General features: G+C 58.2%; 56 protein-coding genes and 4 pseudogenes (1 of these 60 cut by a window edge). 34 read left to right on the top strand and 26 right to left on the bottom strand.

Annotation, left to right across the window (positions count from 1 at the left end; translation table 11 throughout):
• From B9Z48_RS15730 to B9Z48_RS15700, 7 genes and pseudogenes are all read left to right on the top strand, one after another.
• Positions 1–719 carry the 3' portion of a DUF429 domain-containing protein gene (locus tag B9Z48_RS15730; RefSeq protein WP_108379649.1) on the top strand. It extends 106 nt beyond the left edge of the window, so the window shows 719 of its 825 coding nt (coding positions 107–825); the start codon falls outside the window, past its left edge; it ends in the stop codon at positions 717–719.
• Positions 720–753: 34 nt separating this feature from the next.
• On the top strand, positions 754–1,122 hold the full coding sequence (locus B9Z48_RS15725) for an N-acetyltransferase (protein ID WP_255419495.1): 369 nt from the start codon (positions 754–756) through the stop codon (positions 1,120–1,122).
• Positions 1,123–1,172: 50 nt separating this feature from the next.
• Positions 1,173–1,778 carry a cysteine hydrolase family protein gene (locus B9Z48_RS15720; RefSeq protein ID WP_108379645.1) on the top strand — a complete coding sequence of 202 codons (606 nt, stop codon included), beginning with the start codon at positions 1,173–1,175 and terminating at the stop codon, positions 1,776–1,778.
• A 4-nt stretch (positions 1,779–1,782) separates the two neighbouring features.
• Positions 1,783–2,307, top strand: a complete 525-nt coding sequence (locus B9Z48_RS15715; RefSeq protein ID WP_158273293.1) for a GNAT family N-acetyltransferase — start codon at positions 1,783–1,785, stop codon at positions 2,305–2,307.
• Positions 2,308–2,329: 22 nt separating this feature from the next.
• Positions 2,330–2,530, top strand: a pseudogene (locus B9Z48_RS15710) (GNAT family N-acetyltransferase); the annotation flags it as partial.
• A gap of 150 nt (positions 2,531–2,680) precedes the next feature.
• Positions 2,681–2,893 (top strand): DUF4287 domain-containing protein, encoded by a 213-nt coding sequence (locus tag B9Z48_RS15705; protein ID WP_108379639.1) that lies wholly within the window; start codon positions 2,681–2,683, stop codon positions 2,891–2,893.
• A gap of 52 nt (positions 2,894–2,945) precedes the next feature.
• The gene (locus B9Z48_RS15700; protein ID WP_108379637.1) at positions 2,946–4,040 is read left to right on the top strand and encodes a crosslink repair DNA glycosylase YcaQ family protein; all 1,095 of its coding nucleotides are present in this window, start codon (positions 2,946–2,948) and stop codon (positions 4,038–4,040) included.
• A 15-nt stretch (positions 4,041–4,055) separates the two neighbouring features.
• On the opposite strand, the gene B9Z48_RS15695 is transcribed toward B9Z48_RS15700, so the two are convergent.
• Together B9Z48_RS15695 and B9Z48_RS15690 are read right to left on the bottom strand one after the other, a co-directional pair.
• Positions 4,056–4,394 (bottom strand): BrnA antitoxin family protein, encoded by a 339-nt coding sequence (locus B9Z48_RS15695; RefSeq protein ID WP_089959762.1) that lies wholly within the window; start codon positions 4,392–4,394, stop codon positions 4,056–4,058.
• Positions 4,357–4,626: pseudogene (locus tag B9Z48_RS15690) on the bottom strand (BrnT family toxin); the annotation flags it as partial. The pseudogene B9Z48_RS15690 and the gene B9Z48_RS15695, both read right to left, overlap by 38 nt.
• A gap of 213 nt (positions 4,627–4,839) precedes the next feature.
• On the opposite strand from B9Z48_RS15690, the gene B9Z48_RS15685 reads away from it, so the two are divergent.
• The 4 genes from B9Z48_RS15685 (at position 4,840) to B9Z48_RS15670 (ending at position 7,317) form a co-directional block, all read left to right on the top strand.
• The gene (locus B9Z48_RS15685; protein ID WP_108379743.1) at positions 4,840–5,322 is read left to right on the top strand and encodes a pyridoxamine 5'-phosphate oxidase family protein; all 483 of its coding nucleotides are present in this window, start codon (positions 4,840–4,842) and stop codon (positions 5,320–5,322) included.
• A complete protein-coding gene (locus B9Z48_RS15680; protein WP_108379635.1) occupies positions 5,319–5,774 on the top strand; it encodes a GNAT family N-acetyltransferase in 456 nt (151 codons plus the stop codon). The genes B9Z48_RS15685 and B9Z48_RS15680 overlap by 4 nt, the downstream gene beginning before the upstream one ends.
• A gap of 184 nt (positions 5,775–5,958) precedes the next feature.
• On the top strand, positions 5,959–6,348 hold the full coding sequence (locus B9Z48_RS15675; protein ID WP_108379633.1) for a cupin domain-containing protein: 390 nt from the start codon (positions 5,959–5,961) through the stop codon (positions 6,346–6,348).
• Positions 6,349–6,360: 12 nt separating this feature from the next.
• Positions 6,361–7,317 carry a putative transporter gene (locus tag B9Z48_RS15670; protein WP_108379631.1) on the top strand — a complete coding sequence of 319 codons (957 nt, stop codon included), beginning with the start codon at positions 6,361–6,363 and terminating at the stop codon, positions 7,315–7,317.
• 96 nt (positions 7,318–7,413) lie between these two features.
• Here B9Z48_RS15670 and B9Z48_RS15665 read toward each other — a convergent pair whose 3' ends face one another.
• The gene (locus B9Z48_RS15665) at positions 7,414–7,713 is read right to left on the bottom strand and encodes a hypothetical protein (RefSeq protein WP_146186315.1); all 300 of its coding nucleotides are present in this window, start codon (positions 7,711–7,713) and stop codon (positions 7,414–7,416) included.
• Between B9Z48_RS15665 and B9Z48_RS15660 the strand changes: the two genes are divergently transcribed.
• On the top strand, positions 7,688–8,173 hold the full coding sequence (locus B9Z48_RS15660) for a hypothetical protein (protein ID WP_146186314.1): 486 nt from the start codon (positions 7,688–7,690) through the stop codon (positions 8,171–8,173). The genes B9Z48_RS15665 and B9Z48_RS15660 overlap by 26 nt on opposite strands.
• Positions 8,174–8,182: 9 nt before the next feature.
• Here B9Z48_RS15660 and B9Z48_RS15655 read toward each other — a convergent pair whose 3' ends face one another.
• From B9Z48_RS15655 to B9Z48_RS15640, 4 genes are read right to left on the bottom strand one after another with little or no spacing between them, the layout of a single operon-like run.
• Positions 8,183–9,868 (bottom strand): SulP family inorganic anion transporter, encoded by a 1,686-nt coding sequence (locus B9Z48_RS15655; protein ID WP_108379625.1) that lies wholly within the window; start codon positions 9,866–9,868, stop codon positions 8,183–8,185.
• A gap of 23 nt (positions 9,869–9,891) precedes the next feature.
• Positions 9,892–11,223, bottom strand: a complete 1,332-nt coding sequence (locus B9Z48_RS15650; RefSeq protein WP_108379623.1) for a sulfatase — start codon at positions 11,221–11,223, stop codon at positions 9,892–9,894.
• A 32-nt stretch (positions 11,224–11,255) separates the two neighbouring features.
• Positions 11,256–12,230 (bottom strand): tripartite tricarboxylate transporter substrate binding protein, encoded by a 975-nt coding sequence (locus tag B9Z48_RS15645; RefSeq protein WP_108379621.1) that lies wholly within the window; start codon positions 12,228–12,230, stop codon positions 11,256–11,258.
• A 28-nt stretch (positions 12,231–12,258) separates the two neighbouring features.
• A complete protein-coding gene (locus tag B9Z48_RS15640; protein ID WP_108379619.1) occupies positions 12,259–13,257 on the bottom strand; it encodes a tripartite tricarboxylate transporter substrate binding protein in 999 nt (332 codons plus the stop codon).
• A 114-nt stretch (positions 13,258–13,371) separates the two neighbouring features.
• Between B9Z48_RS15640 and B9Z48_RS15635 the strand changes: the two genes are divergently transcribed.
• Together B9Z48_RS15635 and B9Z48_RS15630 are read left to right on the top strand one after the other, a co-directional pair.
• Positions 13,372–13,896 carry a MarR family winged helix-turn-helix transcriptional regulator gene (locus B9Z48_RS15635; protein ID WP_108379617.1) on the top strand — a complete coding sequence of 175 codons (525 nt, stop codon included), beginning with the start codon at positions 13,372–13,374 and terminating at the stop codon, positions 13,894–13,896.
• On the top strand, positions 13,893–14,390 hold the full coding sequence (locus B9Z48_RS15630; protein WP_233261155.1) for a thermonuclease family protein: 498 nt from the start codon (positions 13,893–13,895) through the stop codon (positions 14,388–14,390). Before B9Z48_RS15635 ends, B9Z48_RS15630 begins: the two co-directional genes overlap by 4 nt.
• 143 nt (positions 14,391–14,533) lie before the next feature.
• On the opposite strand, the gene B9Z48_RS15625 is transcribed toward B9Z48_RS15630, so the two are convergent.
• From B9Z48_RS15625 to gpmA, 3 genes are all read right to left on the bottom strand, one after another.
• The gene (locus B9Z48_RS15625; protein ID WP_089959714.1) at positions 14,534–15,289 is read right to left on the bottom strand and encodes a molybdopterin-synthase adenylyltransferase MoeB; all 756 of its coding nucleotides are present in this window, start codon (positions 15,287–15,289) and stop codon (positions 14,534–14,536) included.
• A gap of 23 nt (positions 15,290–15,312) precedes the next feature.
• The gene (locus tag B9Z48_RS15620) at positions 15,313–16,761 is read right to left on the bottom strand and encodes a S41 family peptidase (RefSeq protein WP_089959709.1); all 1,449 of its coding nucleotides are present in this window, start codon (positions 16,759–16,761) and stop codon (positions 15,313–15,315) included.
• Between the two features lie 99 nt (positions 16,762–16,860).
• On the bottom strand, positions 16,861–17,598 hold the full coding sequence (gpmA, locus tag B9Z48_RS15615; RefSeq protein WP_089959705.1) for a 2,3-diphosphoglycerate-dependent phosphoglycerate mutase: 738 nt from the start codon (positions 17,596–17,598) through the stop codon (positions 16,861–16,863).
• Between the two features lie 114 nt (positions 17,599–17,712).
• Here gpmA and B9Z48_RS15610 point away from each other — a divergent pair, with 114 nt between their 5' ends.
• The 9 genes from B9Z48_RS15610 to B9Z48_RS15570 all read left to right on the top strand — a co-directional run bounded on the left by B9Z48_RS15610 (position 17,713) and on the right by B9Z48_RS15570 (position 26,123).
• On the top strand, positions 17,713–18,114 hold the full coding sequence (locus B9Z48_RS15610; RefSeq protein WP_089959702.1) for a rhodanese-like domain-containing protein: 402 nt from the start codon (positions 17,713–17,715) through the stop codon (positions 18,112–18,114).
• Between the two features lie 32 nt (positions 18,115–18,146).
• Complete coding sequence (gene grxC, locus B9Z48_RS15605; RefSeq protein ID WP_089959699.1) at positions 18,147–18,407, top strand: glutaredoxin 3; 261 nt, start codon at positions 18,147–18,149, stop codon at positions 18,405–18,407.
• Positions 18,408–18,525: 118 nt separating this feature from the next.
• Positions 18,526–18,990, top strand: a complete 465-nt coding sequence (secB, locus tag B9Z48_RS15600) for a protein-export chaperone SecB (protein WP_089959696.1) — start codon at positions 18,526–18,528, stop codon at positions 18,988–18,990.
• A gap of 27 nt (positions 18,991–19,017) precedes the next feature.
• Complete coding sequence (locus tag B9Z48_RS15595) at positions 19,018–20,016, top strand: NAD(P)H-dependent glycerol-3-phosphate dehydrogenase (RefSeq protein ID WP_108379615.1); 999 nt, start codon at positions 19,018–19,020, stop codon at positions 20,014–20,016.
• Entirely contained in the window at positions 20,017–21,171 is a 1,155-nt protein-coding gene (rodA, locus tag B9Z48_RS15590; protein WP_089959690.1) for a rod shape-determining protein RodA, read from the top strand.
• Positions 21,168–22,055 carry an NAD(P)-dependent oxidoreductase gene (locus B9Z48_RS15585; RefSeq protein ID WP_108379613.1) on the top strand — a complete coding sequence of 296 codons (888 nt, stop codon included), beginning with the start codon at positions 21,168–21,170 and terminating at the stop codon, positions 22,053–22,055. The genes rodA and B9Z48_RS15585 overlap by 4 nt, the downstream gene beginning before the upstream one ends.
• Positions 22,056–22,122: 67 nt before the next feature.
• Positions 22,123–23,199, top strand: a complete 1,077-nt coding sequence (locus B9Z48_RS15580; RefSeq protein ID WP_108379611.1) for a P1 family peptidase — start codon at positions 22,123–22,125, stop codon at positions 23,197–23,199.
• A 111-nt stretch (positions 23,200–23,310) separates the two neighbouring features.
• Positions 23,311–24,771, top strand: a complete 1,461-nt coding sequence (tldD, locus tag B9Z48_RS15575) for a metalloprotease TldD (RefSeq protein WP_108379739.1) — start codon at positions 23,311–23,313, stop codon at positions 24,769–24,771.
• Between the two features lie 230 nt (positions 24,772–25,001).
• Positions 25,002–26,123, top strand: a complete 1,122-nt coding sequence (locus B9Z48_RS15570; RefSeq protein WP_090044949.1) for a 3-deoxy-7-phosphoheptulonate synthase — start codon at positions 25,002–25,004, stop codon at positions 26,121–26,123.
• Positions 26,124–26,180: 57 nt separating this feature from the next.
• Here the strand turns inward: B9Z48_RS15570 and B9Z48_RS15565 are convergent, their stop codons facing one another.
• Positions 26,181–27,065 (bottom strand): DMT family transporter, encoded by an 885-nt coding sequence (locus B9Z48_RS15565; RefSeq protein ID WP_108379609.1) that lies wholly within the window; start codon positions 27,063–27,065, stop codon positions 26,181–26,183.
• Positions 27,066–27,070: 5 nt separating this feature from the next.
• Entirely contained in the window at positions 27,071–28,441 is a 1,371-nt protein-coding gene (mpl, locus tag B9Z48_RS15560) for a UDP-N-acetylmuramate:L-alanyl-gamma-D-glutamyl-meso-diaminopimelate ligase (RefSeq protein WP_108379607.1), read from the bottom strand.
• A 71-nt stretch (positions 28,442–28,512) separates the two neighbouring features.
• On the opposite strand from mpl, the gene B9Z48_RS15555 reads away from it, so the two are divergent.
• From B9Z48_RS15555 to B9Z48_RS15530, 6 genes are all read left to right on the top strand, one after another.
• On the top strand, positions 28,513–29,097 hold the full coding sequence (locus tag B9Z48_RS15555) for a hypothetical protein (protein WP_108379737.1): 585 nt from the start codon (positions 28,513–28,515) through the stop codon (positions 29,095–29,097).
• A gap of 14 nt (positions 29,098–29,111) precedes the next feature.
• The gene (locus B9Z48_RS15550; RefSeq protein ID WP_108379605.1) at positions 29,112–29,654 is read left to right on the top strand and encodes a TlpA disulfide reductase family protein; all 543 of its coding nucleotides are present in this window, start codon (positions 29,112–29,114) and stop codon (positions 29,652–29,654) included.
• A gap of 161 nt (positions 29,655–29,815) precedes the next feature.
• Positions 29,816–30,262 (top strand): acetyl-CoA carboxylase biotin carboxyl carrier protein, encoded by a 447-nt coding sequence (gene accB / locus B9Z48_RS15545; protein ID WP_089959658.1) that lies wholly within the window; start codon positions 29,816–29,818, stop codon positions 30,260–30,262.
• Between the two features lie 15 nt (positions 30,263–30,277).
• On the top strand, positions 30,278–31,627 hold the full coding sequence (gene accC / locus B9Z48_RS15540; protein ID WP_089959652.1) for an acetyl-CoA carboxylase biotin carboxylase subunit: 1,350 nt from the start codon (positions 30,278–30,280) through the stop codon (positions 31,625–31,627).
• Positions 31,628–31,633: 6 nt separating this feature from the next.
• A complete protein-coding gene (gene prmA, locus B9Z48_RS15535) occupies positions 31,634–32,527 on the top strand; it encodes a 50S ribosomal protein L11 methyltransferase (RefSeq protein ID WP_108379603.1) in 894 nt (297 codons plus the stop codon).
• 33 nt (positions 32,528–32,560) lie between these two features.
• On the top strand, positions 32,561–33,451 hold the full coding sequence (locus tag B9Z48_RS15530; RefSeq protein WP_108379601.1) for a zinc-ribbon and DUF3426 domain-containing protein: 891 nt from the start codon (positions 32,561–32,563) through the stop codon (positions 33,449–33,451).
• A 78-nt stretch (positions 33,452–33,529) separates the two neighbouring features.
• On the opposite strand, the gene B9Z48_RS15525 is transcribed toward B9Z48_RS15530, so the two are convergent.
• The 6 genes from B9Z48_RS15525 to B9Z48_RS15500 form a co-directional block, all read right to left on the bottom strand.
• A complete protein-coding gene (locus B9Z48_RS15525) occupies positions 33,530–34,084 on the bottom strand; it encodes a histone (RefSeq protein ID WP_108379735.1) in 555 nt (184 codons plus the stop codon).
• A 192-nt stretch (positions 34,085–34,276) separates the two neighbouring features.
• Positions 34,277–35,416: a ribonucleotide-diphosphate reductase subunit beta gene (locus B9Z48_RS15520; protein ID WP_089959641.1), complete on the bottom strand. Its 1,140-nt coding sequence runs from the start codon at positions 35,414–35,416 to the stop codon at positions 34,277–34,279.
• 143 nt (positions 35,417–35,559) lie between these two features.
• Positions 35,560–38,472, bottom strand: coding sequence for a ribonucleoside-diphosphate reductase subunit alpha (locus B9Z48_RS15515; protein ID WP_089960065.1), 2,913 nt, complete (start codon positions 38,470–38,472; stop codon positions 35,560–35,562).
• 368 nt (positions 38,473–38,840) lie between these two features.
• Positions 38,841–39,425, bottom strand: a complete 585-nt coding sequence (gene ampD / locus B9Z48_RS15510; protein WP_199233536.1) for a 1,6-anhydro-N-acetylmuramyl-L-alanine amidase AmpD — start codon at positions 39,423–39,425, stop codon at positions 38,841–38,843.
• A gap of 56 nt (positions 39,426–39,481) precedes the next feature.
• Positions 39,482–39,715: a PP0621 family protein gene (locus tag B9Z48_RS22025; RefSeq protein ID WP_108379599.1), complete on the bottom strand. Its 234-nt coding sequence runs from the start codon at positions 39,713–39,715 to the stop codon at positions 39,482–39,484.
• Positions 39,712–40,515 carry an inner membrane protein YpjD gene (locus B9Z48_RS15500; protein WP_108379597.1) on the bottom strand — a complete coding sequence of 268 codons (804 nt, stop codon included), beginning with the start codon at positions 40,513–40,515 and terminating at the stop codon, positions 39,712–39,714. Before B9Z48_RS15500 ends, B9Z48_RS22025 begins: the two co-directional genes overlap by 4 nt.
• Before the next feature lie 77 nt (positions 40,516–40,592).
• On the opposite strand from B9Z48_RS15500, the gene ffh reads away from it, so the two are divergent.
• A complete protein-coding gene (gene ffh, locus B9Z48_RS15495; RefSeq protein WP_089959628.1) occupies positions 40,593–41,978 on the top strand; it encodes a signal recognition particle protein in 1,386 nt (461 codons plus the stop codon).
• A 109-nt stretch (positions 41,979–42,087) separates the two neighbouring features.
• On the opposite strand, the gene B9Z48_RS15490 is transcribed toward ffh, so the two are convergent.
• From B9Z48_RS15490 to B9Z48_RS15480, 3 genes are read right to left on the bottom strand one after another with little or no spacing between them, the layout of a single operon-like run.
• The gene (locus B9Z48_RS15490) at positions 42,088–42,417 is read right to left on the bottom strand and encodes a 2Fe-2S iron-sulfur cluster-binding protein (RefSeq protein ID WP_089959624.1); all 330 of its coding nucleotides are present in this window, start codon (positions 42,415–42,417) and stop codon (positions 42,088–42,090) included.
• A 14-nt stretch (positions 42,418–42,431) separates the two neighbouring features.
• The gene (locus tag B9Z48_RS15485) at positions 42,432–43,913 is read right to left on the bottom strand and encodes a glutamine synthetase family protein (protein ID WP_108379595.1); all 1,482 of its coding nucleotides are present in this window, start codon (positions 43,911–43,913) and stop codon (positions 42,432–42,434) included.
• Positions 43,910–45,301: an aromatic ring-hydroxylating dioxygenase subunit alpha gene (locus B9Z48_RS15480; protein ID WP_108379593.1), complete on the bottom strand. Its 1,392-nt coding sequence runs from the start codon at positions 45,299–45,301 to the stop codon at positions 43,910–43,912. The genes B9Z48_RS15485 and B9Z48_RS15480 overlap by 4 nt, the downstream gene beginning before the upstream one ends.
• 178 nt (positions 45,302–45,479) lie before the next feature.
• Between B9Z48_RS15480 and B9Z48_RS15475 the strand changes: the two genes are divergently transcribed.
• Complete coding sequence (locus B9Z48_RS15475; protein WP_108379591.1) at positions 45,480–45,875, top strand: gamma-glutamylcyclotransferase; 396 nt, start codon at positions 45,480–45,482, stop codon at positions 45,873–45,875.
• A 118-nt stretch (positions 45,876–45,993) separates the two neighbouring features.
• On the opposite strand, the gene miaB is transcribed toward B9Z48_RS15475, so the two are convergent.
• The 4 genes and pseudogenes from miaB to B9Z48_RS15460 all read right to left on the bottom strand — a co-directional run bounded on the left by miaB (position 45,994) and on the right by B9Z48_RS15460 (position 50,387).
• Positions 45,994–47,331, bottom strand: coding sequence for a tRNA (N6-isopentenyl adenosine(37)-C2)-methylthiotransferase MiaB (miaB, locus tag B9Z48_RS15470; protein WP_108379589.1), 1,338 nt, complete (start codon positions 47,329–47,331; stop codon positions 45,994–45,996).
• A gap of 720 nt (positions 47,332–48,051) precedes the next feature.
• Positions 48,052–48,174 (bottom strand): annotated as a pseudogene (locus tag B9Z48_RS21915) (cell division protein FtsZ); the annotation flags it as partial.
• Between the two features lie 576 nt (positions 48,175–48,750).
• Positions 48,751–49,983, bottom strand: a pseudogene (locus B9Z48_RS21910) (VIT and VWA domain-containing protein); the annotation flags it as partial.
• Positions 49,984–49,994: 11 nt separating this feature from the next.
• Positions 49,995–50,387: a helix-turn-helix domain-containing protein gene (locus B9Z48_RS15460; RefSeq protein WP_108379585.1), complete on the bottom strand. Its 393-nt coding sequence runs from the start codon at positions 50,385–50,387 to the stop codon at positions 49,995–49,997.
• 142 nt (positions 50,388–50,529) lie between these two features.
• Between B9Z48_RS15460 and B9Z48_RS15455 the strand changes: the two genes are divergently transcribed.
• Entirely contained in the window at positions 50,530–50,778 is a 249-nt protein-coding gene (locus tag B9Z48_RS15455; protein WP_108379583.1) for a UPF0175 family protein, read from the top strand.
• An 82-nt stretch (positions 50,779–50,860) separates the two neighbouring features.
• Complete coding sequence (locus B9Z48_RS15450; RefSeq protein ID WP_199233535.1) at positions 50,861–51,265, top strand: DUF3368 domain-containing protein; 405 nt, start codon at positions 50,861–50,863, stop codon at positions 51,263–51,265.
• A 75-nt stretch (positions 51,266–51,340) separates the two neighbouring features.
• Here B9Z48_RS15450 and B9Z48_RS15445 read toward each other — a convergent pair whose 3' ends face one another.
• The gene (locus B9Z48_RS15445) at positions 51,341–51,970 is read right to left on the bottom strand and encodes a DUF2889 domain-containing protein (protein ID WP_233261153.1); all 630 of its coding nucleotides are present in this window, start codon (positions 51,968–51,970) and stop codon (positions 51,341–51,343) included.
• A gap of 108 nt (positions 51,971–52,078) precedes the next feature.
• Between B9Z48_RS15445 and B9Z48_RS15440 the strand changes: the two genes are divergently transcribed.
• Positions 52,079–53,638 carry a fatty acyl-CoA synthetase gene (locus B9Z48_RS15440; protein ID WP_199233534.1) on the top strand — a complete coding sequence of 520 codons (1,560 nt, stop codon included), beginning with the start codon at positions 52,079–52,081 and terminating at the stop codon, positions 53,636–53,638.
• Positions 53,639–54,133: the final 495 nt, after the last annotated feature.

The raw sequence follows: 54,133 nt of genomic DNA, 5'->3' as shown, positions 1-54,133 counted from the left end.
AAGCCCTGCAAACCTTTGAAACGCTGGCCGCGTTTGGCGACTGGCTCGCGCAGCCCGCCGACTGGGTGGGTGGTTTTGACTTGCCCTTTGGACTGCCGCGTGAATTGGTCGAAAAGCTGGGCTGGTCCACCGACTGGGCCGCCTGCATGGACCATTACTGCGCCTTGGAACGCAGCGACATCCGCGAGCAGTTTGCTGCGTTTTGCAACGCCCGCCCCGTAGGCGGCAAGTTTGCCCACCGCGCTGCCGACCTGCCTGCGGGTTCCAGCCCCTCCATGAAATGGGTCAACCCCCCCGTGGCCTACATGCTGCACGCAGGCGTGCCCCTGCTGCGCCAAGCGGGTGTCCACCTGCCCGGCCTGCATGCAGGCGACGTGCGCCGTGTGGCGTTGGAGGCCTACCCCGGCTTGCTGGCGCGTGAGGTGCTGTGCAACCAGAGCTACAAAAGCGACGACAAAGCCAAACAAACCCCCGAGCGCCTGCTGGCCCGGCGCGAACTCTTGAGTGCGCTGGAGCGCGGCCAGACCCGCTTGGGTCTGCGCCTGGTGGCCAGCAACGCGCTGCTGGGGCGTCTCGCCGACGACGCCAGCGGCGATGCCCTCGACGCCACCTTGTGCCTGATGCAAGCGGCCTGGGCGCAGCAACAGCACGAGGCGGGGCATCCGCAATACGGCTTGCCGCCGTGTGATCCGCTGGAGGGGTGGATCGTGACGGCGTGAGAGGTTTAATTGTTATCTTTGGTATTATTTTATTGTGACATCATGGGTCACGTCATGGATCAAGTCATGGGTCACTGGAGCCGCTGCCGGTTGGCTGTTGGCCAAACAGCCACGATGCTCCGTTTCATCCGTCCAAGCCAGAGACAGCCACATCACCATGCGCACAGCCGACAAACACCGTGGCCGTGGCGCTGGTCGTGCTTTGCTTATTCGAGTGGTGGAAACGGCGATGCAGCGCGGCGATCGAAAATTGAGCTTGGAAACAGGGACACATCCCGCATTTATGCCCGCACAGCAGCTGTACCTGAGCATGGGTTTCAAGCTCTCAGCACCGTTCGCAGATTACGAGGCCAACGCGCACAGTTTGTTCATGGAACTGGCGCTTGTGAATCGGGACCTGTGAGGCAATAGGGATCAAGTTGAAAGTACTGTCTGCATCTATGGAAATTGAAAATGCACCCCCAAAATTTAACCGCTCACACCGCCATCCTGGTCATTGATGTCCAACAAGGCCTGTGCGAAGGCCCTGATGCAGCGCACGATTGTCCCGGCACCATTGAGCGCATCAACGCCGTCACGCAGCGGGCTCGCGCTGCGGGCCTTCCGGTGTTTTTCGTTCAGCACGAGTCGAGTGCAGGCGATCTGGAGCACGACAGCCGTGAGTGGCAATTGGCGACAGGCTTGAAGGTGCAGGCCGGTGATCGGCGCATTCGCAAAACCACGCCTGACGCTTTCTTACGCACAGACTTGCATGAGGCTTTGCAAGCGCTGGGCATTAAGGACTTGGTGGTGTGCGGCATGCACACCGAGTTTTGTGTGGACACCACCACGCGCAAGGCCTTGGCGCTGGGCTATCCGGTGGTGTTGGTGTCCGATGCGCACACCTCGGCAGGCAATGCGGCCATCAGTCCGCAGCAGGTCATTGCGCACCACAACGCCACGCTGACCCACATCTCCAGCTTCGGCCCCAGGGTCACGGCGATTGCGCACGATGCGGTTCGGTTTGAGGATGGATCACAGCATGATGCCAACAAGCCCTCAGACCGCTGCTTGGCTTGATCCAATGCAAACGGTCATCCGCAGCGCCCAGCATGAAGATGCTGCCCGCATCGCCGTCTTGGCCACGCAGGTTTGGCTTCACACCTATGCCACAGAGGGCATTTCTGCCGAAATAGCCGACTACACGAGGTCCGAATTCACCCCGGACAAGTACCTGGCCATCCAAAACGATGTTTGGGCCCACATCTGGGTGGCCGAGCGAGGGGCCCACCTCATCGGTTTTGCGGTGCTCCACATGGGCGTTCCGTGTCCGACCCGTGCATCGACGTTGGCGGAGCTTCAGACACTTTATGTGCAAGCGCATTTTGTGGGCCAAGGTGTGGGGCGGCAGCTTTTGACTGTGGCCGAAAAATGGGCCTTCGATCTGGCAGGCATGCCGCTTTGGTTGACGGTCAATGCCCACAATGCACAAGCCATCGGTTTTTACATGCGCCAAGGCTTTACAAAGCAGGGAACGACAGATTTTGTGCTGGGTGACCAGCGCCATGAAAATCTTGTCTTGATCGGTCGCACACCACCATGCACATAAGCCCACTCACCGCCACAAACGCCAAGGCCTGGCCCGCAAACTGATGCGTGCAGCTGTTGAGCATGGCATGACGCGTCAAGGTCTTCGCGTGCTTCAACTGGAAGTGACGCAAGGCAATGCCCCGGCAGAGCAGCTTGATCAAAGTCTGGGTTTTGAGCCTTTTGGGGTGGATCCGATGGCCGTTTTGACCGCCAACAGATACCAGTCCAAAGTCCACATGTAGCTGGATCTAGCCTTGGCAAAAGATCAAGCCTGAAAGTTCAGATGCGATGAAAGCCAGCAACCGATTCCAGCAAGCGGCTCAGATGGCGCTGAAGTCGGATGGATTGGCGACAATCGCTGCTGCACACAAGTGAACGAGGACACCCGCCCTATGACCACCCCCGAAAAACCCAAAGGCCCCGCTTCGTACTTCCCGTCCATTGAGAAAAAGTACGGTCAGCCGATCGCGCATTGGCTGGACTTGCTCCCATCGTGCGAGGGCATGAAACACATGGAAATGGTCACCTGGCTCAAGACCGAGCACGGCATGGGCCACGGGCACGCCAATGCCATCGTGGCTTATTGGGTGGCGGCCAAGAAATAACAGTCCATGCGGTACGTCTGCGGATACGGTACGTCTGCGGCATGATGCGGCCATGGCTAGCCCCGTTTTGAATTTGGATCAGCTTCGCCGCTATGCAGTCGGGCGCAGCCTGTTCGCGCCCACAACCTTGACCACGACATTGCAACGCCTGGGTTTTGTGCAGGCTGACCCCTTGCGTGCGCCTGCCCGCGCGCAAGACCTGACGCTGCGCCACCGCGTGGCGGGCTACCGGGTCGGGGATCTTGAGGCGCATTACCCCAAACTGCCCATCGAGGAAGATTTTTTCGTCAACTACGGTTTTGTGCGGCGTGATGTGCACCACCTGATGCACCCACGGACGACCCGAATCGTGTGGTCCGTCGCTCGCATGAAGCAAGCGCACGAGGTGTTGGCGTTTGTGCGCGAGGCGGGCGTTGTCAGACCCGCACAGGTGGATGCCCACTTTGACCATGGGCGCGTGGTCAACTGGTTCGGCGGCAACAGCAAGGCCAGCACCCAACTGCTCGATGGCATGCACTACCGGGGTCTGTTGCGCGTGGTGCGGCGCGAGGGCGGTCAGCGCCTGTACGCTGTTCGCGCGCATGAACCGAGTGGGCTCGACCCCGAGGCCATCATGGACCGGCTGGTCGATGTGATCGTGGCCAAGTACGCCCCTTTGCCTGCAGCCAGTCTGGGGCAGCTCGTCAGCCTGCTGGCGGGTGGTGTTCCGCAGTGGCGACAGCATCGCCAAGCCATGCTTGAAAGAGCGCGCCTGCGTTTGCCCAGTCAAATTGTGGACGGCACGACCTGGTTTTGGCCCGAAGGCGAAAACCCTTCATCGCGCCGCCACGGTGAGGAGGATCAAGTGCGATTGCTGGCACCTTTTGACCCGGTGGTTTGGGACCGCCGCCGCTTTGAGCAGCTGTGGGGCTGGGCCTACCGCTTTGAGGCCTACACCCCTGCTGCCAAGCGGGTGCGTGGTCACTACGCCATGCCTTTGCTTTGGCGCGATCAGGTCATTGGGTGGGCCAACGTCAGTGCCAAGTCCGGTGAGCTGACGCCTGACCTGGGCTTCGTGAACGCAGCCCCCAAGTGCAAGGCCTTTGCTGTGGCCCTGGACGATGAGCTGCACCGCATGGCTGTTTTCTTGAGGCTGAAAGAAGCTTAATGCCCAAAGAGCGCGTCATGCAACTGTGTGCATCTTGAGCCAGTCGCGCAGCGCAGCGTTCATGCGAGTTTGCCATCCTGGGCCGCCTGCGCGAAAGGCGGCCAGCACGTCACGGTCAAACCGTATGGTGGTGGACTCCTTGTCGCTGCCTGTGGGTCGTCCGCGTTGACGCCGGTAAGCCTCGATGCCCACCTGCATTTCTTCGTGCGTCAGCGGTCGATCATCTTCATCTTCACCATCCCATACATAGGGTGTAGCGGTCTGGACTCGTTTTTTTTGCGTCTTGCTTTTGCCCGTCACAGAGGCCTCACGCAATTCAGCGAGCGTCATCGAAGTTGTATTCAAGCCAGTCATGGTAAGCGGTCCTTTCTAGTTCACTCGCGGGTCTAAAGCTGATGATCCTCATCTGGTTTTCACGCGAGATATGCACCACAGACAAGACCGCCAGCACATCAAACACGTAGGCAAATGATTGGCTTCTCAGCTCTTGGTTTCGCACGCTCTGCACGTCTAGGCGATACGGACTGTCCAGTACTGCAACGGCGTCAATGAAGTCCAAACCGTGCTTGGCCAAATTGTTTTGCCGTTTTTCTGGGTCCTAAATTAGGTGCATGGCGGTTTTTTATTGTAGTAACGTCAATATTGAAGTCAAGCAGCAAAAAAAGAACGATGAGCTCCATTGGTAATCTGTTTCATTTCCAAAAATGAAAACTTTTTAAAACATAATTACATCAGGTAATACGATGAAATCCGACCCTTTTCGATAGCCGCTGAGCTTTATTTACCCTCGAGAATGCCCATGACCCTTTTGACCGAACCCATTCGCGAGGCTGCCTGCCGCAGCGTGCTGTGTTGGCTGGCCACGGTGGACGCCGAGGGTCAGCCCAACGTCTCGCCCAAAGAGGTCTGGGCCATTGCCGACGAGCAGCATGTGGTGGTGGCGCACATCGCTTCGCCCATGAGCGCGCGCAACATTGCGCAGCACCCGCAGGTGTGTTTGAGTTTTGTCGATGTGTTTGTGCAAAAGGGCTTCAAGCTGGTGGGTACTGCGCGCGAGGTGCGTGCAGGGGATGCCGAATTTGCAACCTGGGCCAAACCACTGCTGGCCATGGTGGGCCAGCGCTTCACCATCCAAAGCGTGTTGGTGGTTCATGTGCAGTCCGTCACCGCTATCTTGGCACCCAGTTATCGCTTTTACCCGCATGACACCACCGAGGCTTCGCAAGTGGCCTCGGGCATGCGAGCCTACAAGGTCCAAGCTGTAGTAAAGGACAAACCATGAGTTCAATCACCATCCGTCAAGCGGTGTTGGCCGACCTCGATGCCGTGGTCACCCTGTTTGATGGCTATCGCCAGTTTTATGGACAGGCCAGCGATGGCGTGGCTGCACGGCATTTTTTGCAGGCGCGCTTTGAGCATGGGCAATCGGTTGTGCTGTTGGCCGAATCACAAGGGCAAGCTGTGGGCTTTGCGCAGCTGTACCCGAGCTTTTCTTCCGTGTCGATGGCGCGGGTGTTTGTGCTCAACGATTTGTTCGTGTCACCTGCGGCCAGGCGCTTGGGCGTGGGCGAAGCTTTGTTGACAGCTGCTGCCGAGCATGCGCGCCAACTGGGCGCTGTGCGCTTGTCCTTGAACACGGATGTGCAAAATTTGCCAGCACAGGCCTTGTACGAGTCCATGGGCTGGGCGCGTGATCAAAAGTACCACGCCTACCACTTGAGCTTGAATTCGTAAGGGTCAGGTGATCTGAGAATATGTTTCTCAGCACGCGATGCCATGCCTGAAAGGGTGATGGACCCCGGGTCTTCGCCCGGGGTGACAAAAACAGAACTTGCCCAGGTCGTGATCCATGGGTCACTTGGCCTTAGGATGCACAGGGTTGTTCAAATCAATTCAACCAAGTTCATAGGAGAGACCCATGACAACGCAAGGTTTTGTGGTGACACACGCCAAAGATGCGCAGTTCGAGCGCGGTTTGCGCTCGTTTTTTGAGTACCGTGATTTGGGGCTCAACCAGGCCACACAGGGGCGAGTCACGGCCAGTGTGATCCGTGCCGCAGGGGAGCATGAGTTTTCCAGCCAACCGCACTTGCATGTCACCGAGTTTCAGCTGGTCTATGTGCTCAAGGGCTGGATCGAGTTTGAATACGAAGGGCAGGGTGCCGTTCGGCTGGAAGCGGGTTCGTGTGTGCACCAACCGCCGGGTATCCGGCATCGCGAACTCGGGCACAGTGAAGATCTGGAATTGCTCGAAGTGGTGCTGCCCGCCGACTTCAAGACCGAGACGGTCGACAGCGTCAACCCCTGAACGAAAGCGCCCATGTTCCGCAGTTTTTTTCTCTCACGCCGCTGGGCCTTGTGGGCCTGGGGTGGTTTGCTGGTCTTGGTGGCGCTGGTGTTCATCACCGTGCAGCAAACCGTCAAGCTGAACGCTTGGTATGGCGAGTTTTATGACCTGTTGCAAAAGCCAGAACAAGCCGGTGGTCTGGAGAAGTTCTGGGGATTCATGTGGCAGTTTGCGTGGATTGCCTTTCCGTTCATGTTGCTGCGCAGCTTGGAGACGTATCTGGCTTCTCACTTCGCTTTTCGTTGGCGTCAGGCGTTGACCGAGGCATACCTGCCTCGCTGGCAACGTACCGACGCGACGGTGGAGGGCGCATCGCAGCGCATTCAGGAGGACTGCATGCGCTTTGCCCGACAGACCGAAAACTTAGGCCTGGGCTTGGTGCGTGCGCTGCTCACGCTGGTGTCGTTCATTCCGATTTTGTGGGCTTTGTCCGCGGGCATGGCGATTGCGTGGCTTCAGTTTGAGGGTTCGCTGTTTTGGGTGGCGTTGGCCACGGCGCTGGGCGGCACAGTCATTTCGTGGTTTGTGGGCATTCGTCTGCCGGGGCTGGAGTACAACAACCAGAGGACCGAGGCTGCGCTGCGCAAGGACCTGGTGTTTGCCGAAGACGAGCGCAGCCGCATGCATTTGCCCACGGTGCTGGAGTTGTTCATGGGGGTGCGGCTGAACAATTTCCGGCTGTTCAACCATTACGCCTACTTTCATTTATGGAGCAATTTTTACGGCCAGATGATGGTGATTTTTCCGTTCTTGCTCATGGGGCCATCGCTGTTCACGGGTTTGATCACCTTGGGGGTGATCCAGCAAGTGAGCAATGCCTTTGGCAAGGTCAATGACGCCTTCTCTTACCTGATCGAACGCTGGACTGACATCACCGAGCTGCGCTCTATTTACAAGCGTTTGTCGGAGTTCGAGAAAGCGCTGGCCTGATACAAGGCTTTGAAATGGTTTATTTGTGATCTTTGGTTTTCATTTGTCGATTGCATGGGTACACTTCAAGTCCGTTTTCAACCTTCATGGCAGGACTTACATGTGCTCAGCGACTCGCTCATTTTTGAACAGGCCCGTGGTTTTTCGACTGTTGCGTGCCACGCCCAAGGTTTTTTGGGGTTGTAGTTTGGCTTTGACTGTGCAGGTGTCAGCACAAACGGGATGGCGTGGTACCACGGCGGTGCCCCCCAGTTCCGCGCCCGCTGCTCGGTCCAGCATTGCGGCTTCGACGCCAGCGCCCTTGAACACGGCACCCGCGCCCGAAGCCACTCGCTTGGGTGAGGGGTCTTTGCAAATGTTCGGAGTTCGATTGAGCACGGCCACGCGCGAGGACATGCGCCAGGCCATCCGCAGGGAAGGCTTGGCGGTTCAACGCGAGGATGAGGCTTTCAGTGAGGACATTTATGAGGCCTCCAATTTGATGCCTGGCTTGCTTCAGCTGAAGTTCAGTTACGCCCGAGATGGGCAAAAGCTGGCGAGGGTGGAATATGTGTTCACCACTTTTTCGGACAATGCGCATGTGGGCGAGTTGATGACACGCATTGAGAGCCGTTTTGGACGTCCGCAGCGTGTGACAGGGCGCGAAGAAAGTGGTCCCTACCACGCAGTTTGGCGATTGCCCGATCAAATGGAGGTGTTCGTGGGCCGTGAGTGGCCTCAAAAAACCACTTACCTCAAGTTTTTCAATGTATCGGTTTTGGGCTCAGCCTCTGCGGATTCAGAGCGAGAGTCATTGCAACCCAAGATGGGCAAAGCCCAAAACATCCACGCCTTGCCTTTGTGGGTGGCCCGCTGATGGCGAGACTCAAATGGCTGCTGCCCCAATGTCGTTGGGCAAAGGCGTCAGTTGGGCCAGTGATTGAAGGGTCTCTGCGTCGGTGCGGTAAAGCTTGATGTAAGGGCTTTCCTTCAGCTCACCCGCTCGGCGTAAGGTGGTTTCCACTGGGAGTTTGATACCGCTGATGTGCAGTGTGATGCCCCTGCTGGCCAGTTGGCGCTGCAGCTGCCCAAAGGTGTCCACGCCCGTCACATCCATGCGGTTGATGGGCTGGGCAAACAAGCAAACATGCATCACATCGGGGTGGCGTGCCAAGTGGTCGGTGATGGCCCGGTCAAAATCACTGGCCGCAGCAAAGTCAAGCTCCGCGTCCATGCGCAGTGCGTACAGCTGAGGAGCCAAGGGGGGCAATTTCCACAGATGTCGGTCGCGCAGGCTGCCGTCGGGGTGCAAGCCCACCTCGATGATGCGCGGGTGCAGACGGGTGTGCAAAAAGTGGCTCAGGCCCACCAACACCCCCGTCATCACGCCCCAATAGATGCGTGGCGCGGTCAACAAGGTCATGGCAAAGGTGATGCCAGCCGTCATGGTCTCGATGCGGCCTACGCGCCAAAGGTTCAAAAACTGGCGGGGTTGAAACAAATTGAGCACGGCCACGATCACAGCCGCTGACATGACCGAGCGCGGCACGTATTGCAGCGCGGGCATGAGGATGAGCAAAGCCAGCAGCACAAAGCCGACCGAGGCGACCACCGCCCAACCCGAACGGGCCCCGGCATAAAGCATGAGGGCCGAGCGTGAAAAAGATGTGCTGGTGGCAAAGCTGCCCGAAAAAGCCGAGGCGATTTTGGCCAAACCTTGGCTGAACAGTTCGGTGCTGTCGTCCCAGCGTTTACCGTCGCGGCGGCACTCGATTCGGGCGCTGGAGGCGGTTTCCAGAAAGCTGACCAGCGCAATCACCAAGGCGGGCACCCACAGCTGGTTGAGCATGTCCAGGCCCGGCCATTGCGGCCAATAAAAATCGGGCAAGCCTGAGGGCAGCAGGCCGACCACTGCGCCATGGTTTTGATAATCGGTGGCATAGGCGATGGCCGAGGCCAGGCCCATGACGATCATGATGCCCGGCCAGCGGGGTTTGAATCGTCGCAGCAGCAACAGCACCACCAAGCTGCCGAGCCCGAACAGCGCAGGCCAACTGAGCAACCAAATGGGCCAGGTTTGGATGTCCCAGCTCCAGGCTTTCACGCCCAGCAAGCCAGGCACTTGTGAGGCCATGATCAGCAATGAGGCCGCCTGTGTGAAGCCTGTCATGACCGGGGCACTGACCAGGTTGATGAGCCAGCCGTAGTGCCCCAGACCCAGCAGAAGTTGAATGGCCCCTGAAAGCAGGGCAAGCCACACGGCCAGCGCCACCCATTCTGGCGAGCCAGGTTCGGCCATGCCTGTGAGCGAGGCGCCAATCAACACACAGGTCAAGGCCGCAGGCCCCACGGACAGCCTGTTGGCGCTGCCAAAGAGCACCGCCAGCAAAGCGGGAATCAAGCAGGTGTAGAGGCCAGTGACCAAGGGCATGCCGGCCAGGCCCGCATAAGCCACAGCCTGAGGGATCATGACCAATGCCACCGTCAGACCGGCCAAGACCTCGGTTCGGGCCAGCGAGTCCGTCAGGCGTGGCCACTGGCGAAAAGTTAAAAATCGTTGCATACCAGCCATGGCCGATCTTAGCCGCCAAGGCTTCAGCGCTGAGGCATGTCTTTGACCGAGTAGCCCAGGCTGACGGTGGCGTCTTCGGGGATCGCGGGCACGGTGGCGTCCCACGCCTCCCACGCGTCACGCATGGCTCGCAGGCGCTCGGCTTGGCGACCGCCCAGGTTGGCGCGTTCGCGTTCGTCGGCCGGGATGTTGAACAGGTAGTCGTTGCCATCCACCCGCAGGTATTTGTAGTCGCCCATGCGCAAGGCGCGCTGGCCCCGGTGGTTCATGCGCCAGTACAGGGGGCGGTCAAACTGGTGCTTTGCATCGCGCAGCACGGGGGCCAAAGACACGCCGTCAAAGGGCAAGTCGTCTTGGGCCTTGGTGCCCGCCAGATCGACCATGGTGGCCGACCAGTCCATGGTCATGCAGTGCTGGGCCGAGGTGCCGCCGGGTGCGATGACGGCCGGCCAGTGGGCGATCCACGGCACGCGGATGCCGCCTTCGGTCAGGTCCATCTTGCCGCCGACCAGGGGCCAGTTGTCCGAAAAGCGTTCGCCGCCGTTGTCGCTGGTGAAGACGATCAGGGTGTTGTCGAGCTGCCCGGTTTTTCTCAAAGCGTCCACCACCCAGCCAATGCCTTCGTCCATGTGGTGGATCATGCGCTGGTAGGTGTGGATGTTGCCGCCATGCAGGTGGAACAGGTTGTCCTTGACCTCTTGCGCCAGCGCATGGTCTTCGCGGGTTTCCCAGGGCCAGTGCGGCGCGGTGTAGTGCAGGCTCAAAAAGAAGGGGGTGCCTTGCTCAGCGCCCGGGGCCATGCGTTCAACATAGTCCACCGCACGCTTGGACAGCATGTCGGTCAAGTAACCGTCTTCAGGGGTTTCGTCTTCGCCCGTGAACAGGTCGTGTGCCCCGCTGGAGGCGCAATGCGTGAAGTAGTCCACCCCGCCCGACATGGGGCCAAAGAACTCCTCGTAGCCTGATTTGAGCGGGCTGAAGTGAGGCGGGTAACCCAAATGCCATTTGCCGATCAAGGCGGTGCGGTAGCCACTGGCCTTGAGCAGCGAGGGCAGCGTGGCGTGTTCGGGCGGCAGGCCCAACACGGCGCTGCCACGGCTGCGGCTGTTGATGGGCTCGTCGGCCCCGCCGCGCAAGCGGTACTGGTAGCGGGCTGTCATGAGCGCAAAGCGGGTGGGCGAACACACGGGCGAGTTGGAATAACCCTGTGTGAACTTGAGACCCGCTGCAGCGAGCTGGTCGAGCACGGGCGAGACCTTGCCGAACTTGGCGTCGCGGCCGCCATAGCAGCCGAGATCGGCAAAGCCGAGGTCGTCGGCGACGATAAAGATGATGTTGGGGCGTTGGGTGGTCATAGGTGTGTTGGCGCTTGACTGAAAGATCAAACTCAATCGACTTTCATGCCCGTGGCTCGGATCACACGGCCGTAGTGGTCTGAGAGCTTTTTCAGGCGTTCAGAGGCGGCCGCGCCCGTGAGGCCTTCATAAGTCATGTCCAGATCCTTCAGGCGGGTTTGCAACTCGGGTCGTCCCAGGGCCTCTGTGATGGCTTTGGCCATGGTCTGCATCAAGGGGGCGGGTGTGTTGGCGGGGGCCATGACCACGTAAAGCACTTCGCTTTCCAGGTCTTTGAAGCCTGCTTCGGCCACAGTGGGCACCTCAGGGGCCAAGCGCGAGCGCTGACGTCCGGTCACGGCCAGCGCAGTGATTTTGCCGCCTTTGACATGGGGCATCATGCCCGGAGTGGCCAATGTGCCGCCATCGACTTCGCCAGATACCACCGCCATGACGGCTGGCGAATTGCCTCGGTAGGGCACATGCACCAGACGTGTTGCGGCGGACACATTGCTCATATTGACCCAGAGGTGCCCGGGTGAGCCATTGCCCCCAGAGCTGAAGTTCAGACTGCGCTCACGCGCGACTTGCATGAAGTCTTTCACCGTTTTGATGCCAGAACTGGGGTGAACACCCAGCAACAAGGCTGAACTGGAAATCACAAGCAGTGGTTTGAGGTCAGCCTCTTTGAAGGCCATGGTTTTGTAAATGTGCGGGTTGATCGTGTGGGTGGTGTCAATTCCCCACAGCAAGGTGTGCCCATCGACGCTGGATTTGGCCACTTGGTCGGCACCCACATTGCCCGCTGCGCCAGGTTTGTTTTCAACCGTGAAGGGTTGATTGAACTGCTTTTGAAGCACATCGCCCACGGCGCGTGCCAAGATGTCAGACGGGCCGCCAGGTGGAAAACTGTTGATAAAGCGTACAGGTTTGTTCGGCCAAGGCGCATTTTGGGCTTGAAGGCTGCCTGTCAAAGAAAGTAAAAGGCCTGCCAACAAGGCTGTGCGTCGTATAAGGAGTGCGGTCATGGACTGATTTCCGTGTAATTCGTGAGGGTTAATCGAGTTGAACGCCTGTGGCTTTGATGGGTTTTTCCCAGCGAGCCAGGTCAGTTTTTTGTGCTTTGGCCAGATCGGCCGAACTCGAACCAATGGGCTCATAGCCGAGCTTGAGCATCTTGTCTTTCATGGCAGGATCGCGGGCGACTCTCATCATGGCTTTTTCCAGTCGGGTGAGCGCATCGCCGTTCAGGCCCGCTGGGCCATACATGGCAAACCAAGCGGTGGCTTCCATTTGGATTCCCGATTCTTTGAGTGTGGGCACTTCGGGGACCTGCGGGTCGCGCTGGCTACCGGTCACGGCAATGATTCTGACTTTGCCGGTGCGATGCATTTCAGCGGTTTCGGAGACGACATCAAACTTGTAGCCAATGTGACCCCCCAACAAGGCGTTGTTGGCCGGGGCACCTCCTTGAAATGGAATGTGGTTCAGGCCAATGCCTGCGGACTGCTCCATCAGAACCCCCATGAAATGGGGCAGAGTGCCCGCACCAGGCGTGCCGTAACTGGCCGTATTGGGATCGGTTTTGGCTTTGGCGATCATCTCCGCCACGCTTTTGACGTTCGAGGAAGGGCCAGACACCACGCCAAACTGAAAGCGGGCGATTTGAGAAATGGGTGTGAAGTCCTTGACTGCGTCATAGTCGAGTTTTTTGTAGACGTGTGGAAACAACACCATCGGACCACTGGGCAAAATGATCACGGTTTGCCCATCAGGCTTGGCCGTTTTCACGGCATTCAAGGCGATACGCCCACCTGCGCCGGGTTTGTTGTCGACCACGATGGTGCCAACGTCATCGCGCAGCGCTTCGGCCACCATGCGGGCCAAAATGTCGGCCGATCCGCCGGGCGGAAAGCCCACCACGATCTTCAGAGGCGGCTTGTCTTGGGCATGAATTTGAGGTGAAAGCATGGCCAAACACAAGGCAGTCAAGCCCAAGCTTGTGCGTGTCAATGCCTTGGTGCGGCTCAGGATGAGTTGGCGGATGGTATTCATGAAGGTCTCCGGATGACGGGCTTTAAAGTCTTTTTATAGAAAATTCAAGTTCATCCACAATGTAACGCCCCGATCGACAATTGATCTAAACAACCATCCCCTTGGAAAACCCTGATGTCTTTGTCTCCCTCCCAGCGCTTGGCGTCGATTGATGACCTGCTTTTGTACCGTTTGGGACGGTTATCGGGGGTGGCCGGTGCGATGGTGGTTCGTTTGTGTGAAGGTGGCTATGGCATCACACGTCGTGAGTGGGCCGTTGTGGCTCATCTTTATGAAAACGGGTGTTTACCCCCCTCGGTTTTGGCTGAGCGCATGCACCGAGACCGGGCCCGCACCTCGCGCATCTTGACGGCGTTGACCCGCAAGCAATTGGTCATGCGCTCCATCACGGCGCATGACCGGCGCAGTGCATTGGTTGAGCTGACCCCCGCTGGTCGACAACTTTACGATGTCTTGATGCCGCAAATTCAGGCCATCAACAGTCAAATCATTGACGCAATGTCAGGCCAAGAAATCGTGTATTTCGATGAGGCGCTCGATCGTTTGCAGGCCCGTGCCGAATCTTTGTTGGCACAGTTGAGTCCCGATTTGCCCAGGGCCAATCGGCATCAAGGACAGCGTGGCAAGGATGTGGTATGAAGGTATGGCTGCGATTTGCACTTGTTGGGGTCTTGTTGGGGGCAGTGACTGTTCATGCCAGCGAGACCTGGGTGGGGTGGGTCAGTTGGGTGATGGATGGTGACACCTTGGTTTTGGTGCGTGAGGGGCATCAGGAGCCGATCAAATTGCGCATTGATGGCATCGATGCGCCTGAAACCTGTCAGCCCGGAGGGCCTGAAGCCCGAGACATGATGATCCGCTTGGCCTTGCGCAAACAAGTTCAGGTCGTGAAGGTGAGCCATGACAGTTATGGTCGGCAAATCGGACGTCTGTCAGTGGATGGGCGCGATTTGGGGGCCGAGATGGTGCGCTCAGGCATGGCGTGGGCCTACAGGTTCAGCTCTGGTAAAGGTCCGTATGCAGCTTTGCAACGCCAGGCACAAAAACACAAACGAGGATTGTTTGCGGCCAACGAAGATGCCATGTCTCCGCATATTTTCAGAAAGTTTCACGGCAGTTGCCATGGCCTTTGATGGGCGGTGGTGTTGCAATCCGCAGGCACGCATTCAGCGCCATAACGGATGGATAGGGAATTTTTGGAGCCATGACCGGCTCTTGTGAAGACAGGGTTGTTGATGACATTCACGTCTGAGCGTGAATGACAAAACTTGGCCGCTCAGTTGCGGTGTGCGGCGCACACCGGGCAAGACAGATTGCGCTGCATGCGAATGTCGGTCCAAGACAGCTCGCGGCCGTCGAGCATCAGCAAGCGCCCTGCCATGTGGCTGTCCATGCCACTCAAGATTTTGAGCGCTTCGGCGGCTTGCACCGTGCCAATGATGCCCACCAAAGGGGCAAACACCCCCATGGTGGCGCAACGCGTCTCTTCCGGTTGTTGTGCGGGCGGAAAAATACAGGCGTAGCAAGGGGCATCGGGCTGCGTGCTGTCGAACACAGACACTTGTCCGTCCATCCGGATGGCTGCACCTGACACCAATGGCTTGCGGTGGACCACGCAGGCCAGGTTGACGGCCTGACGCGTTTCGAAGTTATCGCAGCAATCAATCACCACATCAGCCTGCGCCACCAAGGTGTCCAGCAAGGAGGCGTCTGCACGGTGCGTGATGGGGGTCACACGAACATCGGGGTTGATTTGTGCAATGGCTGTTCGCACCGAGTCGGCTTTGTATTGGCCCACACGGTCCAAGGTGTGGGCAATTTGCCGTTGCAAGTTGGTGGAATCCACCGTGTCGTGATCCACCACGGTGATGTCACGCACACCCGCGCTGCCCAAATACAAGCAGACGGGGGAGCCGAGTCCTCCTGCGCCGATCACCAGCGCATGGGATTTGAGCAGTTTTTCTTGTCCGTCAATGCCCAACTCATTGAGCAGAATGTGCCGCGAATAACGCAGCAGCTGGGTGTCATCCATGTGGCGGCTTCGTGAATTCAGACTCAGTCTTTTTTCTCAGCTTTGCGTTCAGCCAATGTGGTGCTGGCTTTGACAGGCTGGCCTTTGAGCTGTTTGATGGCTTGAATCAACTGGAAATCCTTGTCCGACCCGAATTCAGGCAAGCGGCGTTCAGAAGCCGGTTTTTTGGCTTCTTCTTCAAGTTTTTTAAGAGCCTCTTCGCGAGCTTGTTCGCGTGCAGGGTCTTTCTTTTCTTCGGCTTCTTTCCCGTTGCTCAGGTGTTTTTGGAGATCCGCTTCCCGTGTGCGCAAGGCCGCAAAAACATTGCCGTTCTCAGTCTCGTCGAGCATGATTTCAGGCACGATGCCCTTGGCCTGGATGGCACGCCCGTTCGGTGTGTAGTAACGGGCCGTGGTGATTTTCAAAGCAGTGTCCGGGCCGAGTTGACGCACGGTCTGAACAGAACCTTTGCCAAAGGTCTGGCTGCCCATGAGGGTGGCACGCTTGTAGTCTTGTAGCGCCCCTGCGACGATTTCACTGGCTGAGGCAGAGCCTTCGTTGACCAGGACCACCAAGGGGATTTTTTTCAAGGCCCCACCTGTGGCTTGCGTCATGCGTGTGATGGGGTCGTTGCTGCTGTTGCGCCGCCAAAACTGTGGCGACGCCTTGTAGGTGAATTTGCTCTCATCCAATTGACCATTGGTGGTCACCACCGTGACATTGTCCGGCAAGAAGGCAGCAGACAGTGCCACTGCAGCGTCGAGCAGACCTCCTGGGTCGTTGCGCAAGTCCAAGACCAAGCCCTTGAGTTGAGGATCTTGCTTGTACATGTCTTCAATTTTTCGAGCGAAATCTTCAACCGTTCGCTCTTGAAATTGTGAAACGCGAATCCAGCCGTAACCCGGTTCGATCAATTTGGATTTGACCGATTGCGTTTTGATTTCTTCGCGTGTGATCGTCACCGGAAAAGTGCGGTTTTCGCTCCTGCGGAAGATGGTCAGGACGACCTTGGTTTTGGGTTCACCACGCATGCGCTTGACCGCGTCGTTGAGAGACAGTCCTTTGACTGCCGTATCGTCGATCTTGGTGATCAAGTCGTTGGGTTTCAGGCCAGCACGGTCAGCAGGGGAACCTTCAATGGGAGAGACCACCTTGACCAAGCCGTCTTCTTGACTGATTTCGATGCCCACGCCCACAAACTTGCCCGATGTGCCTTCAGAAAATTCCTTGAAGCTTTTCTTGTCAAAGTATTGCGAGTGAGGATCCAAACTGGACACCATGCCGGAGATGGCTTCGGTGATCAGTTTTTTCTCGTCCACCGGCTCGACATAGTCGCTTTTGACCATGCCAAACACTGCGGCCAGTTGCTGCAGTTCTTCCAAGGGCAAGGGGGCCATGTTGCCACGCGCCACGGTTTGCAATGACACGGTGGTCAATGCACCGGCCAATGCGCCCACGCTGAGCAAGCCGACGATCTTGAGTTTGTGTCCCATTTTGCGAGTTGGTGTCCAATGAAGTTCGAATCAATATACACCCGCAAGCCCCAAGGTGTGGGGCAGCGCGTGTAATTTCATGTAAAGGCTCAGGTGTGATCAGGCCTTGCCCTGACTGGCCACTGCGGCAGCTGCTGCGGCGGCGGCTTGGGCATCGCCCAAGTAGTAGTGACGTATTGGTTTGAGCTGTGCGTCGAGTTCATACACCAAGGGGATGCCGTTGGGGATGTTCAGGTTCACGATGTCGGTGTCAGATATGCCATCAAGGTACTTGATCAGGGCACGTATGGAGTTGCCATGGGCTGCGATCAGGACGCGTTTGCCCGATTGGATGCTGGGGGCGATGCTGTCATTCCAAGCGGGCAAGACTCGGGCCACGGTGTCTTTCAAACATTCGGTGAGTGGCACAAGGTCCGGCGAGGGATAGCGCCGATCCGCACGTTCACAGCGGCTGTCCGTGGCTTGCAGTGCGGGTGGGGGGGTGTCGTAGCTGCGACGCCAGATCAAGACTTGCTCATCGCCGAACTCTTTGGCCATGTCGGCCTTGTTCAGGCCTTGCAGTGCGCCGTAATGGCGCTCGTTCAGACGAAAATCCTTGACCACTGGCAACCAGGTGCGGTCCATTTCGTCCAGGGTGTACCACAGCGTGTGAATGGCGCGTTTGAGCACCGAGGTGTAGCACAGGTCAAAATCCCAACCTTCGGCTTTGAGCAGTTTGCCTGCTGACATGGCCTGACTCACGCCCGTGGGGGTCAGGTCAACATCGGTCCAACCGGTGAAGCGGTTTTCCAGGTTCCAGGTGGATTCGCCGTGGCGAATGAGGACAAGTTTGTACATAAGCAAATGGCCCTAAGAGGCGCTTCAAAACAGAGGTTAAGCCTGTCATTTTAGAATTGCAATTTTGGCGGCCCGCTGACGGGCCTCTTTTTTTGCCGAACAAGGGTGTGATTCGTGAACTTTCTCCTCGAAAACTGGATGTTGCTGTGCGTGGCCTTGGCCTCAGGTGTGGCGTTGATGTTGCCTGCTTTGACCAAGGGCAATGGCTTGGATCCACAAGGCATGGTGCAACTCATGAACCGTGAAAAAGCGGTGGTGATTGATGTGTGTGAACCCGATGAGTTTGCCCGAGGCCATGTGATCGGGGCGAAAAACCTGCCATTGGGTCAGTTAGAGGCCAAATTGGGGCAGTTGGTGAAAAACAAATCAAGCCAAGTGGTCATGGTGTGTCAAGTGGGTGCCCGTTCAGCTCGTGCTGCAGCGACAGCTCGTAAGCTCGGTTATGAGAATGTTCAATCGTTGTCTGGCGGTTTGAAGGCGTGGACTGCTGCCAGCATGCCCACAGAAAAAGCCTGATTTTGAATTTTTAAACATCAACTGGAGATCTCATGCAAGCCGTCAAGATGTACACCACCGCTGTGTGCCCCTATTGTGTTCGGGCTAAGCAAATTCTTAAATCCAAAGGCGTCCTTGAGATTGAAGAAGTCCGCATCGACACCGATCCTGCTCAGCGCGATCACATGATGCAAATCACAGGTCGGCGCACGGTGCCTCAAATTTACATTGGTGACACCCATGTGGGGGGGTGCGACGATTTGATGGCGCTGGATGCTCGGGGTGGTTTGGTGCCCCTTTTGCAATCGCTTTGACTTGCGGTGGCACCCAAGGCATCAAGGTGACTTGACTGAGCTTGGATGGTTGATAATTAGCTGTTTATGGCCCCAAACGTCTGACGCTGGTGTCAGACTATTTTTAAAAGAGTAAAAAATGACTGAAAACGCTGTCACAAACGAAGTCCAAGCGCCTGTCTTTCAGATTCAACGTGTCTATCTGAAAGAGGCGTCATTGGAACAACCCAATTCCCCCGCCATTTTGTTGGACCAGCAGCAACCCAGCGTTGACATCCAACTCGGTGTGGAGGCGACGCCTGTGGCTGATGGCGTGTTTGAAGTGTGCGTGACCGCCACAGTGCACACCAAGATTGCAGACAAGACGGTGTTTTTGGCTGAGTGCAAGCAGGGCGGTATTTTTGAGATCCGTCACTTGCCCGATGATCAAATGGGCCCTGTCATGGGGATTGCCTGCCCGCAAATTGTTTACCCTTACCTGCGCGGCAACGTGGCCGACTTGATCACGCGTGCCGGTTTCCCTCCTGTGCACTTGGCCGAAATCAACTTCCAGGCCATGTACGAGCAGCAGCAAGCACAGCAAGCTGAGTCCTTGCCGCAGTAATTCCAAGCGTTTCCCGGACATGTTGCGATGCACATCACCCTGATTGGTGCAGGTGCCTGGGGCACTGCATTGGCGCTGGCGGCCTGTCAGCATCCAGCCAATCACGATGTGCGCCTTCATGCTCGGGACGCGGCACAGGCGCAGGCCATGCGCGATGAAGGGCAAAACAAGCGTTATCTGCCCGGTATCAAGTTGCCCGAACGGTTGCAAATTTCAGGTGGAGATTGGACGCCCTTGCTCGCTGACGCCGATGCGCAAACATTGTTCATCGTTGCCACGCCCATGTCGGGTCTGAGGCCCACACTCGAGCTCATGCAAGGGGTGCGTTCGCCTGTGGCTTGGCTTTGCAAAGGGTTTGAGTCGGGCACAGGTCTGATGCCGCACGAGGTGCAGCGTGATGTGGCACCCCACTTGCTGGCGGGTGCTTTGAGTGGACCGAGTTTTGCCCTTGAAGTGGCGCGGCATCAACCCACGGCCTTGGTCGCAGCAAGTCCCCATGCCTGTGTCCGCGATGCCCTTGTCGCGGGCTTTCACGGTCCGGCTTTGCGTGTTTATGCCAACGATGACATGGTGGGTGTCGAGGTCGGTGGTGCAGTCAAAAATGTCTTGGCCATTGCCACCGGTTTATGCGATGGCCTCGATTTGGGATTGAATGCCCGAGCCGCGTTGATCACTCGGGGTTTGGCAGAAATGACCCGCTTGGGAATGGCTTTGGGGGCTAAAAGTGATACTTTTATGGGGCTGTCAGGCTTGGGTGATTTGGTCTTGACGGCGACAGGTGATTTGAGTCGCAACCGCAAGGTGGGTTTGTTGTTGGCTCAAGGCCTCAACTTGAACGAAGCATTGGCCTCATTGGGGCATGTGGCCGAGGGCGTTTACAGTGCCCGCACAGTGCTTTTGCGGGCGCGACAGTTGGGCGTCGAGATGCCCATCACACAAGCTGTGGTGGCCTTGTTGGACGGCAACTTGAGTGCGCAGCAGGCCGTTCAGGCCTTGATGGGGCGTCATCCCAGAGGTGAGTCATAAATGGTCGCCTCGATTCATAAACCCACCGTACTGCAACGCCTGTGGCGCTTTGTTGAGGGTTTTGATGGTCCCTTGGCTTTTGCTGTCTTCATGCTGGCTTGCGCCGGTTTGCTGATCATGTATTCCTCGGGCTTTGATCACGGGACGCGCTTTGTTGATCATGGGCGAAACATGCTCATTGCGGGTGCCATCATGTTTGTGGTGGCTCAAATTCCACCACCTAAGTTGATGGCGTGGGCTGTCCCGGTTTACACCATGGGTGTGATTTTGTTGATCGCAGTGGCTTTGTTTGGCATCACTAAAAAAGGGGCTCGGCGTTGGGTCAATCTGGGGGTGGTCATTCAACCCAGTGAGATTTTGAAAATTGCCTTGCCTTTGATGCTGGCTGCTTGGTTTCAAAAACGGGAAGGTCAACTTCGCTCATCTGATTTTGCAGTGGCTTTGTTGATATTGGGTGTGCCCGTGGGCTTGATCATGAAGCAACCTGATTTAGGGACAGCTTTGCTGGTGTTGGCAGCGGGCTTGGCCGTGATTTTCTTTGCCGGTCTCAAATGGCGATGGATTTTGCCACCTTTGGCTTTGGCTGTAGTTGGTATTGTTGCTTTGGTGGCATTTGAACCTTCTTTGTGCGCAGCCAACGTGGATTGGCACGTTCTGCATGAATACCAAAGGCAAAGAGTCTGTACTTTGCTGGATCCTGCTCGCGATCCTCTGGGCAAAGGGTTTCACATCATCCAGGGCATGATTGCGATTGGTTCAGGTGGGTTTTGGGGCAAGGGCTTTATGCAAGGAACCCAGACGCATCTGGAGTTCATTCCTGAGCGCACCACTGACTTTATATTTGCAGCTTATGGCGAGGAATTTGGTTTTGCAGGGGGCCTGTTTTTAATTTCTTGTTATTTCTTTTTGATTTACAGGGCGTTGATCATCGCCATGCAAGCGCCAACCTTGTTCAGTCGATTGTTGGCAGCGAGCATGGCCATGATCTTTTTCACTTACGCATTTGTGAACATGGGCATGGTCAGTGGCATCTTGCCCGTCGTGGGCGTGCCCTTGCCTTTCATCAGTTATGGAGGCACGGCCATGGTGACATTGGGTCTGGCTTTGGGGATTTTGATGTCGATTGCAAAATCCAAACAACTGGTGCAAACATGACAAAACTGATGCAGGTCGCGGTGGTGGGTGCGGGCAATATGGGCGGTGGCATGCTGACCCGTTTGTGCGGTCTTGGCTGGTCTGTGGCGGTCCACGACATTGACCCGCAGGTTCAGTCGCATGCGGCGGCATTGGGGGCGATTGCTTGTGGCTCTGCCAAGGAGGCCGCTCAGCTTCTTTCGCCCGACGGCGTGTTGATGGTGGTCGTGGTGGATGCGGCCCAAACCGAGGTGGTGCTTTGGGGCGAAGGCGGTGCTGGCCCGGTGATGCAACCGGGTCAGTCGGTCATGCTGTGTCCTACGCTTGGGCCGGGAACGGTGCAAGGGCAGGCCGAACGACTGTCGCAAAGGGGTATCGATTTCATTGATGCCCCCATGTCAGGTGGTCCTTTGCGTGCCAAAGAGGGCACCATGAGTTTGATGGTGTCTTGCTCGGATGCGGTGTGGCAGCGTAGCCAAACGCTGTTGAATGCCTTGAGCCAACAAGTTTTTCGTGTCGGCACGCGCCCAGGAGACGGTGCACGCACCAAGTTGGTCAACAATTTGTTGGCCGCCGTGAATTTGGCCGGAGCCGCCGAGGCCATGGCCTTGGCCGAGCGGCTGGGTCTGGACCCCGCGGCCACGCTGTCTGTGATCGAGGCATCGAGCGGGCAAAGCTGGATTGGCTCTGACCGCATGCGTCGGGCCCTGGCCGGTGACTTCGAGCCTCGCGCCCATGTCACTTTGCTGGCCAAGGACACGGGCTTGGCTCTGCAGGCCGCCGAAGAAGTGGCCTTTGATCCCCCGTTGGGCAGGATTGCACGCGGTTTGTTTGCCCAAGCCCTTGCGCAAGGCTGGGCCGACCTGGACGATGCGGCTTTGTTGCAATTGATGCGTCAGCGCTGAACGAGCAGCCATCGGCAGCGCTTGTGGATGCCCGCCTCGTGGCAACTTGTGAAACCAGAGGACGCCGATGAACCGACCCCGAGCCCGTGAATTGGGCCTGCCTTTTGCGGGCCAGACCGGCCCCTTCAACGCCATCACCGACGTGCCCGGGGTGACGGTGGGCTTCACCACTTTGACCGATCCCTCGCGCCGCATGCGCACCGGGGTCACGGCCATCGTGCCCCGGCAGGATGCGAACAACCCCATGCCCGTGTGGGCGGGTTTTCATGCCCTCAACGGCAATGGCGAGATGACCGGGGTTCACTGGATCAACGATGCGGGGTATTTTCTGGGGCCCGTGCTGATCACCAACACCCATGGGGTGGGGGCGTGCCACCAGGGGGCGGTGCAATGGATGTTGGGCCGTTACGCCGAGCATTTTCAAAACCATCACGCCTGGGCCATGCCTGTGGTGGCCGAAACCTATGACGGGGTGCTCAACGACATCAATGCCCTGCATGTGCAAGCGGCGCATGCGGTGGCCGCGCTCGATGCCGCCACCAGCGGGCCGGTGGCCGAGGGTTCGGTGGGGGGTGGCAACGGCATGATCGCCTACGAGTTCAAAGGCGGCACCGGCACATCTTCGCGCCAGATCCAGGTGGCGGGCCAGACCTACACCCTGGGCGCCTTGGTGCAGGCCAATTACGGCAGGCGTCACTGGCTGTCGGTGTTGGGGGTGCCTGTGGGTCAAGCCATGCCGGGCGGCTTTGCCAAGAAAGAAAGTGGCTCCATCATTGTCATTTTGGCCACCGATGCGCCCCTCTCGGATGCGATCTTGCGTTCGCTGGCCAAGCGGGCGGGCTTGGGCATTGCTCGTTCAGGCAGTCCGGGGGGCAATTCATCGGGCGATATTTTTCTGGCCTTTTCGGTGGCCGACCCCATGCCTCACCCCGAAAAAATGGGCGCAGTGATTCAGCGCCACAGCCTGAACTGGGAGGTGCTGGATGTGCTCTACGAGGCCGCGGTGCAGGCCGTGGACGAGGCGGTCATCAACGCCCTGGTGCAGGGCGAGGATGTGCCCACTGTCAAACCGGCCGGGCATGTGGTGCCTGCGCTGGACACAGACAAGCTGCTGGACTTGATGCGCCAGCATGGCCGGATGTAGGCTTTTGGGTCGGCCGTCTGCGGACCCGCGAACCTTGTTTGGTCCTGTTCGGCACGGTCCTGGTCTCTCCAGCCCCGGCAAGGGTCTTGATCCCTGCCTACAATGGCCCCCATGATTTCACGCGAACCCACCATCGAACGTCTGGCCACGGCCCGCTCCCTCTTGCTTGAGCCTTTTGGCTTGGACGAAACCCACCTCAGCCGCGCTTTGGCCGCCATCAAGGCCCACGCTGTGGACGACGCGGACCTGTACTTTCAGTACACCCGCTCCGAAGGCTGGAGCCTGGAAGAGGGCATCGTCAAGACCGGCAGCTTCAGCATCGACCAAGGTGTGGGCGTGCGGGCCGTGTCGGGTGAGAAAACCGCCTTCGCCTACTCGGACGACATCTCTGAAGCTTCTTTGATGGACGCGGCCATGACGGTGCGCACCATCGCGCAGGCGACGCAAAACAAACGCGTCAAAGTGCCTGCCCGCAAGGTCTCAGCCAGCCGCTCGCTCTACCCCTCGCTGGACCCCATGTCCACGCTGGACAGCACCGCCAAGGTGAATTTGCTCGGACGCGTGGAAAAAATCGCCCGAGCCAAAGACCCGCGTGTGGTGCAGGTCATGGCCGGTCTGGCCACCGAATACGACGTGGTCATGGTGGCCCGGGCCGATGGCACCCTGGCCGCCGACGTGCGCCCCTTGATTCGCCTGTCGGTCACGGTGATTGCCGAGCAAAACGGCCGCCGCGAAGTGGGCAGTGCGGGTGGCGGTGGCCGCTTTGGTCTGGCCTACTTTGACGACGGCATGGTCGAGACCTATGTGCAAGAAGCCGTCTCGGCCGCACTGATCAACCTCGAAGCTCGCCCCGCGCCTGCGGGCGAGATGACGGTGGTGCTTGGCAATGGCTGGCCCGGTGTGCTGCTGCATGAAGCCGTAGGCCATGGTCTGGAAGGCGACTTCAACCGCAAGGGCTCGAGCGCTTTCAGCGGCCGCATCGGCCAGCGCGTGGCGGCCAAAGGCGTCACCGTGCTCGATGACGGCACCATCTCTGACCGTCGCGGCTCTCTCAACGTGGACGACGAAGGCCACGCCACCCAAAAGAACGTGCTGATCGAAGACGGCATCTTGCGCGGCTACATCCAGGATTCGATGAACGCCCGCTTGATGGGCGTCAAGCCCACCGGCAACGGCCGCCGCGAAAGCTATGCCCATGTGCCCATGCCGCGCATGACCAACACCTACATGCTGGGCGGCGACAAGAGCGCCGAAGAAATTGTGGCCAGCATCAAAAAGGGCCTGTACGCCACCAACTTCGCGGGCGGCCAGGTCGACATTACCAGCGGCAAGTTCGTGTTCTCGGCCAGCCAGGCCTACTGGGTGGAAAACGGCAAGATCCAATACCCCGTCAAGGGCGCCACCTTGATCGGCAGCGGCCCCGAGTCGCTCAAGAAGATCAGCATGATCGGCAACGACATGAAGCTCGACTCGGGTGTGGGCACCTGCGGCAAAGAGGGCCAGAGCGTTCCGGTGGGCGTGGGTCAGCCCACGCTGCGCATCGATGGCCTCACCGTGGGCGGTACGGCCTGAGGCGCCTGTTCGGGTTTGCCCTTGGGCGGACCCGTCAGGAAGCGTCATCAACCTGTGATACATTGAACCCCATGTCCTCGCGCATCGCTTTTTACTTTTTTTATTTTTGGTTCTCAGTCCCCGGCGGACGAGAGGCGAGCGCATAAGCACCCGAACATCTCGACACACACCGCCGGAGCCCCAAAGCCCGGCGGTTTTTTTTGACCTTTTTTCAATCTGAGGAGTCCACGATGAACGCCAAAACCGCAGCCCCCGAGAGCTGGTATCCGAATGCCGCCGACCGTACCGGCCAGACCGACGACGAACGCATCAAGGACATCACCGTGCTCCCACCGCCAGAACATTTGATTCGCTTTTTCCCAATTGCCGGCACGGCGACGGAAACCCTGATCTCCCAAACCCGCCAATCGATCGCCAAGATCGTGCATGGCCAAGACGACCGCCTGCTCGTCATCATCGGGCCCTGCTCGATCCACGATCCCGCTGCGGCCCTCGATTACGCCCGCCGCCTCAAGCCCCTGCGTGACAAATACGCGGACACGCTGGAGATCGTGATGCGCGTGTACTTCGAAAAGCCTCGCACCACCGTGGGCTGGAAGGGCCTGATCAACGACCCCTACCTGGATGAGAGCTACCGCATCGACGAAGGCCTGCGCATCGCCCGCCAGCTGCTGATCGAGATCAACCGCCAAGGCCTGCCCGCAGGCAGCGAGTTCCTGGACGTGATCTCGCCCCAGTACATCGGCGACCTGATCAGCTGGGGCGCCATCGGTGCCCGCACCACCGAAAGCCAGGTGCACCGCGAGTTGGCTTCGGGCTTGTCGGCCCCCATTGGCTTCAAGAACGGCACGGATGGCAACATCAAGATCGCGACTGACGCGATTCAGGCGGCAGCCCGTGGCCACCACTTTTTGTCGGTGCACAAAAATGGCCAAGTCGCCATTGTGCAGACCCAGGGCAACCAGGACTGCCATGTGATTCTTCGCGGTGGCAAAGCGCCCAACTACGATGCCGAAAGCGTGGCCGCCGCGTGCAAGGAACTGGAAGCTGCCAAGCTGCCTGCCACTCTGATGGTGGACTGCAGCCACGCCAACAGCAGCAAAAAGCACGAGCGCCAGATCGACGTGGCCAAGGACATCGCCGCACAAATCAGCGGTGGCTCACGCCAGGTGTTCGGCGTCATGGTTGAAAGCCACCTCAAAGACGGTGCCCAGAAGTTCACACCCGGCCAGCACGATGTGGCGAATCTGACCTATGGCCAGAGCATCACCGATGCATGCATTGGCTGGGACGACAGCGAGGGCGTGTTGCAGGTGTTGTCCGATGCGGTGAAGGCACGCCGCGCAGGCTGAATTGCAGAGGTCTGTGGGCTGGACTGCCTGTCCAGCCTTCAGGCGCTGCCCTCGGGCTCAGACCGCAGGTGATTCGGTCTTGACTTGGAACTCGCGCCACAACAGGTAAAGACCGCTGGCCACCACCATGGTCGCGCCCAACAACACCGCACGGTCGGGCACTTGGTCAAAGACCAGCCAGCCGCCCAGGGTCATGTAGAGGATCTGCTGGTAGAGAAACGGCCCCAGCACAGCGGCAGAAGCAAATCGGTGGGCTTGCGCTGCGAAATAGTGACCCGCGCCGCCACTGAGTCCGGCCAGTGCCAGCAGCAGCCACTGCCAGCCGCTGCTGGGGGTTTGCCATGTCCACAGCGCAAAAGGGGTGAGCACAGCGGTGGACACCAGTGCCGATGCCAGCTGCATGGTGGCCGGATGTTCTTGGCTGGCCAGGCGGCGCGTCAGCAAGTTGAACAGGGCGTACAAAACGGCGTTGCCCGCAGACAGCAAAATGGCCGGGTGAAAAGCTTGGCTGCCCGGGCGAATGATGATCAGCACGCCGATGAAGCCTGCGGCAATGGCGACCCAGCGCCGGGCATCCAGCTTTTCTCCAAGCCACCAGGCCGAGAGCACAGCAATCAAGATGGGCACGGAAAACTGCATGGCACCGGTTTCTGCCAGTTGCAGGTATTGCAGGGCCCAAAAGTTCAGGCCCGTCATGCAGGCCAACATCAGACCACGCAGCAATTGCAGCCGGGGATGGTGCCAGCGCACCAGCGACAGCCCCATGCTGGGGGCGAAAACCGCGAAGGAAAACAGCGAGTGCGTGAGAAAACGCAGCCACACGACTTGCAACACCGGCAAACTCAGCACCAGCCACTTGGCCGTGGTGTCCAGCACCGCGAACATCAGCGTGGTCAAGGTGACCAGTCCAATACCCAGTCGCCGGTTGCTGTTGTTCAGCATGCCCTTTAGACCGTTTGAATGGCTTGGAGCAACTTGGCGTGAATGCCGCCAAAGCCCCCGTTGCTCATGCACAGCAGGTGGTCGCCGGGCTGCACTTTGGCCAGCACTTGGGCGATGACTTCGTCTATGTTGGCACCCACCTGCGCTTTGGCCCCCATGGGCAATAGGGCTGCAGTGGCATCCCAGCCCAGTCCGCCCGAATGGCAAAAGGCCAAATCGGCTTCTTCCAGGCTCCAGGGCAGTTGGGCTTTCATGGTGCCCAGCTTCATGGTGTTGCTGCGTGGCTCGAAGATGGCGAGGATGCGGGCATGGCCCACCTGACGGCGCAGGCCGTTGACGGTGGTGCGGATCGCTGTGGGGTGGTGGGCAAAGTCGTCGTAAACGGTGATGCCGTTCACACAACCGCGCACTTCCATGCGGCGTTTGACGTTTTCAAACGAGGCCATGGCTTTTGCCGCCACAGCGGGGCTCACGCCCACATGTTCGGCGGCGGCGATGGCGGCCAGTGCATTGAGCTGGTTGTGCACGCCGCCAATGGCCCATCGCACTTCGGCCACGGATTGGCCAGACTGCAACACTTGGAACTGCGAGGGTTCGCCTTCGGCCACAAAGTCGCTCACGGTCGAACCAAAGCTGCGCACTTCGCTCCAGCAGCCTTGGGCCAGCACGCGTGTCAGGCTTTCTTCCAGGCCGTTGACCACCACCCGGCCCGAACCAGGCACGGTGCGCACCAGGTGGTGGAACTGGCGTTCAATGGCCGCCAGGTTGTCAAAAATGTCGGCGTGGTCAAACTCGAGGTTGTTCAGGATGGCGGTGCGCGGGCGGTAATGCACAAACTTGCTGCGTTTATCGAAAAAGGCGGTGTCGTATTCGTCGGCTTCGATCACGAAATACTTCCCGCCGCCCAGACGTGCCGAGACGCCAAAGTTGAGCGGCACGCCGCCCACCAGAAAGCCCGGCTCCAGCCCTGCTTGCTCCAGCACCCAGGCCAGCATCGAGGTGGTGGTGGTTTTACCGTGTGTGCCCGCCACCGCCAGCACATGTTTGCCTTGCAGCACATGTTCGGACAGCCACTGGGGTCCGCTGGTATAGGGCGCACCGGCCTCCAATATGGCTTCCATCAGCGGGAATTTGGGGCTGCCGTCTGGCAGGCGGGCGCGGCTGACCACGTTGCCGATCACGTACAGGTCGGGTTGGAGGGCCATCTGGTCGGCGTCAAAACCCTCGATCAACTCGATGCCCAAAGAGCGCAGTTGGTCGCTCATGGGTGGATAAACGCCCGCGTCACATCCCGTGACACGATGCCCAGCCTCGCGGGCCAGCGCGGCCAAGCCCCCCATGAAGGTGCCACAAATGCCCAAGATATGTATATGCATGCCCGGATTTTAGGGGGCCATCGGGCAAAGCTTGGACTGCGAGCCGCTGGGGCCGGTCACAATCGGTGCCCATGAACGAGTTTGCCCTTGAAATTGCCGGCACTGCTGCCCGTTTGGTGGTGGAAGAAGGCTTGGCCTTTGGCCCGGCCAAGCACCGCGCCCTCAAAGAGCTGGGCCTGCCCACGCGCACCGCTTTGCCCACCAACGATGTGGTCGAGGCCGAGGTGCGCGACTACATCGCCTTGTTTTGTGCCGACACGCAGCCTGGCGAGTTGCTGGCCTTGCGCGAATTGGCGCGGGTCTGGATGCAGCGCTTGGCCGAATTTCGCCCGCACCTGGGCGGTGCGGTCTGGCAAGGCTGGGCCACCCGCCTGTGTGACGTGGATCTGGCCTTGTTTTGTGATGACCCCAAATCGGCCGAAATCGCCCTGATCAACCAGAACCAGCGCTACGAGACCCAAACCGTGCGCGGACTGCATGGTGACGATGTAGAGGTGCTGAGCCTGCACAGTTTTTGTATGGGTTTAAATGAAGATGTGGGCGTGCACCTGCGCATTTACGACCTCGACGATTTGCGCGGTGCTTTGCTGCCCGATGGGCAAGGCCGTTCACCTCGTGGCGATTTGGCCGCTCTGGAGCGCTTGCTGGCTGCTTGAAAGACAATCCACGCATGAACAATCTCAATTCAAATGCTTCTCGGCGCAATTTGCTATTGGGGGCGGGTGCAGCGGCTGCTGTGGCAGGTGTTGGCTTGTCCTTATGGCGTTTTGAGCCCAAGGCGGTGGCCAACGTCCAAAGTCACCCTGTTTGGAGTCAGCAATTCGAAAACCCTGCGGGTGCTGTTTTGTCGATGGGCAGTTTCAAAGGTCAACCCCTGTTGTTGAACTTTTGGGCCACTTGGTGCCCACCCTGTATCGAAGAGTTGCCCATGATCAACGCCTTCTGGCGTGAAAATGCACCTAACGGTCATCAAGTTGTGGCATTGGCCATTGATCAACCGAGTGCGGTTCGCCGTTTTCTGGAGCGACAACCTTTGGCTTTTCCCGTGGGTTTGGCCGGTTTGGAGGGCACCAATTTGGCCAAGTCGTTGGGTAACGCAGCAGGTGGATTGCCCTTTACCGTCTTTTTCAATTCAAATGGCAGCATTTGGCGTCAAAAGATGGGTCAATTGACCCAGGCTGATCTGGATGAGTGGCGTCGCAACAGCGTGTGAAGCGGGTGTGATGAAGATTTTTGCCCTTCCTTCGTCTGAAAAGTGCCCTTTTTCTGGTCGACCGCATCTGAAATCTGGTCTGTAAGCAGATTTTTGAGGGGTTTTACCGAAATTTGGTGTAAATTCGATCGATTACATGTGCTTACAGCAATGGAGGATCCGTGGATTTACGCAAACTTAAAACATTGATTGACTTGGTGTCCGATTCGAATGTGACCGAACTGGAAATCACCGAAGCCGAAGGCAAAGTCCGCATTGTCAAAGGCAACGGTTTGGCCGCGCCTGTGGTGATGCAGCAAGCAGTACCTGCACCTTTGCCTGTGACCCCCGTTTTTGTCGCTCCAGAAGCACCTGCGGCCCCTGCTGCACCAGTGGGTCATGCAGTCAAGTCGCCCATGGTCGGTACTTTCTACAGGTCCTCCAGTCCGGGTGCTGCACCGTTTATCCAGATCGGCTCGGTGGTCAAAGAGGGTGACACCTTGTGCATCATTGAGGCGATGAAGATTCTCAACGAAATCGAGTCTGACAAATCCGGCACGGTCACGCAGATTTTGTGTGAAAACGGTCAGGCCGTGGAGTACGGTCAGCCTTTGTTCATCGTCGAATAAGCCAACGGGGATTTCATGTTCAAGAAAATCCTGGTCGCCAATCGTGGTGAGATCGCTTTGCGCATCCAACGGGCTTGCCGAGAGTTGGGTGTCAAAGCGGTCATGGTTTACTCAGAGGCCGACAAAGAAGCGAAATACGTCAAATTGGCCGAAGAAGCGGTTTGTATCGGTCCTGCGGCGTCTTCGCTGAGTTACCTGAATATGCCCGCCATCATTTCAGCAGCTGAAGTGACCGATGCCGAAGCGATTCACCCAGGGTATGGGTTTTTGAGTGAAAACGCCGATTTTGCCGAACGTGTCGAAAAAAGCGGGTTCCAGTTCATTGGACCAACACCTGAGTCCATTCGCATCATGGGCGACAAGGTGTCTGCCAAACAGGCCATGATCCGTGCGGGTGTGCCCTGTGTGCCAGGATCCGAAGGTGAGTTGCCCGATGATCCGGTGCAAATTCGTCGCATTGCCAAAGCGGTGGGTTACCCTGTGATCATCAAAGCTGCAGGTGGTGGTGGCGGTCGCGGTATGCGTGTGGTGCACACCGAGGCTGCTTTGGTCAATGCGGTGCAAATGACCAAAGCTGAAGCCGGTGCAGCCTTTGGCAATCCTGCGGTTTACATGGAAAAATTCCTCCAGAACCCGCGCCACATCGAGATCCAGATTCTGGCTGACAAGTTCAAAAATGCTGTTTACTTGGGTGAGCGTGATTGTTCCATGCAGCGTCGCCATCAAAAAGTGATCGAAGAAGCCCCGGCACCAGGCATTCCCCGCAAACTGATCGACAAAATTGGCGAGCGCTGCGTTGCCGCCTGCAAGAAAATTGGCTACCGTGGTGCGGGCACCTTCGAGTTCTTGTTTGAAAATGGTGAGTTCTATTTCATTGAGATGAACACCCGCGTTCAGGTGGAGCACCCTGTGACCGAATGGATCACTGGGGTCGACATCGTCAAAACCCAGATCATGGTCGCTGCGGGCGAAAAACTGCCCTTCACGCAAAAGCAGATCCAAATTCGGGGTCATGCCATCGAGTGCCGCATCAATGCCGAAGATCCGTTCAAGTTCACGCCATCACCTGGCCGCGTCACCTCATGGCACATGCCGGGTGGCCCGGGTGTGCGTGTTGACTCGCACGTCTACAACAATTATTTTGTGCCGCCCAATTACGACTCGATGATTGGCAAATTGATCGTTCATGGTGACACCCGCGAGCAAGCTTTGGCCCGGATGCAAACGGCTTTGAATGAAACCGTGATCGAGGGCATCAACACCAATGTGCCCTTGCACCGGGAGTTGATGGTCGATGCCAAATTCATGCAAGGGGGCACCAACATCCATTACCTTGAACACTGGCTGAGCCAGCACAAACGCTGAGGCCATATGTTTGAACTGAGTCTGTTGTGTCCAGAAGACCGGGTCGATGTCTTGAGCGATGCACTTGATGCGTTGGATGCTTTGAGTGTGTCTGTCGAAGATGCCGATGCCCAAACCCCTGCTGAGCAAGCCTTGTTTGGTGAGCCCGGCATGCCCCCACCCAAAGAGGGATGGCAACGGTCCAAAGTCGTGGCCTTGTTTGCACAAGAGGTGCAAGCTAACGATGCATTGGCCTTGCTGGAGCTTCAAGATTTTTTTGAAGACTGCGAAGTTTTAGGCATTCAGACATTGGAAGATCAAGATTGGGTGAGGCTCACGCAATCCCAATTTACGCCTGTCGAGGTGACCTCCGACTTTTGGATTGTCCCCACTTGGCATGAGCCCCCCAGTCAGGCTCGCCAAATCATCCGGCTGGATCCGGGTTTGGCTTTTGGTACCGGCACCCACCCCACCACGCGCATGTGTTTGCGCTGGATTGCTCAAAATGGTGTTCAAAACCAACGTGTCCTCGATTACGGTTGCGGCTCCGGAATCTTGGCCATTGGTGCAGCCAAGTACGGTGCAACAGTCATTGATGCTGTGGATATTGACGATGCGGCCGTGACATCGACCGAACTCAATGCGCAAGCCAATGGTGTGCAATTGACGGCAGGTTTACCAGACAAGGCGAAAGGCCAGTACCAAACAGTTCTGGCCAATATTTTGGCCACACCGCTCAAGGTGCTTGCCCCATTGCTTTGTGCCTATGTGGCCCCTGGAGGTTCCTTGGTCCTGGCGGGTATTTTGGAGCGACAGGCTGATGAACTCAAGCTGGCCTATGCCCCTTGGATCCGTTTAGAGGTGGCAGATACCCAAGAAGGCTGGATTTTGATGACCGCCAAAGCCAACGAGCAAGCATAGCAATCTGCTCAATCGCCTGACTACAATCAGTGGATGAACAGGATAACTCGCTGCCCAGCTTGCGCCACAGTCTACCGTGTGGACTCAGAACAGTTGCAAGCTGCAGGCGGTTGGTTGAGGTGTGGTCATTGCGAGCATGCTTTTGACAGCACTGGCTTGGTTTTGTTTTGGGAACCCTTGGCAGAGTCGGATCTCACGCATGTCACTCGTGAAACGCCGGTCAGCGCAGCCACCGCCATGCCCTTGGGCCATGAATCTGTCCCAACAGATGGTCTGTTAAAAGTCGAAGATCCAGGCTCTTTGCAAGCCAGTTCTCCAAGCAACGAGGCCTTGGTCTCATTTGAAGATGCTTTGTCGTCTTTTCGTCAACCACTGAGTTTGCCTTCCGACCTGGCATCCACCGTCCTTCGCGCAGATGCGCCTCAGGTCGCGGGCGAATTGTCGCTTGCGCAAAGACCCAATTCAGTCAATCCATCCAAGCTTTGGCCGGCCACATTTGTATTGTTGGTCTTGATGTTGATCTTGCAGGCTGCGTTTGTGCAGAGGCATGTCCTTGCTTTGCATTGGCCTGCAGTTGCGGTGGGTTTTGATGCTGTGTGTCAATCCGTGGGCTGTACGCTTGAGCCTTCGCAAGATGTGGAGGCTTTGGTCATTGAAAGCTCGACTTTGGTGCGACGCACTGACGATTTTTTACTCTCCTGGACCCTTCGAAATACCTCGGACAGCATGGTGGCCATGACGGCATTGGAGTTGACTCTTTTGTCTGGAAACCAACAACCGGTTTTACGCAAAGTGGTTTTGCCCCAAGAAATGGGCGCACCGAAGTCTCTCCCAGCAGGTCAAACTTGGACGGGGCAATTGAGTTTGCGCACAGCCCATGAGACGCCGTTCAGCGATTATCGAATTTTGAGTTTCTACCCCTGAGTGAATCCATTTTTTGACAACAAAAAACCCGGCACTGAAACCAGTGACGGGTTTGGCGGTCAGGTATGACCTGCTGAATCAGGGCTTGGCTGCCGAAGGAAACGGCCAGGCTGCTTGAGGATTCAGAGTGGTTTGAGCAGCAGGCGCTTTGGATGCCTTCTTTGCCGCTGGTTTTTTGGCTGCCTTCTTCACAACGGCTTTTTTGGCTGCTGGTTTTTTGACAGCTGCTTTTTTGGCTGCAGCTTTTTTTGCAGGTGCTGCCTTAGGCGCTGCTGCGACTTTTTTAGCTGGAGCAGCTTTTTTGGCTGCAACGGCTTTTTTAGCTGGAGCAGCTGCTTTCGCTGGAGCGGTTGCTTTTGCTGGAGCTGCTTTTTTAGCGCTTACGGCCTTTTTAGCGGGAGCAGCTTTTTTAGCGCTTGCAGCCTTTTTAGCGGCGGGAGCAGCTTTGGTTGCAGGTGCTACTTTTTTAGCTGCTGGCTTTTTGGCGACAGCCGCTTTTTTAGCCGGTGCTGCCTTGGTGGCTGGTGCAGCTTTTTTGGCTGCGGGTTGCTTTGCTACAGCAGCTTTTTTGGCCGGAGCGGCCTTTTTCGCGGGAGCAGCTTTTTTTGCTGTTGCTTTTTTTGCAGTTGCCATGATTTTCTCCTTGATCAAGTTGAGATCTCAACGGAAAGGGAACGCTTTGTGCTTGTTGGACTGCACAAAACGATCCATGGTGTTGAGGGGCTCCTCAGCACCATGAACGCAGTAAAGCCACACACCACATCACCCGAGGGCATTGTGGTGCGTGGCTGTTTAATGGATTTCATTGCTTTGCAGGTCAGACCATCAATCCCAAGACAAAGCGCCGCCTGATTGGTATTCGATGACCCGAGTTTCAAAGAAGTTACGCTCTTTTTTCAGATCAATCATTTCGCTCATCCATGGGAAAGGGTTCTCCTCGTTGGGGAACAAGGCGTCCAAACCGATTTGTGTGGCGCGGCGGTTGGCAATGTAGCGCAAGTAGCCTTTGAACATGGAGGCATTCATGCCCAGCACACCGCGGGGCATGGTGTCTTCGGCATAACGGTATTCCAGTTCCACCGCCTTCAAGAAAAGCTCATTGATTTCTGCTTTGAACTCGGCAGTCCAGAGTTGAGGATTTTCAAGCTTGACGGTATTGATCAAGTCGATACCGAAATTGCAATGCATCGACTCGTCGCGCAAAATGTATTGGTACTGTTCAGCCGCGCCCGTCATCTTGTTTTGGCGACCCAAAGCCAAAATTTGTGTGAAACCAACGTAGAAAAACAAGCCTTCCATCAAGCAAGCGAAAACAATCAGCGACTTGAGCAAGGTCTGATCGTTTTCCAATGTGCCGGTTTTAAAGTGCGGATCCATGATCGCACTGATAAAGGGAATGAGGAATTCGTCTTTGTCGCGGATGGATTTGACTTCGTTGTATGCATTGAAAATCTCGCTTTCATCGAGCCCCAAAGATTCAACGATGTACTGGTAGGCGTGGGTATGGATGGCTTCTTCAAAGGCTTGACGCAACAGAAACTGACGGCACTCAGGTGCCGTGATGTGCCGGTAAGTACCCAGTGTGATGTTGTTGGCAGCCAAAGAGTCTGCTGTCACGAAGAAACCAAGATTGCGTTTGACAATGCGACGCTCATCTTCTGTCAGGCCATTGGGATCTTTCCACAAAGCGATGTCTCGGTTCATGTTGACTTCTTGCGGCATCCAATGGTTTGCGCAAGTGGCCAAGTATTTTTCCCAAGCCCATTTGTACTTGAAAGGAACCAACTGGTTCACATCGGTTTGGCCATTGATGATCCGCTTGTCCGCTGCATTCATTCGTCGCGGCGCTGCCGAAGTCGTGGCGTGAAACAGCGCTGCCTCGGTGATGGTCGATGCATCAGAGCCATGAACGGAAGGCATTGCAGTTTGCGATGCGGGTTTAACTTGATCGTCCCAAGACAACATAAAAAATTCCAATTCTCAGATTATGAAAGCATGCGGTGAAATTGCAAAGAAGTCATTGACATGATGCAAAACCACACGCTTGAAGTGTTGTTCAATTGCATCGCACATTGCAGGCTGGCCCGGTGCGATGCGAGGTCATGACATCACTGACAAGCCTCACAGCCAACATCGTCAATGGCTGTAAATTTAACGTCTGTTGCGGGTACAGCATTCATGGCCGGTGCCGCCACCGTGGATGCCACAGCACTGCTGCCAGAAGCGGGAGAGCCGGAAGATACCGCATTGTGTGAGCCAGCTTTGACCGTGGATTTTTCAACCTGGGTGGCACTGGATGTGCGCAGGTAATAAGTGGTTTTAAGACCCCTCAGCCATGCAAGTTTGTAGGTGTCATCGAGTTTTTTGCCCGAAGCACCAGCCATGTAAATGTTGAGAGATTGGGCTTGGTCAATCCATTTTTGACGCCGAGCTGCGGCCTCTACAAGCCAAGTCGTTTCGACTTCAAATGCTGTGGCGTAGAGCGCTTTGATGTCTTGAGGCACACGATCGATGGGCCGCAAAGAGCCGTCAAAGTGCTTCAAGTCCATGACCATCACGTCATCCCACAAGCCCAAGCGCTTCAGATCGCGCACCAAATAACTGTTGATGACGGTGAATTCGCCTGACAAATTGGATTTGACTGACAGGTTGCCAAAGCACGGCTCGATGGACGCATCCACGCCAATGATGTTGGAGATGGTGGCTGTGGGCGCAATGGCGACACAGTTGGAGTTGCGCATGCCGTCTGTCTTGATTTTTTGACGCAAAGCATCCCAATCGAGGGCGGACGAGCGGTCGACCTCAACATAGCCGCCTCGTTCGCGTGCCAACAAGTCGATCGTGTCAAAAGGCAAAATGCCGCGATCCCACAAAGAGCCTTTGTAGCTGGAGTATTCGCCACGCTCTTTGGCCAAATCGGTCGAGGCCCAGTAGGCGAAGTAGCAAATGGCTTCCATGGAGCGGTCAGCAAATTCCACCGCTGCTTGCGAAGCGTAAGGGATGCGCATTTCATACAACGAGTCTTGGAAAGCCATGAGACCCAAGCCCACAGGCCGATGACGCACATTGGAATCACGCGCTTTTTTGACTGCGTAGTAGTTGATGTCGATCACGTTGTCCAACATCCGCATGGCAATCGAGATGGTCTTTTTGAGCTTGTCGTGGTCAAGCACTTTGCCGTTGGCCGTGTCTTTGAGGTGTCGGGACAGGTTGACCGAACCCAAGTTGCAGACGGCAGTTTCGGTGTCGCTGGTGTTGAGTGTGATCTCTGTGCACAGATTGGACGAATGCACCACGCCAACGTGTTGCTGTGGCGAGCGGATATTGCAAGGGTCCTTGAAGGTGATCCAAGGGTGTCCTGTTTCAAACAGCATGGACAGCATCTTGCGCCACAAGTCATTGGCCGGCAATTTTTTGCTGGGTTTGATTTCACCCCGTTCGGCCTTGGCTTCGTAGGCCGTGTAGGTTTTTTCAAAATCAGCCCCGTACTTGTCATGCAAATCTGGGCAATCTGAAGGAGAGAACAGTGTCCAGTCACCTTTTTCCATGACGCGACGCATGAACAGGTCAGGAATCCAGTTCGCGGTGTTCATGTCGTGCGTGCGGCGGCGATCATCGCCGGTGTTTTTGCGCAATTCCAGGAATTCTTCAATGTCCAGGTGCCAAGTCTCAAGGTAAGTGCAGACCGCGCCTTTGCGTTTACCACCCTGATTGACGGCAACTGCGGTGTCGTTGACCACTTTGAGGAACGGCACCACGCCTTGTGATTCGCCATTGGTGCCTTTGATGTGCGACCCCATGGCTCGCACACGGGTCCAGTCGTTGCCCAATCCCCCAGCGAACTTGGACAACAAGGCATTTTCTTTGATGGATTCGTAGATGCCATCGAGGTCGTCAGGCACAGTCGTCAGGTAACAGCTCGACAGCTGCGGACGCAATGTGCCGCTGTTGAACAAGGTCGGCGTCGAAGACATGAAATCGAAGGAGGACAGCACTTCGTAAAACTCGATGGCACGGGCTTCGCGATTGGCCTCGCTGACCGACAGACCCATGGCCACACGCATGAAAAATGCTTGGGGCATTTCAATGCGTTGCTTGCGCACATGAAGGAAATAACGGTCATACAGGGTTTGCAGACCCAGGTAATCAAACTGCAAATCGCGTTCAGGCTTGAGCGCTTCTGCCAGTTTTTTCAAGTCAAACTGCGCCAGTTTGGGGTCAAGCAGTTCGTTGTCGATGCCTTTTTGGATGAACTTGGGGAAGTATTGGATGTATTCGCCAGCCATCTGATCTTGGGTCACTTCCTTGCCCAAAATTTCCTTGGCAATGGTGTGCATCAACAATCGGGCCGTGACGTAGGTGTAATCTGGGTCTTTTTCAATGAGGGTTCGCGATGCCAAGATGGAGGCTTTGTACACCTCTTCCATGGGCACACCGTCGTACAGGTTGCGCATGGTTTCCGCCACGATCGGCTCAGGACTCACGTCAGGGCCCAAACCGGCGCAAGCATTGATCATCAAGGACTTCAGGTAATTCAGGTCCAGGGCCACGCGTTGGCCACCGTCCAGAACATGCAACACGGGCTCTTGAACGGCAGGCTCAGCATGTGACTGTTGGCTGCGTTCTTGGGTGCGGCGTTCACGGTAGAGCACATAGGCGCGAGCGACTTCGTGATTGCTGCTGCGCATCAGACCCAGTTCCACTTGGTCTTGCACATCTTCAATGTGAAAAGTGCCTCCCCCGGGTCGTGAACGCATGAGTGCACGAACCACGTTTTGGGTCAGTTGCTCTACCACCTCTCTCACGCTGGCAGACGCAGCGCCTTGGGTGCCATGCACGGCCAAAAACGCCTTCATCATCGCGATGGCGATTTTGCTGGGTTCGAACGGCACAACGGCACCGTTGCGGCGAATGATTTGGTAATGGTTCAAGGGTTGCGCAGAAGAATGGCCCGCACGATCGGCTTCGGACAAGTTCGTCTGGCTGGTGGGCGACAAAGGAGGGGTCAGATCGGTTTGCATGTTCATTTTTGTATGGGAAAAGTCAAAGATGAGGCCGATCAAAAGAGTGCAAAGCCTCTTTTGATCAATTGTGAGATTTTGTAAAAGACACTATATCTGGTGTCTCGGGGCATGGCAAGCCACTACAGGTAGTGTATCCGTCTCCAAAAGACACCACACTCTACTCAGGTGGGCCAGACCACACTGGGTAAGAGTGATGGGTCTTTTCAGAACTTGAAATGGGGCGCTTCAAGCCCCGTCAAAATGGGTTTTTTCACGAAAAGGTCAGTGGTGATGGGGCATGCAAGTGATTTTCGTCTTGCATGCCTGATGCTTTGGGGCGATGGCGGATCTGCAGATGGACGGCGATCCGATTGAAAAACTGAGAGCTACCTAGGGTAAACGCTAGGTGGGAAATTTAACATTGATTTCAGTCGATTCCAGTCAAAACCAGCACCGGGGTCTTGTTTTCTTTCGGGGGCAATGTGCTCATGCCCCGCGACATGGGCAATGGGGCAGTGAAGCTGCAAGGCTTGGCAAAGTTGGCTCAGTTGTGTGTACTGAGCCTCTTCAAATGTTTCACCCTCCAGGCCTTCCAGTTCTATGCCGATGGAGTCATCGTTGCATTGGTTTCTGCCCCGGTACTCAGATTGGCCTGCATGCCAAGCGCGGTGATCGATACTGACAAACTGCCAAAGGGTGCCGTCGCGCCGGATATAAAAGTGGGCTGACACCTCTAAACCCCGGATTTGCGAAAAATAGGGGTGAGCCTCCCAGTCCAGCTGATTGGTAAACAGCGCTTGAACTTCGTTGCCACCATATTGGCCGGGTGGCAGGCTGATCGAGTGGATGACCACTAAGTCAACACAGGCCCCGTTGGGTCGCAATCCAAAATTTGGCGAGTCCAAGCGTGTGGCATGACGGTACCAACCGTCTTGCCAAAGACCGATGGGTTCAGGGACGGGTTTTTCCAAGTGCTGGATTTGTTGGAACACAGAATTGAATAAGAACGAGAAAGACTGGCCAAGGATCAGGACGGATTGCGGTCTTGTGCCGCAGTTCGGTGATCGGTGCTGCAGTACACGCCTTTTTCACCGTTCACGGCTTCGTCTTGGGGAAGATGGATGCCGCAGTGTGTACATGCAACCATGTTGGAAGGCTGGTTTGGGCTGTCTTGTGGTGGAGGTGCTGGCGTGTCCCTGCGGTTTCGTTTGAGGGCCCAAATGACCACCAATACCAGCAAAATCAACAAAAGATATTTCATCCAACGCGCCCGATCAAAACTTCCAAAACAAAGCGTGAGCCAGCATAGGACAAGAGCAGCAGTGCCGCGCCAATGTAGAGCACCCGCACGGCGCGGCGACCTCGCCAGCCCCATTGCTGGCGTCCAATCAACAAAGTGGCAAAAGTGATCCAGGACAAGAGGGCAAAAACCCGCTTGTGGTCCCAGTGCCATTGGGTATGGGTTTGTCCATACAAGGCTTCGCCAAACAGCGCTCCCGCCACCAAGGTGGCCGTCAGCAGCACAAAGCCTGCAGTCACAAAGCGAAAGGTCAGGCGTTCCAGGGTGAGCAAAGGAAGGCCGCTGGTGGCGTCATGGGCCAGACGGATGTCGTGTTCGGTGCGCGTCATCATCCAGGCGTGGACCACAGCAGCTGCAAACATGCCGTAGGCCGACAAACCCAAGGCCCAGTGCAGGGGCAGCCAGGCCGAAGCTTGTGCGGTCAAAGGCGTACCGGGAAAGACCCAAGCCAAAACCACCGTGACGGCACCCAAACTCCCCACGGCCCAGCGGGCCTTGAGTTTGGGGAAAAACTGGGTCTCGATCATGTAAGCCGTGACCACCAACCACGCCGTGACCGACAGTGCAGGGGCGAAACCAAAACGCACCGGACCCATGAGCATCATCAGCAAACTCAGCGCGTGCAATGCCCAAGCCAGCAGCAACAGTCGTCTGGCGTGGACATCACTGAGGTGTCGAGGCACCAAAGCGGGCAAGGCATAGGTCAGCGCCGCCAATGCAGAGAAGGGCAGCGTCCAGAAAGGAGCACTCGCTAAAATCATGCCACCGAGTTTAGCCTTTCAGGCGCAGCCACAGGGGCTTCGCCAACACGCTTGACCGGTTTTTTCTGGATTTGCCCATGGCCTCCGCCCTGACCGACAAACTTTCCCGCCTCGTCAAGACCCTCAGCGGACAGGCCCGCATCACCGAATCGAATGTGGCCGACATGCTGCGCGAGGTGCGCATGGCCCTGCTCGAAGCCGATGTGGCCTTGCCGGTGGTGCGCGACTTCATCGCCCGCGTGAAGGAAAAAGCCCTGGGCCAAGAGGTGATGGGCTCTTTGAAGCCCGGCCAAGCCCTGGTGGGTGTGGTCAACCGCGAATTGGCAGCCACCATGGGCGAGGGGGTGTCGGACATCAACTTGGCCGCGCAGCCGCCCGCCGTGATCCTGATGGCAGGTTTGCAAGGTGCCGGTAAAACCACCACCACCGCCAAGCTGGCCAAGCATCTGATTGAAAAGCGCAAAAAGAAAGTGCTCACGGTCTCGGGTGACGTGTACCGCCCCGCCGCCATCGAACAGCTCAAAACCGTCACTGCCCAAGCCGGTGCCGAATGGTTCCCCAGCTCGCCCGACCAAAAGCCAATCGACATTGCCCGCGCCGCCATTGACTATGCCCGCAAGCACTTTTTTGACGTGTTGCTGGTCGACACGGCCGGTCGCCTGGCGATTGACGAAGCCCTGATGGCCGAGATCAAGGCGCTGCATGCTGAACTCAAGCCTGTTGAAACCCTGTTCGTGGTCGACGCCATGCAGGGTCAGGACGCGGCCAACACCGCTCGCGCCTTCAGCGACGCCTTGCCGCTCACGGGCATTGTGCTGACCAAATTGGACGGCGATTCACGCGGTGGTGCGGCCCTGTCGGTGCGCCAGATCACGGGTGTGCCCATCAAGTTTGCGGGTACGAGTGAAAAAATTGACGGCCTGGAAGTGTTCGACGCCGAACGCCACGCAGGCCGTGTGCTGGGCATGGGCGACATCGTGGCCCTGGTCGAGCAGGTCACGGCCGGTGTGGACATGGAGGCCGCGCAAAAGCTGGCGTCCAAGGTCAAGAGTGGCGGCAGCTTTGACCTGAATGACTTTTTGGCCCAGATCCAGCAGATGAAGCAAATGGGCGGCCTGTCGAGCCTGATGGACAAACTGCCCAGCCAGTTGACCGCCAAGGCCGGGTCTATGGACATGGACAAAGTCGAAAAAGACATTGGCCGCAAGCAAGGCATCATCCACAGCATGACGCCCAAAGAGCGCAGCAAGCCTGAATTGATCAAAGCCACCCGCAAGCGGCGCATTGCCGCTGGCGCAGGCGTTCAGGTGCAGGACGTCAACCGCATGCTCAAGGAGTTTGAGCAGATGCAGGACATGATGAAAAAGATGTCCGGCGGCGGCATGATGAAGATGATGAAACGCATGGGTGCCATGAAAGGCATGATGGGCGGTGGCGGGGGCTTTCCCGGCATGCCGCGCTGAAGCTGCCGACCTACCAGATGCCCTGTAGGTCGGTAGCTTCAGCTCCGACGATTGTTCGCTCCGGCACAGGCCCATGTCGGGGCTGAAGCCGCCGACCTACAAATACTGTTCAATACTGGTTCGCGGGCAGCGACACCAGCAGGCCATCCAGTTCTTGCGTCAGCATGATCTGGCATGACAGGCGACTGCCCGGCTCGCGCGTTTGGGCGGTGAAGGCCAGCATGCCGTCTTCGTCGCCGGTCATGGCTGGCAACTTCGCCAGCCAGTCCCCTGACACCACCACATGGCAAGTCGCGCAGGTGAGCAGCCCGCCGCAATCGGCTTGAATGCCCGTCAAGTTGGCATCGACCGCAGCCTGCATCAGGCTTTGGCCGGGCTGGGCTTGCAGGGTGTGCACCGCTTGTGTGGGGTCGTGGGGTTGCAGGTGGATGGTGATCATGTTCAAGGGGTTTTTTAAATGCGCCCGAAGTATTCGCGGCGGTGGAATTCCTGGGCGTCTTCGGCCTGCGCCATGCGCTGGTGTTCTGCCTGCTTGATGGTGCTGTAGTAGTCCACAAAGGGCTGGCCCAGCGCCTGGCACAACGCCGTATCTTTTTGCAGCGCCCGCACCGCATCGGCCAGACTGCTCGGGATGGTGGCAGCGCCTGCAGAGTAGGGCGTTTCGGTGGCGGGCGGCGCTTGCAGCTGTGCGTCCACCCCGGCCAGCCCGGCGTGGATTTGCGAGGCCATGTACAGATAAGGGTTGGCCGCCGGTTCGCCCAAGCGGTTTTCAATGCGGCTGGCGCTGTCGCCCGGCGCACCAATGACCCGCAGCATGGCGCCCCGGTTGTCACGGCCCCACAAAATCGACTGTGGCGCCATGGCATTGGGCCTGAAACGCCCGTAGCCATTGCTGGTGGATGTGCACAGGGCCGTTAATGCCGGTGCATGTGCCAGCAGACCCGCCAGCCAAGACGCACCCACATCGCTCAGCACCTGTTTTGCATCCAGTGCACCCAAACCCGATGCTGCAGCATCGCGCATGAACACGTTACTTCCCGTGGTCAATTCACAAACCGATTGGTGCAGGTGCCAGCCGCTCGACATGATGTGTTCAAACGGCGGGCGGCACATGAAGGTGGCGTGGTACCCAGCGCGGCGCAGGGCCTGGCGCGTGGCGTTGCGAAACAGCACCATGTGGTCGGCGGCCGTCAGCACATCGCGCACGTCAAACACCGCCTCCACCTGGCTGGGGCCGAGTTCAATTTCGAGCGAGATCAGCGGCAGGCCCAGCGCTTGGGCGGTGCGCTGCACGATGCGAAGCGGCTCTTCGGACCTGTCCATCCAGGCTTCGGTCAGCAGGTTGTAGCCCGGATGGATCAGGCTGACCTCGGGCGCGGGGCCGGGCCAGGCGGCGCGGTCCGGGTCCAGGTCTGCCCCATGCAACGGGTCTTTGAGGCGGTAAATGTGGAACTCAACTTCCAGCCCGCAGCGCATTTGCCAGCCACGCTCGGCCAAGCGCAACACGGCTTGCTGCAACACGTGGCGTGAATCCAGCGGCACGATGCGCCCATCTGCAAAAAAGGGCTGGCACTGCAGCCAGCCGGTTTTCTCGGTCCAGGGCAGCACATGCCAGCTGGCCGGGTCGGGCATGAGCGTGAAATTGCTGGCCCCGGCAAAGCCGGGCAGGGTCTCTTCAATGCCCGGCTCAAACACCTTGAAGGCGGTGCGGTCCGAGCTGTCTTTGAGCAGCAAGGTGCTGACCATGCCAATGCCATTGGCCAAGGCCTGGCGCAGCTGTGAAGCGACGATGGTCTTGCCGCGCACCACGCCATGCAGGTCGCACCAGCCCAGTCGGATCAGCTCGATGCCCGAGGCCTCAACCTGTTGCAGCAATTGCACGCAATCCGCTTGCCGCTCCGGGCTGTTCAGGCCGCAACGTTCGGCGAAACTCATGCTGCGCTCGTGTCGGCTGGGCTTGGCACATCAGCTGTCAAGGCGGCGTCCCAAGGCGCGCCGCTGCGTTTGGCCGCGCAGGCTTCGCGCCACCATTGCGGCCACTGACAGCTGGGGGCGATGCCGTCCACCGTGTCGGGGCCCATGCGCTGGCTGGCCACAGCCGTTTGCGCAAAGCCGGGCGGTAAGCCACCGGCCTGCACGGTCTCGATGGCTTTGAGCAAGATGCGCCGGTTCGCCATGATCACCTTGTCGCTGGTGCCCAGGTGCTCGCGGGTGCGGTCCTGGATGGCTCCCATGCTCTCGCAAGCCCACTGGTCGTGGACATTGATGTCGTCCTCGCCCATGCCGAGGTAAGTGCGCGAGACCTGCTCTTCGGGGTTGAAGCCCCAGTTGTTGTGCTTGCCCGCTTTGGGGATGTAGTCGGGCAGGGTGACCGAGGGCAGGCGCTGGTTGCGCATGGCTTCTTTGTCCACCGGCCCGGCAAAGCTGGTGAACACCGAATACCAATAGGTGTGCGTGTCGTCCACCGGCACATGCATCTGCGTGATGGTCATGGTCTCGGACAGCGGAATCACAAAGGTGTGCGGGAACAGCGCGTTGGTCACCCGCACATGGGTCAGCGCCTCGTTGATCGGGCGCAGGGCCGTCAGGCGCAGGCCCGCATCGGTGGGCTCAAACGAAATCTCGGGCTGGTCCAGCTCGCGCATCACGCGCGTCATGGGCCAGCGCTCGCCTTGCACATCGCCCGCGCTCGCGCCGCGGAACTGGCGGCCATAACTGCCTTCGAGCGATTCGTCATTGAAGAAACGGTGCAGGTACGACGCGTGCGCCGGGTCAATGCCCACCTCAAACGCCTGCAGCCAGTTGCAATGCCAAAGCCCTTTGAAGGCAAAAGTGTGGGTGGCCGGGGCGCTGAAAGCGTCGATGCCCGGCAGCGGCGGCGGGGTCTGCCCTTCGGGGCCGAACCAGCCAAACAAAATGCCACTGCGCTCGATGATCGGGTAGCTGCGTTGGCGCACCCGCTTGCACAGCGTGCTGCCGGTGGGCTCGGCGGGCGTTTCGATGCACTGGCCTGTCACATCGAACTTCCAGCCATGAAAAGGGCAGCGCAGGCCATCGCCTTCGTTGCGGCCATAGGCCAGGTCCGCGCCCCGGTGCGGGCAGTCGCGGTCGAGCAAGCCATAGTCGCCCAGCGCGTTGCGAAACAGCACCAGGTCCTGCCCCAAAATGCGCACCGCCTTCACAGGACGAATTGCCACGCGCGGATCGAGCGCGGGGTTGAACTCGTCCACCAGCGCCACGGGCTGCCAATAGTGGCGCATCACTGCGCCGCAGGGTGTGCCCGGGCCGATGCGGGTGATGAGTTCGTTTTGTTCTGCTTTCATGGGGGTCTTTGGACGGTGAAATCCGTGTTTGATCTTTGTGTGCGCCCAACGAGCGCACCCGCATCTTCAAGCAATCAGTTTAAACCGCCGCACAGGACCCACCCGCCAACAGGCGACAACAAGACCTGTGTCAAGTTGGCACACGACAGAGCGTTGCCACTGACGCAAAATCGGGCCCATGACACAGCTACTTTTTATTTACGGCACCCTGATGCCCGGCCTGCGCCTGGAGGCCCAAATGCAAGGCGCTCGTTTTGTGGGCGCAGCCCAAGTCCCCGGCCGCTTGGTCGACGTGGGGCGCTACCCCGGGTTCCTTCTGGGCGATGGCTTGGTCTCGGGCGAAGTTTACGAAGTCGATGCCGCACACCTAGACCGGCTGGATGGGGTTGAAGACATGGTGCCTGGTGACCGCGCTGCATCGCAATACTGGCGCGAGGAGGTCACGGTGGCGAGCGGCCCGCTTCAAGGCCAGCGGGTGCAGACCTATGCGTACAACCGCCCGGTGGACAGCTGCACACCCATTGAGCACGGTGACTACCGCCGCTACATTCGCGAAGTTGGACGCGAGTCTTGACCTTACGTAGGTCGGCGGCTTTAGGCCCGACATGCCTTTGATGTGCGCTGTGTCGGGGCTGAAGCCACCGACCTACAAAACGCAGGTTGTTTCATCAGTCCCGGCACGTCGCCTGGTTTCAATCGCGAATCACCAACTCACCCCGCAGCGAATGCGACAGACCCTGCGTGATGCGCACATCCGCCATCTGACCGATCAGGCGGTCCATGTTGGGGCCGCCGGGGAAGTTGACCACCCGGTTGCACTCGGTGCGCCCGGCCAGCTCGGTGGCGTCCTTGCGTGAAGGGCGCTCCACCAAAATGCGCTGCACCGTGCCCACGCGGCTCTCGCCGATGCGCTGCACGTTCTCTTCGATGGTGGCTTGCAGGTGGTGCAGGCGGCGCAGTTTTTCGGCGTGTGGCGTGTCGTCGTGCAAGTTGGCCGCAGGCGTGCCAGGGCGGGGGCTGAAGATGAAACTGAAACTCGTGTCAAAACCCACGTCGGTGATCAGCTTCATCATCTTCTGGAAGTCGTCCTCGGTCTCACCGGGAAAGCCCACGATGAAATCGCTGCTGAGCGACATGTCGGGGCGGATCGCCCGCAGCTTGCGGATCGTGCTCTTGTATTCCATGGCGGTGTAACCGCGCTTCATCGCCATCAAGATGCGGTCTGAACCGTGCTGCACCGGCAGGTGCAAGTGGCTCACCAGTTTGGGAATCTTCTCGTATGCGTCAATCAAGCGCTGTGTGAACTCGTTCGGGTGACTCGTCACGTAGCGGATGCGCTCGATGCCCGGCATGTCGGCCACGTACTCCAACAGCAGCGCAAAGTCGGCAATCTCTGAGGTGCCACCCATCTTGCCCCGGTATGCGTTCACGTTCTGGCCCAGCAGGGTGATTTCCTTCACGCCTTGCGCGGCCAGACCGGCGATTTCGACGAGCACATCGTCAAACGGGCGCGAGACCTCTTCACCCCGGGTGTAGGGCACCACGCAATAGCTGCAATATTTGCTGCAACCTTCCATGATCGACACAAAGGCTGTCGCACCCTCCACCTTGGCGGGCGGCAGGTGGTCAAACTTTTCAATCTCGGGGAAGCTGATGTCGACTTGCGGGCGCTGCTTGCGCTCGCGCTCGGCCAGCAGCTCGGGCAGGCGATGCAAGGTCTGCGGGCCAAACACCACGTCCACATAAGGCGCACGCTTGATGATCTCGGCACCTTCCTGGCTGGCCACGCAGCCGCCCACGCCAATCAGCACGCCCTTGGCTTTGAGGTGCTGCACTCGGCCCAAGTCGCTGAACACTTTCTCTTGCGCCTTCTCGCGCACCGAGCAGGTGTTGAACAAAATCAGATCGGCCTCGTCCACGTCCTGCGTGGGCTCATAGCCCTGGGCCGCGCCCAGCACATCGGCCATCTTGTCCGAGTCGTACTCGTTCATCTGGCAGCCAAAGGTTTTGATGAAGACCTTCTTGCTCATGCGGCCTCCACGGATTGAAGGGAGGGGATGAAGTTAAGGCAAAGCAAAGCACGCCAAAGTAAAGCACGCCCAGAGAGGGCCAAAGTGCAGCGGTTCATGGTGTAGATCCAGAGGCTGTTGAGGGGAAGCGCTTGGGGCGCTGGGGAGGGGGGATTATCGCTGCTACGCCGCCTTGTCCTCCCCCCTTGAGCTCAGCGCCCCCTCCAAGCTCGTGATTAAGCGGGTCTTGGCGCTGCTGTCCACGTTGGCCAATTCCACCTCCAGCAAGCGCCGCGCGTGGCGGTCCAGGGGCAAGCTTTTTTCGTCGGCCAGCCACAGCAGCAACACGGCCCAGACCAGGGCGGGGCTGCCCAGTGCTTTGGCGTGGTGCAGCACAAAGTCGGCCATGAAGGCGGTGCGTGCGGTGCCCAGACTGACCGAGAGGGCGGCGCGGAAGCTGCGTTTGCCGTAGGCCTGGGTGTTGAACTGTTGCAGCAGGTCCACCAGTGGGTTGTTGGGGGCGTCCAGGCTTTGCAGCACCAAGCTCAGTTGGGTAAAGGTGTTACTGTAGGTGCGCTGGCGTTGTTGTTGCCAATAGTCCGGTGGCAGGGCCTGCTGGGTGGGCGCGGGTGGTGGGGTGCGCACAGGCGTGGGCACTGGCGCTGACACTGGGGTGTCTGGCGGCGGGCTGTAGGCTTTGCTGATGGGCTTGGGTGAAGGCAAGGCAGGTGCGTCCGCACCGTCTGCGGCTTTGCGCAAGAAGGCCGGAATCTCAATGTCGTCCATGCCCGCATGGGCCATGCCATCGATCTTGGCGGCCGCGCTGGTGCGGCTGGAGCGCCAGAGCGCCGGCGTGTTCATACCCGTGCTGATTGGGGCCGAACCTGTGCGTAACATCATCAAGCTGGCAGGCGGTCTGCGGGTTGGCATGCTGTCATGGAGCATCACCGTGCCATGCCCCCCCACACCCGCCGCCTGCATCTGCGCCACTTGTTGCAGCAGGGGCAGGTCCTGCGCTTTTTCACCTTCTGTGCGTGTGTGCACCAAGATGAAGTGGGTGTGTGGCGTGACGAGTTGGTATTGCACGGCCAGCGCTCGCTGGCGCTGGGTGTCGGTGGTGTCGTGCAGGCGTTGTGCGGCGCACAGGCGCGGCAGCACACCGTCGGTGTCCCACAGCAGTTGTTCAGCTTGGTGAATGAGGGTTTGGCCAGACTGTGTCCAGCGCTGGCGGGGGGCAGCCAGCGGCTTGTGGCTGCTTTGTGCCCATTGGTGCACGGTGTCGCCTTGGCTGATTTCGCGTGGGCTGGGCGATTGGTAGAGCAGCTCTTCATCACTTTCCAAGCGGCACGCAATGGCGCAGGCGTGGCGCATGCGTTCGAGCAAACGGGCCACGGCTTGTTGCATGCTTTGCTGGGGGCTGACCATTTCGCAGGCACCGCCACTGACTTCGGCCAGCTCGCGCAGCAGGCTTTCGGCCGGGCCACTGCCCACGCCCAGCGCAAACAGGCGGTGGCCCGATTGGCGCACGGTGGCCACGATGTGTTCGATGTTCCAGACTTCGCCATCGGTGATGAGCAAGATGCTGGCGGCTTCCACCTGGCGCTCGTCTTCGGTGGTGATGCGGATCACGGCCTGCAATGCGCTGTCCATTTCGGTGCCGCCCAGGTCGGCCTGGAGGTTGCGAGCTTCTGAGCGCAGTCGGCGTTGGTAGGCTTCGGTGCACTTTTGCAGGCGCGGCAGCACATGCAAGGGTTTGTCTCCAAACCGCGTCATCGACACTTCGTCTTGGCTTGCGAGTTGGTGAAACAGCCAGTCCAGCGCGTCGCGGGCTTGTGCGTTGCTGTCGCCTTGCATGGAGCCTGAGCCGTCCACCAGCACTTTCATGCGCAGCGGGGCGGGTGGCGTGCGGGCCGCGTCCCAGTGGGCGGTGGCGCTGCTCAGCAGGGTGTATTGGCCCGGTTGGGTGGCATCGGCGCTGGCCATGGCAAAAGCCATGTCTTTCAGGCCGTGCAGGGTCAGCACAAAGTCTCGGTCCAGCCAGGCTTTGTCTTGCAGTTTGACCATCACACCGTTGTGGTGTTGGACCCGTTGCACACCGTGTGATGGGCTCGTGATGGTGGCCTGGGCCAAGGGGTTGGCAATGTCCAGCGACACATGCAGGCGGTATTCGGCCAGGGGGCTGGCCACGGCAGTTTGGTGCGGGGCCAGGCCACCTGGGTGGTGCTCGTCACCATAGCGCGGGGCTATTGTTGTGGGCAGGGCCAGACGCAGCATGCCGCCTTCGAGGCGCAGCAGTTGGGCATATTCCAGCTCGATCACCACGTTGTCGCCGGGCAAGATGTTGCCCAGGTTGGCGGTGTAGAGGTCTTTGCCCGAGCGCTCCAGCATGACGGGCAGATCGCCGGACTGGATGGCTTTTTCGTAAGTGGCTTCGGCTTCTTTCTTTTCGACCACGGTGCCGGTCATGCGCTTGCCGTTGAGTTCGACCGCCATGCCCAGCAGCACGCTGCCCCAGGCCAGCGGGAAGGTGTAGACGCATTCGAGGTTGTCGCGGGTGGTGTTGCGATAAACCTGGCTCAGCTTCATGCGCAGTACCAGGCCATGCAACTGGCCTTGGGCATGCACCGATTGCAGGGCCACGGCTTCATCGTTGTCTCGGCTTTTGAGGCCCATCACAGTGTGGTTCATTTTGTTTTCTCCCATTCGGTCATGACGCTGCGCACAAAGGCGCGGAGTTGTTCGGGCGACAAGCCCGCTTCTTGCGGGTCGATTTGTAGCTCTATGCCCGGCGCGATGAACACATGGCTGCGCACGCGGATGGCCCCGGGTTGGCGCTCGCCCTCGGGCACGGGCGATTCGCCACCCGCCAAGACGTTGCGGATGCGCTCCAGCGACACCCCGGCATCGGCCAACTTGCGGATTTGCATGAGCTGGCCCAAATGCACAGGCGTGTAATGCGCCGCCCGGGTCTCGCCCACAGGGCGGTCCACCAGGCCCAGCTGCATGTAGTAGCGGACCGTGCGCTTGGGCAAGTCGGTCAGCGCACAGAGCTGGTCAATGGAGTAGGTGGTGGTCATGGGATTATTGTGACATAACTGCTGTCGCAATGACTGTCTTTAATTGTGCGCGTTGATTTAGATCGCTTCAATTCGTGTTGTGAGCGAGGGTGTGCTTCATCCTGAAGACCTGTGCCATACTTTTGAGCACTCGGAGGTTCCTATGCAGATTTTGTTGGACGTTCCCAATAGCTACCTGGATGTGATGCATTGCGGCAAAGAGGACTTTCAGCGGGAAGCCAAACTGGCCATGGCCGTCAAATTTTTTGAAATGAAGCGCTTGTCGTCCGGCATGGCGGCATCCTTGGCAGGTCTGGATCGCCTGGCTTTCATGGCCGAGTTGCCGCGATTTGGGGTGTCATTGATCGATTTGCCCAAAGACGAGTTGGCCGACGATGTCCTCAATGCCTGAGCGGTCGGCTGTTTTGGTGTCCAACACGACACCCTTGATTGCATTGACCGCCGCCCTGGGCAGTCTGGACATCTTGAAATAGATGTATGTCAGGGTGTTGGTGCCGTTTGAAGTGGCCCAAGAGGTCCGTGCGGGTGGTCAGACTTCTTTCGGAGTTGACGCGTTTCAGGCTGCGGATTGGCTGGATATTCAGGATCGGCCGGTCACGCTACTGCCGTTCCTCAAAAACTCCTTGGACTCAGGAGAAGCCTCGGTCATTCAGACGGCGTTGAATTTGTCTTTGCCGCTAGTGTGCATAGATGAGGTGGTTGGTCGACGTACTGCTCGACTTTGCGGCCTGAACCTCACGGGTTCATTGGGCATCATGCTCAAAGCCCGGCAGTTGGGTTTCACAGTGGATTTGCCGCTCGCCATTGAGAACATGCGACGCCATGGCATTTGGCTCAGCCCGGCGCTCATTGAAGCAGTGCTCAGTCAAGTTCAGTGATCGGCCACAGTTGGGTCAGTTAGAAACGAGCTTAGGGCTTTATTTCACCTCTAGCGATCACTTGAGCCATAGGTTTCAGGATTTTCGTTGCGCCATGACTTTGTGCGCACTTGCCAATTTGACATCAATATGTTCCAGGACAACATCGGCATCCACGACCTTGTCTAAATTCGAGGCTTGCGGGGAAGTTGCCTTTGGCTTAAAAAACATCGGATACGCCCTCTGCACCGTTGGGCTGTCGAAGGCCCAGCTGTGGCATTGGCCCAGGAAATAGGGCGCTTGGGTCATTTCGGGGTGGGGCTGGCCTGCCAGTTCGCGGCGCTGCCATTGGCCTGAAGGCAAGGTTTGGTAAGCGGCTGTGGCCATGTTGAACAACATCTCGCGCAGGTGGGTGCAGCCGTCGGTGCCGCCCACATGTTGGTTGATGACCTTGCGCCAGCCCGGACCCATGGTGCAGCCGATGAGTTTGTGCATGTTGTGTGGCGCACCGGTGCATTCGGCGTGGGGGATGTCGTCCATGGAGGTGGCGATGTCCTGGATGACCATCTGGTTGTCCAATGTGACGCGGATTTTCAGGTTGTGGATTGGCGCATCGCCAGGGAAAAGCCGTTCATTGGGCACCTGAAAGTTGAAGGTCTTGACGTCGGTCAGTTGGGCTTCGATGTCCCACAGACCGTCTTCGCGGTCAAAACCTTGGTACACCACGGTTCGCGTATGTGACAGTTTTCGGGGGGATGCTGGGGGTAGTGCCAATGGAATTCTCTGATGGGTGATGTTGAATGCTTCAATCATATCTACAGAGGAGTCCTGAGCATGTCGCAGTCCATCCACCCCGCCGTTCGCCGCCAGACCATTGCCGATGCCTTGCGCCGCACCGCGATCCGCTTGCCCACCAAGACCGGCATCGTGTGTGGTGCCACCACCTGGACCTATGCCGAGTTCGACGCCCTGGTGAGCCGTCTGGCCGCAGGCCTGACCAGCATCGGCGTGGCCGAGGGCGACAAGGTGGCGGTGCTGGCCCGCAACTCACACGGGTTTGCAGCGCTGCGTTTTGCGCTGGCCCGTCGGGGCGCGGTCATGGTGCCGATCAACTTCATGCTCAAGGCCGAAGAGGTGGCTTACATCTTGCGCCACGCGGGTGCCAAAACCCTGGCCACCGACAGCGGCCTGGCCGAGCTGGCGCAGGCCGCCAGCAAGCTGGACACAAAAGTCGAGCAGTTCATCTGGCTGCCCTCCGAAGACCCGAGCCAGAGCGTGGCGGGCATGCACAGCTTTGATGTGCTGGCCGCTTGCACCGATGCATTGCCCGATTTGCGGTTGGGCAGCTACGACGTGGCGCAGATCGTCTACACCAGTGGCACAGAGTCTTCGCCCAAAGGGGCACAGCTCACGCACGACGCGGTGATGTGGCAATACGTCAGCTGCGTGATCGACGCCGAAATTGCAGAGGCTGACGTGGCCCTGCACGCGCTGCCGCTGTACCACTGCGCCCAGCTCGATGTGTTCTTTGGCCCGGCCATTTACATGGGCAGCACCAACGTGATCACGTCCAAGCCCACGCCCGACAACCTGCTGCCCATGCTCGAAAAGTTCGGCATCACCAGCTTCTTTGCGCCGCCCACGGTGTGGATCGCGCTGCTGCGCTCACCGCTGATGGATGCGGGCAAACTCGCCCAACTGGCCAAGGGCTACTACGGCGCTTCCATCATGCCGGTGGAGGTGCTCAAAGAACTGGCTTCGCGCCTGCCCCAAGTGCGGCTATGGAACCTGTACGGCCAGACCGAAATCGCGCCCTTGGCCACCATGCTGGCCCCCGAAGACCAGCTGCGCAAACCGGGTTCTTGTGGCAAGGCCGTGCGCAACGTCGAGACCCGCGTGGTCAACGAGGCCATGCAGGATGTGGCCGTGGGCGAGGTGGGCGAGATCGTGCACCGCTCGCCGCATTTGATGCTGGGCTACTTTCACGACGATGAGCGCACCCAGGCTTCGTTTGAGGGCGACTGGTTCCACAGCGGGGATCTGGGCATCATCGACGAGGAGGGCTACATCACCGTGGTGGACCGCAAGAAGGACATGATCAAGTCCGGTGGTGAAAACGTGGCCAGCCGCGAGGTGGAAGAAATGATTTACCGCCTGCCGCAGGTGAGTGAAGTGGCGGTGATCGGTTTGCCCGACCCCAAGTGGGTCGAGGCGGTGACAGCGGTGGTGGTGGTCAAGGCCGGTCAGACCTTGGACGAGGCGGTGGTGATCGCGCACTGCGCCCAGCACATGGCCGGTTTCAAGTGCCCCAAACGGGTGGTCTTCACCGACACGCTGCCCAAGAACCCCAGCGGCAAACTGCTCAAGCGCGATTTGCGGGTGCGCTATGCCTGAAGCTCATTGAGCCGGCCCTGTGAAGTTTCAAATGAAAGGCTTGACTTGGCATAGCAATCAGTGTGCGCATTCCGTCCACTGGGCGATGTTCTTTTTGTGGGAGCCCCGCCCTCGGGGCGATTGCATTTTGTAGGAGCCCCGCCCTCGGGGCGATGGTGGGTGGTCGGCGAGGCTTGATCGCGACGAGGGCGTCGCTCCTACAAGAAGCTGCCTGTGTTTTGTAGGAGCCCCGCCCTCGGGGCGATGGTGCGTGGTCTGCGAGGCTTGATCGCGACGAGGGCGTCGCTCCTACAAGGGCATTGCCCTGCATTTTGTAGGAGCCCCGCCCTCGGGGCGATGGTGGGTGGTCTGCGAGGCTTGACCGCGACGGGGGCGTCGCTCCTGGTATGGATTGACCTGTCAATAGGTACCGGTTGTTTTTCAGCTTTCTCTGTTTCTTTTGTCTTCTCGGTCAGTGACTGTGGTTCAGGGACTACGAGGCTGATTGGGCGACGG

The sequence above is a fragment of the Limnohabitans sp. WS1 genome (genome assembly GCF_003063265.1).
GTDB lineage: Bacteria > Pseudomonadota > Gammaproteobacteria > Burkholderiales > Burkholderiaceae_C > Limnohabitans_A.
This window is presented reverse-complemented; position numbering and strand designations above follow the sequence as displayed.

What these genes read in the sequence shown, in the direction of transcription:
- B9Z48_RS15720 (WP_108379645.1), top strand. Translation starts at nt 1,173, where the DNA reads ATGCACCCCCAAAATTTAACCGCTCACACCGCCATCCTGGTCATTGAT.
- B9Z48_RS15715 (WP_158273293.1), top strand. Translation starts at nt 1,783, where the DNA reads ATGCAAACGGTCATCCGCAGCGCCCAGCATGAAGATGCTGCCCGCATC.
- B9Z48_RS15705 (WP_108379639.1), top strand. Translation starts at nt 2,681, where the DNA reads ATGACCACCCCCGAAAAACCCAAAGGCCCCGCTTCGTACTTCCCGTCC.
- B9Z48_RS15700 (WP_108379637.1), top strand. Translation starts at nt 2,946, where the DNA reads ATGGCTAGCCCCGTTTTGAATTTGGATCAGCTTCGCCGCTATGCAGTC.
- B9Z48_RS15695 (WP_089959762.1), bottom strand. Translation starts at nt 4,394, where the DNA reads ATGACTGGCTTGAATACAACTTCGATGACGCTCGCTGAATTGCGTGAG.
- B9Z48_RS15685 (WP_108379743.1), top strand. Translation starts at nt 4,840, where the DNA reads ATGACCCTTTTGACCGAACCCATTCGCGAGGCTGCCTGCCGCAGCGTG.
- B9Z48_RS15680 (WP_108379635.1), top strand. Translation starts at nt 5,319, where the DNA reads ATGAGTTCAATCACCATCCGTCAAGCGGTGTTGGCCGACCTCGATGCC.
- B9Z48_RS15675 (WP_108379633.1), top strand. Translation starts at nt 5,959, where the DNA reads ATGACAACGCAAGGTTTTGTGGTGACACACGCCAAAGATGCGCAGTTC.
- B9Z48_RS15670 (WP_108379631.1), top strand. Translation starts at nt 6,361, where the DNA reads ATGTTCCGCAGTTTTTTTCTCTCACGCCGCTGGGCCTTGTGGGCCTGG.
- B9Z48_RS15665 (WP_146186315.1), bottom strand. Translation starts at nt 7,713, where the DNA reads ATGTCCTCGCGCGTGGCCGTGCTCAATCGAACTCCGAACATTTGCAAA.
- B9Z48_RS15655 (WP_108379625.1), bottom strand. Translation starts at nt 9,868, where the DNA reads ATGGCTGGTATGCAACGATTTTTAACTTTTCGCCAGTGGCCACGCCTG.
- B9Z48_RS15650 (WP_108379623.1), bottom strand. Translation starts at nt 11,223, where the DNA reads ATGACCACCCAACGCCCCAACATCATCTTTATCGTCGCCGACGACCTC.
- B9Z48_RS15645 (WP_108379621.1), bottom strand. Translation starts at nt 12,230, where the DNA reads ATGACCGCACTCCTTATACGACGCACAGCCTTGTTGGCAGGCCTTTTA.
- B9Z48_RS15640 (WP_108379619.1), bottom strand. Translation starts at nt 13,257, where the DNA reads ATGAATACCATCCGCCAACTCATCCTGAGCCGCACCAAGGCATTGACA.
- B9Z48_RS15635 (WP_108379617.1), top strand. Translation starts at nt 13,372, where the DNA reads ATGTCTTTGTCTCCCTCCCAGCGCTTGGCGTCGATTGATGACCTGCTT.
- B9Z48_RS15630 (WP_233261155.1), top strand. Translation starts at nt 13,893, where the DNA reads ATGAAGGTATGGCTGCGATTTGCACTTGTTGGGGTCTTGTTGGGGGCA.
- B9Z48_RS15625 (WP_089959714.1), bottom strand. Translation starts at nt 15,289, where the DNA reads ATGGATGACACCCAGCTGCTGCGTTATTCGCGGCACATTCTGCTCAAT.
- B9Z48_RS15620 (WP_089959709.1), bottom strand. Translation starts at nt 16,761, where the DNA reads ATGGGACACAAACTCAAGATCGTCGGCTTGCTCAGCGTGGGCGCATTG.
- gpmA (WP_089959705.1), bottom strand. Translation starts at nt 17,598, where the DNA reads ATGTACAAACTTGTCCTCATTCGCCACGGCGAATCCACCTGGAACCTG.
- grxC (WP_089959699.1), top strand. Translation starts at nt 18,147, where the DNA reads ATGCAAGCCGTCAAGATGTACACCACCGCTGTGTGCCCCTATTGTGTT.
- secB (WP_089959696.1), top strand. Translation starts at nt 18,526, where the DNA reads ATGACTGAAAACGCTGTCACAAACGAAGTCCAAGCGCCTGTCTTTCAG.
- B9Z48_RS15595 (WP_108379615.1), top strand. Translation starts at nt 19,018, where the DNA reads ATGCACATCACCCTGATTGGTGCAGGTGCCTGGGGCACTGCATTGGCG.
- rodA (WP_089959690.1), top strand. Translation starts at nt 20,017, where the DNA reads ATGGTCGCCTCGATTCATAAACCCACCGTACTGCAACGCCTGTGGCGC.
- B9Z48_RS15585 (WP_108379613.1), top strand. Translation starts at nt 21,168, where the DNA reads ATGACAAAACTGATGCAGGTCGCGGTGGTGGGTGCGGGCAATATGGGC.
- B9Z48_RS15580 (WP_108379611.1), top strand. Translation starts at nt 22,123, where the DNA reads ATGAACCGACCCCGAGCCCGTGAATTGGGCCTGCCTTTTGCGGGCCAG.
- tldD (WP_108379739.1), top strand. Translation starts at nt 23,311, where the DNA reads ATGATTTCACGCGAACCCACCATCGAACGTCTGGCCACGGCCCGCTCC.
- B9Z48_RS15570 (WP_090044949.1), top strand. Translation starts at nt 25,002, where the DNA reads ATGAACGCCAAAACCGCAGCCCCCGAGAGCTGGTATCCGAATGCCGCC.
- B9Z48_RS15565 (WP_108379609.1), bottom strand. Translation starts at nt 27,065, where the DNA reads ATGCTGAACAACAGCAACCGGCGACTGGGTATTGGACTGGTCACCTTG.
- mpl (WP_108379607.1), bottom strand. Translation starts at nt 28,441, where the DNA reads ATGCATATACATATCTTGGGCATTTGTGGCACCTTCATGGGGGGCTTG.
- B9Z48_RS15555 (WP_108379737.1), top strand. Translation starts at nt 28,513, where the DNA reads ATGAACGAGTTTGCCCTTGAAATTGCCGGCACTGCTGCCCGTTTGGTG.
- B9Z48_RS15550 (WP_108379605.1), top strand. Translation starts at nt 29,112, where the DNA reads ATGAACAATCTCAATTCAAATGCTTCTCGGCGCAATTTGCTATTGGGG.
- accC (WP_089959652.1), top strand. Translation starts at nt 30,278, where the DNA reads ATGTTCAAGAAAATCCTGGTCGCCAATCGTGGTGAGATCGCTTTGCGC.
- prmA (WP_108379603.1), top strand. Translation starts at nt 31,634, where the DNA reads ATGTTTGAACTGAGTCTGTTGTGTCCAGAAGACCGGGTCGATGTCTTG.
- B9Z48_RS15530 (WP_108379601.1), top strand. Translation starts at nt 32,561, where the DNA reads ATGAACAGGATAACTCGCTGCCCAGCTTGCGCCACAGTCTACCGTGTG.
- B9Z48_RS15525 (WP_108379735.1), bottom strand. Translation starts at nt 34,084, where the DNA reads ATGGCAACTGCAAAAAAAGCAACAGCAAAAAAAGCTGCTCCCGCGAAA.
- B9Z48_RS15520 (WP_089959641.1), bottom strand. Translation starts at nt 35,416, where the DNA reads ATGTTGTCTTGGGACGATCAAGTTAAACCCGCATCGCAAACTGCAATG.
- B9Z48_RS15515 (WP_089960065.1), bottom strand. Translation starts at nt 38,472, where the DNA reads ATGCAAACCGATCTGACCCCTCCTTTGTCGCCCACCAGCCAGACGAAC.
- B9Z48_RS22025 (WP_108379599.1), bottom strand. Translation starts at nt 39,715, where the DNA reads ATGAAATATCTTTTGTTGATTTTGCTGGTATTGGTGGTCATTTGGGCC.
- B9Z48_RS15500 (WP_108379597.1), bottom strand. Translation starts at nt 40,515, where the DNA reads ATGATTTTAGCGAGTGCTCCTTTCTGGACGCTGCCCTTCTCTGCATTG.
- ffh (WP_089959628.1), top strand. Translation starts at nt 40,593, where the DNA reads ATGGCCTCCGCCCTGACCGACAAACTTTCCCGCCTCGTCAAGACCCTC.
- B9Z48_RS15490 (WP_089959624.1), bottom strand. Translation starts at nt 42,417, where the DNA reads ATGATCACCATCCACCTGCAACCCCACGACCCCACACAAGCGGTGCAC.
- B9Z48_RS15485 (WP_108379595.1), bottom strand. Translation starts at nt 43,913, where the DNA reads ATGAGTTTCGCCGAACGTTGCGGCCTGAACAGCCCGGAGCGGCAAGCG.
- B9Z48_RS15480 (WP_108379593.1), bottom strand. Translation starts at nt 45,301, where the DNA reads ATGAAAGCAGAACAAAACGAACTCATCACCCGCATCGGCCCGGGCACA.
- B9Z48_RS15475 (WP_108379591.1), top strand. Translation starts at nt 45,480, where the DNA reads ATGACACAGCTACTTTTTATTTACGGCACCCTGATGCCCGGCCTGCGC.
- miaB (WP_108379589.1), bottom strand. Translation starts at nt 47,331, where the DNA reads ATGAGCAAGAAGGTCTTCATCAAAACCTTTGGCTGCCAGATGAACGAG.
- B9Z48_RS15460 (WP_108379585.1), bottom strand. Translation starts at nt 50,387, where the DNA reads ATGACCACCACCTACTCCATTGACCAGCTCTGTGCGCTGACCGACTTG.
- B9Z48_RS15455 (WP_108379583.1), top strand. Translation starts at nt 50,530, where the DNA reads ATGCAGATTTTGTTGGACGTTCCCAATAGCTACCTGGATGTGATGCAT.
- B9Z48_RS15450 (WP_199233535.1), top strand. Translation starts at nt 50,861, where the DNA reads ATGTATGTCAGGGTGTTGGTGCCGTTTGAAGTGGCCCAAGAGGTCCGT.
- B9Z48_RS15440 (WP_199233534.1), top strand. Translation starts at nt 52,079, where the DNA reads ATGTCGCAGTCCATCCACCCCGCCGTTCGCCGCCAGACCATTGCCGAT.